Source organism: Dethiosulfovibrio salsuginis, from assembly GCF_900177735.1.
Lineage (GTDB): Bacteria > Synergistota > Synergistia > Synergistales > Dethiosulfovibrionaceae > Dethiosulfovibrio > Dethiosulfovibrio salsuginis.
In genome coordinates this window covers 1-55,101 of record NZ_FXBB01000013.1, presented here as the reverse complement: position 1 = coordinate 55,101, position 55,101 = coordinate 1, and the positions used below count along the sequence as shown (strand labels likewise).

Below are 55,101 nucleotides of genomic sequence, written 5' to 3'. Positions count from 1 at the left end.
TACCAGAGGTCTCCATCTCGACGGATTGGCGGATACCTTCGACGGTTTAGGAGGAGGGGCTACCAGGGAGAGGGCACTTGAGATAATGAAAGACAGTCGAATAGGTACTTTCGGAGCTCTGGCTATAGGATCTGTCTTGATCCTGAAGTTTGCCGCTCTATCCTCTTTCGGCCCCCGGGGATTTTACTGGATTTTGGTATCCCCTATCTTGGCGAGGTGGGCGGTGGTGTGGTCTATTTTCCATTTTCCCCCTGCCAGAAAGGACGGTGCTGGACGGGTTTTCGTCAGTTCCTGTCGTCGGCTTGAGTTGTCCGTGGCGTCGGGCTTTGCTCTTGTCGCCTCTACGGTTCTCCTGGGGTGGATAGGCATAGTGGTCCTTGGGGTTACAGGGGTGGTCGCTTACTTCGTCGGCTGTTGGATATCCCGTCACTTAAACGGCCTTACCGGAGATAGCTATGGCTGTATATGCGAGATGATAGAGGCCCTGGTCCTCGTCGCAGGGTCGCTGGTCCTACAGGGTAGGCTATAATAAAGGTGTGTATTGAGACGAGATCAGGAGGAGAGATGGATATGTCTTTTAAAGTGAAGATAAAGGGGTTCTCCAGCATACAGTGCGATATGCCCCTTTCAGGTCAGGGAATATTGGCCTCCACAGGGCTTTACAGAAACAGAAATATCGTGGCCTGGAGGGTGAACAACTATCTCAGGCCCTTAGAGTGGGTTCTGGACGGAGAGTCATCGGTGGAGTTCGTGGACACCAACTCTTTTGAGGGGACCATGGTCTACAGGAGCTCTCTGGGATTTCTCCTTCTCCTTGCTACGAGAAAGGCTTTAGGTAAGTCTATCTTCATCCGCCACTCCATATCGGAGGGCCACTTTTGGGAGTTCTCCGACGGAGAGGTTACAGAGGAAGATTTAGAGGCCATCAAGGTTGCTATGGCGGATCTGGTGGAGATGGATATACCTATATCGCGGGAGGTAGTCTCTCTCGATAAGGCCTGTCGGATCTTTCAGCGTCAGGGTAACCCGGAGAAGGGAAGGCTTTTTTCCAGGGTCTCTATGGACCCCATCGAGGTCTATAGGTGTCTCGATATGTACGGATTTTTCTACTGCCCTTTAGTGCCCTCTACGGGCTACCTTAAAAACTGGGGTTTAAAGCTGCTTTCACCTGGTATGGTCCTCCAGTTTCCTACGGTGGCCTATCCTACGTCGCTTCCCCCTTTTCAGGCGTCTAAGAAGCTTTCCGAGGTCTTTCTGGAGTACGCCAACTGGCTGAAGACCATGGGAGTCAGCTCTATGGTGAACCTCCATGACGCTATAGCCGAGGGAAAGGGACAGGAGCTGATGCTAATCTCCGAGGCTTTCCACTCCCAGAGGTTGAGCCATCTGGCCGACGAGGTCGTCAACAGGGGGGCTGCTCTGGTCTGTATCGCCGGCCCGTCGGCTTCCGGCAAGACCACCACTTCCAAGAGGCTTAAAATTCAGCTTCAGGTATGCGGCAAAAGGCCTGTGACTCTGTCTCTGGACGACTATTTTGTGGACAGAGATAAAACCCCTTTAGACGAAAAAGGGGAGTACGACTTTGAGGCTCTGGAGGCTTTGGATCTGGAGCTACTGAACCTTCATCTCAATCAGCTCCTATCGGGCCAGGAAGTTCAGCTTCCGCAGTTCGATTTCGTCACAGGGAGCAGAAAGGAAGGCAAGATACTCAAACTCGATTCCGACGATATCCTTATAATCGAGGGTATCCATGGTCTCAACGACAGAGTGACTCAGGAGGTCGCCCAGGATAAGAAATTCAGGATCTTCGTCTCCCCTCTCACGGGGGTAAGCCTGGATAGGCAGAACAGGACCAGCACCACCGACAACAGGCTTTTTAGGAGGATGATCCGAGATCATCGAACGAGAGGACACAGCCCGGAGGCGACGTTGAAGAGGTGGCCGTCGGTGATAAGGGGAGCACAGAAATACATATTCCCCTACCAGAAGCATTCGGATGTAATGTTCAACTCGGCGCTACTTTACGAGCTGCCCGTTCTTAAAGGGTATCTCGAGCCTCTTTTACAGACGGTTCCCGAGGACTCCCCTTTGTTTGGCGAGTCCCGGAGGCTACTGTCCCTTCTTAGGTTCGTACCTCCCCTGCCGTCCGATAAGGTCCCTAACGAGTCTATTTTGAGGGAGTTTATCGGGGGAAGCCTTTTTGAGGACTAATTCTATGGCTATAAAGAGAATTATAGCGGCCATCTCCTTTTGGGCGGTTATCCTAGTGGCCACCGTCGCCTACTGTTCGCCGATAGACCGCTGGAACTCCATATCCCAAAAGGCCACGGCACACCTCTCCTGGGCGAAGGATGTGGTCGCCCACACTGAGGGAAGCCCGGTGATCTCCCCTTTGTGGGTCTGCGTAAAGGAGGAGCACCTTCTTTTCGGTCTCGACGGGACCTCTAAGACCGTCTTCGCAGTCTGGCCTGTGGCAACAGGAAGGGTTAAAGGTCAGAAACAGAAGGTCGGCGATATGAGAACACCGGAGGGGGATTTTACCGTACAGAGGATAGACGATGCCTCCTTTTGGCAGCCATACAAGGACAAGAAGACCGGCGAAACTATAGGATACGGCCCTTGGTTTATAAGGATTAAGACCCCTCCCTGGACGGGGATAGGGATTCACGGCACCGACGACGACCATCTTCACGAGATAGGAACCGACGCCAGCCACGGCTGTATTCGTATGGCCAATCACTCTCTGCTGGAGTTAAAGGCCCTGGTAGCTCCTGGACAGAGGGTCATCATCCTCCCATGAGGAGGTGGTCTTTTTGTCCAAAGTAACCATGTCCGACGTAGCTCTGGAGGCTCAGGTCAACAAGGCCACGGTGAGCAGAGCCCTGAAGGGGGATCCTAGAATATCCTCTATTACCAGGGAAAAGGTCTGGGAAGCGGCAAAGAGGCTTGGATACAGGATAGACACCGTGGCTCAGGGATTATCGAGCAAAAAGACCTCCCTGGTAGGGGTGGTTATGGGGGATCTCAAGGCCCCCTGGGCTGGTGCCTTCCTCTCGGGGGTCGAAAGGGTTTTAAGTCGTTATCGTATGGAGATGATAGTCAAAGAGGCCGACGGAGTTCACGCATCTGGAGAGGCGGTCTTTCAGAGGCTGGTGGACCGAAAGGTGGAGGGGATAATCTGGAACGCTAATGTCCCTTTCCTGACCGCCCTCGAGGTGCCTTTGGTCACCGTTGGGGAAGGCTCTCAGGTTTTTTCCATGAAGGTAGTTCACGACGTAAAAGCGGTCTCAGAGCGGGTTTTATCCCTGGCTGGAAAGAGATCTATCCGCTATTTCAGCGGCGATAGCCCTCTGTTCAAATACCTGTTCGATCTTGAGAGAGACGGTGAGGGGTTGTTGTCCATCTACGATGGGGTCATGCCTCCTCTCTCCAGCGACGTCAGGGATATCCTGTTATGCTCCGATCCGGTTTTGAGCGGTGAGACAGGCTGCACTTGCCTTGACTGGGGCGTTTTCGACGCAGGAGGGGTTGGAGCTAGGTGTATAGTGAACCTGGTTCGTGGTAAAGGGGTCAGGCCTAAAGAGGTTTACCTCTCCCCTTCTATGTACGTGTCTGGGGAACGCATCTCTCACTAATGAAAATCTATATCAACTCTTGACTGGGAGGCCTTATAAAAGTATAACTATGGCTAGGTTTTTCAGGAGGAGATGAGTCAGGTGGAAGACAAAGATAGTTGTAATGGCGTTTGCGAAGGCTGTCCTAGCCAGGAAGGCTGTTCCGGTGCTCCTAAGCCCAGCAGAAAGGGCATAAAGAGGATCGTTGCGGTAGGCAGCGGCAAGGGAGGGGTGGGCAAAAGCTCCGTTTCCGCCCTGTTGGCGGTGGGGCTCGCAAAGAGAGGTTTTTCCGTCGGGGTTATGGACGCCGATATAACCGGTCCCTCTATCCCTAAACTTTTCGGGGTAGATTCCCGGCCGTCAGGTAACGGAGAGGGAAAAATAATCCCACCTAAAACCGATAGACTAGGTATCTCAATAATGTCTATGAACCTGCTTCTGGATGATCCTAAAGCTCCGGTTGTATGGAGAGGTCCTCTTATAGGAGGGGTTGTTCAGCAGTTCTGGAACGACGTGGACTGGAACGGTCTGGACTGGCTTGTGGTGGATCTTCCCCCAGGAACCGCCGATGCCCCTCTCACCGTGATGCAGACGGTGGCTCTAGACGGCATGGTCATAGTCAGCACCCCTCAGGAGCTGTCGGCTCTCATCGTAGGCAAACAGGCCCGTCTTGCGGAGATGATGAACGTCCCCATCATGGGAATGGTCGAGAACATGAGCCACGTGGTATGTCCTCACTGTGGCGAAGAACTGAGGGTTTTCGGCGAAAGCCATTCGGACCAGATAGAGTCCAACTTTGGCATATCGACTTTGGCCAGGATCCCCATCTCCTCGGAGATCGCCTCTTTAGGGGATAGAGGGCTTATAGAGGACTACGATAACCTCTCTCTTTTGAACGAGCTTGTCGACGGTATCGTCTAGAGGGCACCTCTAAAAACTCTAATCCTCGGAGAGATCGTTCCGACGGAGCCCAGAGCCCGTATACTCGACATGCCGTCGTGTAGTCGAATGGGGCGACAGGACGTCGCCCCAAGCCGAGGGGGCACAGGACGTGCCCTCCGAGGCGGTTCGTACGGAACAGGCAGGTCGAGTATACGATTGGGCGAAACAGGGCGTAGGCGGAACGATCTCTCCGAGGGGACTCAAAGGTGAGTTTTTAGAGGTTCCCTAGATAAAGAGGCAGGAGGGATGTCCCTCCTGCCTCTTTATCATGCCTCCAGCTTCGGTGGAAGCGGCTCAAAGTGTTCCAGCTCTTTGACGTTTTCCTCCAGGGCGGCCATCGCTCCGTTGTAATCTATCTTTTCGTGGCCGCTACAGTGGAAAATCCCTCCCCACAGCGAAAGGTCGGTTTCGGGTCCTACTTCTTTCAGTATATCTTCCGGTACTTTTTTCAGCTTATCCAGGGCCGTCTTCGCCCCGGCGTTCGGGGTTTCCGGAAGTAGGATCATATAGTTACCGTTTTCCATAAAAAAGCCGAGGTCGCACTCTCGGATGTTCTTCTTTATGAAGAATCCATATGAGTTGAGTATCTTTTCTTTCGTCTGTACGTCCGTCTCCTGACCGTTTGTTACTAGCTTTATCCTTATGGCTATCATCGAGAGCCATCTTCTGTAGCGTATGGACCTTTTTAGCTCGGCGGGGATCATGATCTTCGCGTAAGGAGCGGAGAAAAGCCCTGTCTCAGGATGTATCATCTCCCCTTTTTCCTCCGCCTCTCTCGGTGGGGGAGGAGAGACTTCCTCTATGAGGCATATCAGCTCCGAGCCCCCTTCTCCCGGTTTTCTTAGAACCTGCCAGCCCTTGCCTCTTACGTCAATTCTATCTATATCCTGAGGGAATATCATCTCCGCCTTCTGACCAAGCAGAACGTCTTCCTCTACCTCCAGAAGGTCCAGCATATCGGTGTTAGCCCCCAGGATAAGGCCGTCGCCATCGACGTCTAGAGTTGGAAGAGGAACTCCTTCCAGAAAAGAGCCCTGTTGTTCCGGTGTTTCCGTCTCCTCAGCCTTTTGGGGGGCGTCCATTATGGTCATAACCTTGTTCACCAGGATAACCGTTCCTGCGAATGACAGTGCTAGCCCTATCCATGAGAGTCCGTATGGAGCCCCTAGCCCGAGAGGCAACACCAACAGAGCGACCCCCTGTCCTAATATCTGAAGAGGGGCAAGTCCGTCTTTAGCGTTTCTTCCCAGACAGATTACGTAAGATACCGATATGGACATATAAATCATCGTCACGAAGAGCCAGAAGGTCGCTCCCATGGAGATGCTTTTTGACTCGCTCGAAAAGGGCAGTAGAGCTATCGCTATTACGAGGGTAGGTATAGGAGGAACCGTAAGCCATGAGGCGGTCCCTCTCTCGTCCTTTTCATTAGGGGTGCTCATCACAGCTCTAAGGACATACCTGACGATCCCCAGACAACGTCGTGGTGTATCGACGTTAAAGCCGAGGCTGCTGTAAAACCGGTGCAGTGATTAGGTCGCCATAACTTAACGTCGAATTCGTCGTTTATTCGCTCAAGTTGGGGCATTAGCTTCTGTCTTGGAACAGAGGACAGATGGGTCCCTCCTACAACGGCGTAAAAACTATTGTGCCCGAAAGTGTCCTTTACGTGTCTCATTATGTTTATCACTCCTGAGTGTGCACATCCCAGTATAAGGGAAGGGCCGTGAATTCCCAGAGCCAGCAGGGATATGTCGTCTTTGAAGGGGTCTTTGATCCACCCTCCTGAACCATCAGGGATTACCAGTCCGCTGCGGCTCAAGCTGTTTTCCTCTCGTTTCTCCACGGGGACGGTAAAAGCCCAAAGTCCGCCTATAACCTCCGCAGGTTCGTCTATAGGGAAAAAGGACCTGTGTTCCAGGTTTAAATCCATGCCTATAAAGGCGGGAAGACCAGATTTCACGCTGAAATGAGGGCTTTGCACCGCCCTGCTGCCCCATATCTCAAGGCTAGGTTTTCTCGATAGAAGTTGAGGAAGACCTCCGCAGTGGTCGTAATGACCGTGACTAAGACAGACTCTGGTGATATCTTCCGGAGAAAAGCCCAGTTCTCTCAGGTTATGTAGCAGCGAATGGCCCTGTCCCGTGTCGAACAGGAGGTTTCCCCTAGGGGTCTCTATCATGATACTTAGGCCATGTTCTCCCAGCAAGCTAGAAGAGCCACAGAGATTGTCCACGACGACCGTTAGTTTCATTGGAAAGTCTCCTCTATAGTTTTTGACCCCATTCGTCGGCGCTTATCTTGAGAACCGGAGCTCCTTGTCGGAGGGGTATCTTATATCGTATATTACATGAATTTCCTTGCTCTCTCCAGGCTCTAGACTCAAGTTCCAGCTGGATATCCCCGTCTCTTGATCGGTCTCCGATGGAGAGGGATCTACGGTGGACAGAGATACGGATATCCTCTCGTTGGTTGGAACAGGTATGCGGTCTTTTACCTTTATGGCTATCGATCTTGTCAGTCCGTTGGTGGCTGTTATAGTGTACCCTCTCCTGAGGGTTCCTTTGCCTATCCAGGTGGACCCACTTTGAGGAATTTTATCCTCTCTCTCTATCTGGACTCCAGGGATCTCTCCGAAGGGTATGGAGAAAGTCTGACCACCGACTAGTTTAGGGATAAATCCTCTGCCGGAGAACTTTCCGTCTACGTACATCTCTCCGTTCGCCGGTATGGTCTGAGCCTCGGGCATTTTCCCCTCCGCTAAGAGCCAAAGTGTCGGGGACATAGATGGGACGGCGACCATAGACGGTTTTACCTCCGTAGACCATTTCTCCAACAAAACAGTCGAAGGGACCCCATCTCCTCTTATGTCTCCCTGAAAAGAGAAGGCCCTGTCGGTAAGGGATTCCTCGACTGCGACATCGAGAGCTTGGGTTATAGAGGACTCCATCATCATGGCAGGTGCGGCCAGCCTGGTCTCCCCTCTGTAGGAGGATTTGTTTTCCGACGGGTCGATCAGGCTTACGGTGAGAGGTTGCAGCTTTACGGGATCGCTGAAACTAGAGGGCCTGCCCATGTGGAGAGCTAGCTTGCCGGAAAAGGTAAGCCCTGTCTTCTGCCATACCGTCCCGTTGAGGTGAGCCGTCAACTTTCCACCCTCCAGATCCAGGTTCATCCTGTAACTAGGTCTCCATCCGGCGTGGGAGGTGGTGCAGCGGATCGATAGGCCTCCTTTCCCGGATGTAGCGGCCGATACCCTCGTCATAACTCCCTCTGTGGGAGGCATTTTACCCTCTAAACTCTCCTGTAGGTCTCTAAACTCTCTGTTGAGTTTTTCAAGAGACTCCTTTTCCTCGACGAGTTTTTTTGTCGTGTCTCCCCTTACCTCCATGAAGTTTGCTGCGTAGGATGCGATCTCCGATGGGGAGACCTCCGGTTTTAGCTCGTCCAAAGCCTTCAAAGTCTGTTCCAGCGACTGCACGATTCCCTGCTTTTCGGAGAAAGCCCTCTTGATACGGTCTCTCTCCTGGGCGATGGAGGCCAGCGACGGCGGTATCCATAGGGATCTTGGAATCTCCTCTACCGAACTGCCGAGGATGACCTTCTCTCCCGAAGATTCAAGCCTTATGGACCTCGGGTCTATGGTTCCGGGAAGGTCTAAGGTAGGGGATTCCCCTTCAACCATAGGTATAGCCAGAACCGCCTGATCTAGATAAATGCTGGCCTCCGTTACGCTTGGTTCGCTCGCCAATAGCCTGGAAGGCGATAAAAAGGTTGAGCATAAAACTAAAACCGCAAAGAGCACAGTGATCTTCATCTATTTTTCCTCCTGTGTTAGAGATAGGTACTATAATGATACCTCAGAAGGTGGCTTTTTGGGCGATCTCATGTAAAATAATCGGGCCGATCGAATCGTCAAACACGAAGGAGAAAGTAGGGACTTGTATGAAACTTGGAATAGTAGGTCTTCCTAACGTAGGGAAGAGCACTTTATTTAACGCTATAACCTCCGCCGGTGCGGAGGCTTCAAATTACCCTTTCTGCACGATAGAGCCTAATATAGGGGTCGTTGCTGTTCCCGACGAGAGGCTGGAGGTCCTTTCGACGATGTTTAAATCGGAGAAGATAACCCCTGCGGTCGTCGAATTCTTCGATATAGCGGGCCTGGTAAAGGGAGCCAGCAAAGGGGAGGGGCTTGGAAATACCTTTTTATCCCACATAAGGGAGGTCCACGCCATAGCCCACGTGGTTCGCTGCTTCGACGACGAGAACATAGTTCACGTCGACGGAGAGGTAAACCCTATAAGGGATATAGAGACCATAGAGCTTGAGCTGGTCTTGGCGGACCTTGAGACCGTCGAGAGACACGTGGTTAAGACCGAGAGAAACGCCAGAAACGATAAGTCTCTAAGACCTTATCTCGAGCTTATCCTCAAGGTAAAGAGCGTCCTGGAGGAAGGGAAGATGGTCAGGACTATGGACCTTTCAGAGGAAGAGGAAAAAGAGCTTAAGGGTCTCAACCTCCTGACCTCTAAACCGGTGATATACGTGGCAAACGTGGCGGAGGATCAGATCGGAGTCGCCGACGAAAACCCTCACGTGATAGCGGTAAAGGATTACGCCGATAAATACGGCTGCGAGGTTGTCCCTGTGTGCGGAAAAATCGAGGCGGAAATAGCGGAGCTCGAGCCGGAGGAGAAAAAGGAGTTTCTCGCCGATCTAGGTCTTCAGGATTCCGGTCTCGACAGGCTTGTAAAGGCTGGATACCGCCTTTTAGGGCTTATATCGTTCCTGACCGCTGGTGAAAAAGAGTCTCGTGCCTGGACGATAAAAGACGGCTTTAAGGCCCCTCAGGCCGCTGGGACCATTCATACCGATTTTGAGAGAGGTTTTATAAAGGCTCAGGTGGTCTCCTATTCCGATCTGGTCGAACTAGGGGGTCTCGCAGAGGCGAAGGGCAAGGGATTGGTCCGTATGGAAGGCAAAGAATACGTCATGAAAGACGGTGACGTTGTCGAGTTTAGGTTTAACGTTTAAGCAGTTTTAAGTTTATCCAAAAATAGAAGGGATGATTTTTGATGCAGCAGATCAGTCTTGATGAAATTCTATCGATGTTACTCTCCAGGGTGGACAGCCTCTCAGTGGGAACGGAGAACATAAAGAGCAAGGTCAATATAATAGGCAGAGCTCTATATAAAAAAGGTCTTCTCTCGGATCAGGATATCGTGGACGCCGTGAAGGACGAGCATTCTCTTCTCCTGGAGCTTGGCGCTATAAAAGAGATGCCTCAGGACGATATGTTAGTCGCCATGGCGGATAGCCTTCTTCAGTGGCTGAAAGGCGACGGAGAGGCCATAAAAAAGAGCATGAAGGTCTACGAGGAGAAAATGAGGCAGGCTATAGCTAAAGAGGAAAGCAAGCCCAGAATAGACGTAGCTCCTCCGTCGGTTCTTCGTCAGCTGGATCAACTCGGTGGTAAGGGAAAGGGCGGAAAGCTGATTCTCTGACCGATGTTGGTCTGATGCTATGACTCAGATGAGGCAAGATAGAGATAAAAAGAGCCTGTTTTCTGGCTTGATGAGGTGGTGGATGACAGTGGGGGTGAGGAACAGGTCCATGGTTATCCTGGATCTGCTGTTCTTCGCCTTAGCTACTTGGCTTGGCTTCGCCCTTAGGCTCTCGGTCTTTATGAACGCCTTCTACGGCGACGCTCTCCTGTCAGGTTCTGTCTTTGCTGCTGTTAACGTAGGCTCTTTCTACATAGGAGGGGTCTACCGTATATATTGGCCTCAAGCGAGTCTTGAGGAGTTCGCTCTCCTTTTTCGTTGCTACATGGTCGCCTCGGTGGTGTTTATCCTCTCCTACGTGTGGATTCCCGCTATTTTCGTCCCCAGATCCTCTCTGGCTATAATGCTTTTCGGGGGATTCTTTATGTCGGCGGTTTACAGGGCTTCCTGGCGTTTTTTTCTCGCAACAAAACAAAAAAGTAGGTCGTGGGTAAAGACGATTATCGTTGGAGCGGGAGATGCGGGGTCCACCTTGGCTAGAGAGCTTATACGAAATGGCGATGAGCTTTTACCGGTGGGGTTTCTCGATGATGACTGCGAGAAACAGGGTAAGGATATAGCAGGCCTTCCTGTTCTGGGAGCTATCTCCGATCTTGAGCAGTGGATCCAGAAAGAATCTATCTCTGTTGTGCTGGTGGCAATCCCATCGGCTTCCAGGAAGGTCGTCGGAGAGGTCCTTCATCGTCTCGCATCCCTTGGGGTGGAGACACGGGTCCTTCCCAGTTTACGGGATATCGCTGGAGGTACGGTCTCTACCACCATGCTCCGAAAAGTAAAGCTGGAGGACCTTCTAGCGAGAGATCCTGTCGCTCTGGATTGCGGTGCTATCGCTGAGATCATATGCAACAAAGTCGTCCTCATCACCGGGGCTGGAGGCTCTATCGGAAGCGAAATTTCTCGACAGATAGCGACGTACGGTCCATCCCGTCTGGTCCTTCTCGGTCACGGCGAGCACTCTATATACTCTCTATGTGAGGAGTTTCGGGAGAAGGGGATCCCAGTTCCCTACGATCCGGTGATCGCCGATGTGTCAGACCGAGAGACGATGGAACAGGTTTTCTCCCGGTGGAAACCCTCGATAGTCTTTCACGCAGGGGCTCATAAGCACGTTCCCCTTATGGAGGCGAATCCAAGGGAGGCGGTCAGGGTAAACAGCTTCGGTACCTGGGTTTTGGCCGATCTGTGCGGTCTATACGGGGTTGAGCGAATGGTGATGGTGTCCACCGATAAAGCGGTAAACCCGACCAGCGTTATGGGAGCTACCAAACGGGTAGCTGAGATGGCGATCCAGCGAGCTCAGCTAGATCACCAGTCGACTAAGTACATGGCCGTAAGGTTTGGCAACGTGCTGGGGAGTCGAGGAAGCGTGGTTCCCAAGTTCGAGAGACAGATAGAGCAAGGAGGCCCCTTAACGGTCACCCATCCCGACATGAGAAGATATTTTATGCTCATACCGGAGGCAGCGGGGCTGGTTCTTCAGGCCGGTTCTATCGGAGAGGGAGGGGAGATCTTTGTCCTGGATATGGGGGAGCCTATCAAAATAGTCGAGATGGCTGAGACCCTGATAAAGCTTCACGGATACAGGCCAGGACTGGATATCTCTATCGAATTCTCCGGCGTTAGATCTGGGGAAAAACTCTTTGAGGAGCTGTTTTACGATCTCGCAGGGGTGGACCTGACAGCTCATCCTAAAATATTCAGAAGTCACCTCTCCGATAAAGAGCTTCCCGATTCCTTCGACGCTGGAAGAATAGCCGTTGTTCTAAATTCAGGCGGAGATTCTGTCGTCTCGGAGCTAAAGAAAATAGTTCCCGAGTTTTCTCACTCTTAAGGGTATCTCTAAAAACTCTAATCCTCGGAGAGGTCGTTCCGACGGAGCCCAGAGCCCGTATACTCGACCTGCCGTCGTGTAGTCGAGTGGGGCGACAGGACGTCGCCCCAAGCCGAGGGGGCACAGGACGTGCCCTCCGAGGCGGTTCGTACGAAACAGGCAGGTCGGAGTATACGATTGGGCGAAACAGGGCGTAGGCGGAACGATCTCTCCGAGGGGACTCGAAAGTGAGTTTTTAGAGGTTTCCTTAAGTAAAGAGGCCGGAATGGACAAAAATCCACTCTGGCCTCTTTAGGTTTATTTGCCTTTTTTTATCAAGTTGTTCAGTGCTTTTATCAAAGGGGCTATCTCCTTGGAGGTTGCAGGTTTATCAAGGGCCTCTACAGGAGAAGTCTTTTTACCCCAATATAGCTCATTGGCGCTTGGGTCGTGGTTTATAGTCGATCCGTCCAGAGATAGCCCTGCGAACAGACCTTTGCTCATAGAATAGCTGTAGATAGGGGTGTTTAGGTTTATGTCCGTCGCAGCGGAGGTTCGACGGCCCACCGGTCCGGCGGCGACGGCGAACTCGCCGCCTAAGGTAAAGTTATCTCCCCTGAATCCCTTCATCCCATCTTCGTTGACGACGGCGAGGACCAGCGCAGTGGACTGGACCCCTATCTGAAGTCCAAAGGATCCTCCTGCTATGTTGTAAAAGGAAGGTCCATACCATTTGCCGGTCTTAGAGTCGTGGCGGAGCAATATCCCCTCTCCGTACTGTCCTCCGAGTACGAATCCTGCCTTCACGACCGAAGGGAATATGGCCACGGCGACTCCTTTTTCTATGACATATCCCATTGTCTCAACGTCGTCCTGTGCGGACATTCTGTTTATGGTGTCCAGCGATTCTTTTATCCTGGTTTCTGGGGTTTTGCCTGCCCAAAGGGGACTCGCTGTTATAGCCAGTATAAGCGATGCCAATATCACTGTCTTTCTCATAAATATCTACCTCCTATGGAGTAAGCTCTGTATCTCGATTATACACGGCAGCATGGTAAAAACGACGACACAGCCTCAAGGTCATATGGTATAATATGGGCGAAATAAGGATCCCTGCGGTGTGCGTGATCATGTCCTACGTCTTGAGCCAACACTCGAGCCGTATAAGGTCGAGACGAACCGGTAGATGAGGCGGTTTCCCGCTTCTGAAGCCCAGGCTCGGTAGACCTTGCTTTAGCTAGGATCGGGTCAAGACAATCATGACACGGCATTGTGGGGGCTACCGTTTCCGATGGCGCTGAGCTTGCTCGGCGCCCTTTTCGTGTATGGAGGAGGGAGTCTAATGACCGCTTCACCTATGTGGAATCCTCTGAACAGTGGAGGTTTTATCTTTGACTGGGACGGAGTCCTGGCGGATACCAGGCTGGATTTTTCACCTGTAAGGGAGAAATATTTTGGGGGAAAAGACGTCCCGATACTTGAAGAAATGGCGAAGATGGACGAAGGGGATCGTGAACTTCTCTCCGAGGAGATAAGGCGTTTGGAGATCGATGGAGCGTCTTTAGCCACCGCTGTCCCAGGAGGACAGGATCTGGTATCCCTTCTCGACGATCGAGGGATTCCCTGGTCGGTGGTGTCCAGAAACTGCCCTGAGTCTATCTATCTTGCCGCTAAAACCATCGGTTTTGATCTTCCTAAAAACACCTTCCATCGGGAGAGCGGTCATGTAAAGCCCTCGCCGGAGGCCCTTTGGATGGCCTCTGACGCCATGGGAGTGCCCGCCCGGTCCTGTACGGTGATAGGGGATTTTGTCTACGATATCCTCGGTGCAAGGAGGGCGGGAATGAGGGCCCTGCTCGTAGAGCGTGGACCGGAGAAATGGTCCCACTGGGCGGACGGCCATTTCTTTAGACTAAAAGAGCTGTTGGTCTCGCTGAGGGAAGGTGTAGAGCTGGTTCCCTGGGAGTATCGTAGTCTAGTTCAAAACAGAGGCTTAAACTGGCTCTGTTCCGCATGGGAGATATCTTTGGAGGTGCCCTCTCCTCTTGCCAAAGAGGATCTTGACCTGGTATTTAAGTTAGCCTCTCTAGGGGTAGGGACCTTTATAGCGTCTAAAGAAGAGCAGCCTGTTGATATTTGGCAGGAGGTCCCGTGGCTCTCCTCTGAGTTCTTGGGCAAGCCTCAATGTGCTGTTTTAGAGGGGTTACTATCGAGACGATTTCCAATGGCCACCGTCCAATCCGAGGGTTGCGGCGTCTCTTTAGAGCTTTTCCGAAGCCATCCTGAGCTTAAAATGGAGGACATCCTGAGGTGATCTGCTGGGAGACACCTCTGGCGGAGAGGATGAGACCGTCATCTCTCGATGAATATGTAGGCCATAGCTCTATTATCGCCCCAGGGACTGCCCTGAGAAGCCACCTTGAAAGAGGGGTCGTGCCTTCCTGTATCCTCTACGGTCCTCCTGGAGTGGGTAAAACCGCCCTCGTTCGTCTCATGGCCTCGGTCACCGATCGAGAACTATTCGAGATCAACGCCGTTTCCGCTAAGGTCTCTCAGCTGAGGGAGCTCATAGACCAGGGGGAGAAGGTCAAATCCATGTCCGGCAGGTCGGTAGTGGCCTTTGTGGACGAGATATATCACTTCAACAAAAGCCAGCAGAACGCCTTGCTTCCTGCGGTGGAAAAAGGGGATGTGGTCCTCGTCGGGACTACCACCGAAAATCCGTGGTTTGAGATCAACAAGACCCTTCTTTCCCGTTTGATGGTGCTGACCATCGATCCTTTGACCGAGGAAGACCTGGTAGTCCTCATGTCAAGGGCCCTTGAGGATAGGGAAAAAGGGCTTGGGTCCCTTGAGCTTTCATGGGACCAGGAGGTACTGAGGGAGATAGCCCTTTCCGCTGGCGGCGACGGTAGACAGGCCTTAACAAGGCTGGAGTACCTAGCCCGCTCTGTGGCCGCCTCAGGAGGGAGCCACATATCCCTGGAGAGGGCTAAAAAAGATCTCCCTAGGGCATCGGTCAGACACGATAAAGGCGGAGATAACCACTATCAGGTTATCTCCGCCTTCATTAAAAGTATTCGAGGTTCTGACCCCGATGCCACCATATACTGGCTAGCGAGGCTTCTGGACTCCGGTGAGGATATCCGTTTTATCGCCAGAAGGATGGTCATATCCGCAGCGGAGGACGTGGGCCTAGCGGACCCTATGGCCCTGATGATCGCGACCTCCGCCGCTCAGGCCTCCGACATGACCGGTATGCCTGAAGCCAGGATAATCCTCGGGGAGGCCGCTTTGTATCTGGCCTCCGCCCCTAAAAGCAACAGGGCTTACGAGGCCATAAACAGCGCTATCTCCGATATCGAGTCTGGAGCCGTCCAGAGGGTGCCCGATCACCTCATAAACGGCAATCGGGGATACCTCTATCCTCACGACTATCGAGGGCATTGGGTAGCCCAGTCCTACCTCAAAGAACCTAAAAGATACTACTTTCCGTCGGACTCCGGTTATGAGTCGAGGGTACTCGCCAGGCTCAAGCGATTTTGGCGGAGGTTTAGGGAAGGCTCCCAGAAGGACTCATGAACCTGTAAACCATCAAGCCTAGCCACTCTCGCCACGCCAAAGTAGAATCCCTTAGCCCTCCAGCTGAAGGGATCCACCGTAGAGGGTCTCGGGACCGATCTCCCAGAGGACCTACAGGATAACCGTATATGTCCATCTCTGGGATGGCTCTTTTCGCCATCCAGAGGGACCTCCTCATGTGGAATGAATTTGTAACTACCACGATAAAGCCAAGATCCTTTTCCCTGGCTATGGTGGAGGAATAAAACATGTTTTCCCAGGTCGTCCTTGAGTCCTCTTCTAGAATTACCGGAGCGGTATAGCCAAGTTCACGTAGCTTTCTCTCCATACACTTAGCGAGAGAGTCCCCTCCCTCAAGGGCCATCCCGCCGGACAGGATAATCGGCCACCCCCTCCTCTCCGCCAGGCTTGCTCCTTCTATAAGCCTTTGGAGTGTGAAAGGTCCAGGCTCTGAGGTGCCGTCGGAGAGCCTGGTGAATCCGCCACTGAGAATTAGGACCGCTCCAGAGGTATTAGACTCCGGAAGGTCCTTCTTGTCGGTCTCCACGGTGGACAGCAGATATCCTGCCACGGCGGGCATTGAGAGGGTTATGAGGCTTAGGGCACCGATGGCTATGGCCCCAGCGGCCGTCCAGAATAGAGGCCCTTTCTTTCGGGACAGGGATATACATATTATTCCTGCCAATATGATCGACAAAAAAAGCCCTAGGGGCATTCCTAGGGCTCCTGCTAACTTGTAGACGAAGAACACCAATCTACCCTCTAAGAGAGGTCTTTTGCCGGGTTGTTCTGGAGGTACGCCTCCACCCCGGTTCGAGTCATATCGATGTGTTCTTTCATCTCTCGCTTGGCCCTCTCTCCGTCTTTATCGAGAAGGGCGTCTATCACCGCTATATGGCCCTCGGAGAGAGCTTTTAGATAGTTGTGTTCCGCTAGAGAGTAAGGTCTATAAAGGTTGATCATGTCCAATATGTCCAGAAGAACACCGCTGAGAAACCGATTTCCCGAGGCCCGATAGAGAAAATTATGGAAATTGCGATCCTGGACGAGGTACTCTCCAGGGGACGTGTCGTTATCCATAGACTCAAAAATTTCCCTGAATTTAGCTAGCTCCTCCATCGGTGGTGCCATCGCGATCAGGCTAACGGCGAACATCTCCAGGTTAGCCCTTAATTCATAAAGAGCGGAGGCGTCCTCTAAGGTGGGTAACGTGACGAAAGCCCCTTTTCTAGGCGTCAAGGTAACTAGCCCTGTCTTCGCTAGCTGTCGAATAGCCTCTCTTACCGGTGTCCTCGATACGGCCATGCTGTTCGCTAGTTCCACCTCCGACAATTTTTCCCCCGGCTTGATAATTCCCTCCACGATCGCTTCTTTTATCTTTTCATACACTATCTGTCTCAGATCGAGACTTTTGGCCGGGAACAACGGATTTTCCCTGGTCATTTACATTCCTCCCCAGGTGTCAGATACGGTGTTCATTATACAAAAGACAGGGGAAAATGGAAGCTCTATTTTTTAGGGAACTTCTCCCTCTGGTACCAGAGTATCAGGGCATATATGCCGTCGGAGAGCCGATTGATGTAGGAAAATACGTAAGGATCTATCTTCCCCGACCTTAGCAGTTTTACCGACTGTCTCTCCGCCCTTCTGGCCATCGTTCTGGCGAGATGGAGAGAAGCGCAGACACGGCACTCTCCTGGCCTTATAAACTGGAAATCCTTATCGGTGAACATCTCAGATACCTGCTTTATCATACCCTCCATCCACTCCACTTTAGGCGGCTCGAGGCCGTCGCAGAGGGACATAACTCCCATCAGTATATAGAGGTCGTCCTCTAACTTCCTCAGGTTGTCGCATACAGGCTCGAAGTCACACATAGATCGTGCTAGGCCTATGGCAGCCTGGCACTCGTCCACCGTGCCGTAGGCCTCCACCCTGGGATCGTCCTTAGGGACCCTCTCACCGTTACAGAGGCTGGTGCTCCCTTTATCTCCACCTTTAGTCGTTATGGTTATCTCGTGCATTTCTATCTCTCCTTTCCCATGTAGGTATGGTTACAACACTATACAGCAGAAAAGGGTTTGATGGTACAGCGGCATTAGTATACAATAGATTTTAGTCTTGAAAATCAAAAAAGATAAAATATATAATCCTTTTATCTTGCGATAGATCGATGTTACAATATCAAATTATCGGCTTATTGAGATGATGTCGATTATTCTAGGAGGTGCAGAGATGGGAAAAAATAGTTTGTTACGTGTCTTTGTGTGTCTATGTTCTTCGCTGATTTTTGCGTCTATGGCGTGGGGCTTTCAGCCTGTTTACGTCATGGCCAGCGGAAACATGGGGGGAACCTACTACAGCCTCGGTGGCATAGTGGCGGAGACGGTGAACCAAAAGGTTCCCGGTGTCAGGTTGGCCGTCCTTCCCTCCAGCGGATCGGGGGAGAACGTGGAACTCATGGAGACCGGTCTTTGTCAGTTTGGCCTTATGGACAGCTACGCTGTAATGGCCTATGAGGGAAAGGATCTGTATTACGAAAACCCTCAGACCTTCCTAAGAGGGGTCATGCCTCTTTATCCAGAGGTGGCAAGGGTTTTGGTTTCCAAGGGGTCGAAGATAAGTTCGGTAAGGGATCTTGAGGGTAAGAAAGTGGTTTTAGGTCGTAAGGGATCAGGTGTCCTTGTGACGGCACAGCAGATTCTTCGGTTCTCCGGCCTCGGTTCCGATAAGGTTGTGCCCGCCTATCTGGGGATGGGGGAAGGGCTTTTAGCCCTAAAAGAGGGTACCGTCGATGCTGTGATATTCGTCGGTCCATTAGGCGGTGGCTCAGCTATGGAGCAGGAGGCCTTAAAGACCAGCAAGGTTTTGGGCCTAGACGATGCAGCTAGAGGCTCCCTCCTTGGCTCCGCTCCCTACTGGAGGGAATTCTCCATACCTGCGGGAACTTTCCCCAATCAGGACGAGGAGATAAAGACCGTTGGGGCCTGGACGGTGCTCTACTGTCGAGAGGATCTCAACGACGACCTGGTCTACAGAGTGGCGAAAACCATATACAAAGAGGCAGCAGACTTATCTCCCTATATCCCTGGATCGGTGACCCTAAGGCCCGGTCAGGTTCAGGAGATGCTCGTTCCTATCCACCCCGGAGCGGCCAGATTCTTCAAGGAAGAAGGTTCCCTCTAGATGATCCTTAAGTTCGATCTTATAGGGACCGTCGCAGTCGCCTCTTTGGTCCTGTGGTGTGGGCTTTTCATCAGGGATAAAATAACCCCACTGAAGGAGTACAATATTCCCGCTCCGGTAATAGGTGGAATCCTTTTCGCCCTGCTTCGCTGGACGCTCTTGGGTAAAGTCGACTTTGAGTTCGAGATGATACTTCAGTCGCCTCTCATGATAGCCTTCTTCACCACCGTTGGCTTAGGCGCTAGCCTTAAGCTCCTGAAAAAAGGAGGACCTCAGGTCCTGCTGTTTTTGGGATTGGCTTCCATCCTGGTTACCTTACAAAACGTCGTCGCAGCTGGCGTAGCCAAACTGACCGGCCTTCATCCTCTCCTTGGGCTGCTGGCCGGATCGGTTACCATGTCAGGAGGACACGGTACCGGTGCTACCTTTGCCAGGACCTTTACCTTGAACTACGGTCTAGTCGGGGCGATGGAGCTCGCTATGGCCGCCGCTACCTTTGGCCTTGTCGCTGGGTCCATAATAGGCGGCCCTGTCGCCAGGCGACTCATCAGGAAATACGACCTTAAGCCTGACATGGATAGTATCGAAGGGGAGGACGGAGGAGTGGTCCTGGAGCATCACGGTCACGCTACGGTCAACGATGTGCTTATAACGATCCTCCAGATCTCCTGTGCTATGTATCTAGGTGCCCTTGCCTATGGCAAGCTCATGGGCCTAGGAATAACTTTGCCAACCTATCTGTGTGCTTTATTCGTCGGGATCGTGATCCGAAACGTATCCGATTTTTCCGGGCTCTACAAGGTTCACCTCAAGTGCGTTGACTACATAGGATCTGTCGCATTGTCCCTGTTTTTGGCTATGGCACTGATGTCCCTCAAGCTTTGGCAGCTGATGGATCTCGCCGGTCCTATGATCGCTATCCTGCTGGGAGAGACCGCACTTATGGCGTTTTTCGCCACCTTTATAACCTTCCCTCTGATGGGTAAGGACTTTGAAGCCGCCATTATGGCCGGTGGACACTGCGGCTTTGGCATGGGGGCGACCCCTAACGCCGTCGCCAACATGGAGGCCTTGAGCTCCCACTATGGCCCTGCTCCGAGGGCTTTTTTCGTCATCCCCATAGTCGGGGCGTTCTTCATCGATATAGTAAACGCCTTCGTTATTCAGGGCTTTGCGATGTTCTTGTCCTAGCTAGTGGCCTGATATTTGACCGTCCATCTGGACAGAAGTGGCTTTTTGTGGTAAAAAGTATGCCTGTGGCCGGAGTGGCGGAATGGTAGACGCAGCGGATTCAAAATCCGCCGGGGGTAACCTCGTGGGAGTTCGAGTCTCCCCTCCGGCACCATCGTAGTATTTGCAAGGGTCTAGGGCTACCTAGGCCCTTTTTTATTAGGCTCCTCAAAACGGTAAATCCGTTGTGTATTTCTACGCCTTCCAAGCTACCCCTCAACAGGAGGCGTTTCACCGTGTATAACGATACTTCAATGGATTCGTGCCACAACCGCTCTTAACCAGAACAGGCCCTCTCTGCCTTCCTTACCTTCAAAAAGTCCAACGGATTAGCACCCAAAATCATAAACGATTATCGCAAGGTGGTAGGACTATTTCTCCTTGACCTTTTTTGACTCTGTGCTACGATGACTACATAGACTACAAAAAGGGGGCTACTATCATGCCTACACCGTTATCCATCCGTCTCGACGAAGAAACAGGGGGAAGGCTGGACCGCCTCTCCAAGGTGACAGGTAGGACGAAGGCTTTCTATGTCCGGAAGTTGATAGAGGATAATCTCGACGACATGGAGGACTATTACCTCGCTGTTGAGGCTGTGGCTTTGAGCAAAAAAAAAGGGACTAAGCCGTTAACCTCCGAAGAAGTGAGGCATGAACTTGGCTTGGACGATTGAGTACGATGTTACCGCAGTAAAGGGCCTAAGGCATATAGGCAAGCGTGAAGCTAGGCGAATCGTGGATTACATTGAGGAACGTATAGCCGGGCAAGATAACCCCAGAGCCTTAGGAAGTCTCTTAAGGGACCTCTTGGAGCTTTTTGGCGCTATAGGGTCGGAGATTACCGCCTGATATGCTCGATCGAAGACAAGAAGGTCACCGTTCTCGTGGTACGCATAGGGCACAGGGGAGACGTGTACAGAAAAGGATGAGCGGCCCTGCATCACAATAGTAACTCCAGGAGGTATCGTAAAGATTGTGATGAAACTAGGCACAGCGTTTAAAACTACAGGGCCTGATGGAATTATTAGGGTAAAGCTTAACGATGGATCAAAGATCGATGGTTTCCTAGAAGAGCGATTTGAAGAAGACGAGCTTTCCTTCCTTTTCAGGTTGGTGCATAACCCTGAAATGGTCGTGGAAGTTACAGAGCTTGATATTGTTGAGATTAACGGCCACAAAATCGATCATGCTTAAAATTTAAAATAAATTTAACGAGGAGTTGGCGTTATGACCGACTACGATCTTTTAGTGAGCCTTCACCTACCCGCCGAGAGGCAAGGGCCAGGTGGAGATAGTGAAACAAGAAGGGCCATGGAGCTGGCGGGCCTGGACCGGTCCCGTCCTCTGAATATCGCCGATATCGGCTGTGGGACCGGGGCTTCCTCGTTACTTTTGGCAAAAGAGCTGGACGCTAAGATCACCTCCGTTGATTTTCTGCCCGAGTTTCTAAAAGAGTAACGGATATAGCCCGGAAGGCTATTTCGTCCTGCCCTCTTACTGTTGGCTCGACAACTACTACAGGCCGATGGAGGCTCGTTTCGCCCCTTTTCTGGAGTGCCACGACTGCGATCAGGCTAGAGCCATAGTGGAGGCGGAAAAGGTCGAGATAGACCTCTACGAGAGGTATCACGAATACTACAGCTATGGCTTTTACGTAGCCACTAAAATATGAGGAGTATTTATATATGATTTTAGCCTTTACGGCCCTGTTTTTGGGCCTGATTGTACTGGTCTGGAGCGCCGATCTTTTCGTCGACGGGGCAGCCGCCACCGCCGGTTACCTCGGAATGCCTCCGTTGCTGATAGGCATGGTTGTGGTGGGGTTCGGAACCTCTGCTCCGGAGATGTTGGTGTCCGCTTTGTCCTCCTTTCGGGGAAATCCCGGTATAGCTTTAGGTAACGCCTACGGCTCCAACATCACCAACATAGCACTGATACTCGGTATTACCGCCCTTATCAGCCCTATCTCGGTCAGCTCGTCCATACTGCGTAAGGAGCTTCCCATGCTTTCCCTGGTGACCGGCCTGGCCGCCTGGCAGCTGTGGGACGGCGAGATCTCCAGGCTTGACGGCATGGTTCTCCTTTTGTTTTTTGGTCTCGTGATGGTCTGGAGCGTCGTTCAGGGAATGGGAAACAGAGGCGATGTTCTGGCGGAGGAGGTCGAGGGCCAACGTGATGAAAGGGTGTCCATAGGCAGATCGATAATAGGTCTGGTTCTAGGGCTGATTTTGCTTATAGGAAGCTCTAGGTCTCTGGTCTGGGGTGCGGTGGAGATCGCTCAGGCCTTTGGGGTCAGCGACCTTATCATCGGTCTCACGATAGTTGCGATAGGGACCTCCCTACCGGAGCTGGCATCGTCTATAGCCGCCGCCCGTAAGGGGAGGCACGAGATAGCCCTGGGAAACGTCCTTGGGTCCAACCTCTTTAACACCTTGGCGGTGGTCGGTATAGCTGGGGTCATCCAACCTATGTCCGTAGGCCCAGAGGTGCTTAGCAGGGACGTGGCCGTGATGGCATCTTTAACCCTGTCGCTGTTCGTCATGGGATATGGCTTCGGCTCTGTCGGTCGTATCAATCGCATGGAAGGGGCGGTGTTGCTGGCCTGTTACCTAGGCTACACGTCCTATCTGATCGGCACCGTCATGCCTATATGACCGAATAAATCCTAACGTAAAAGGAGATGTTGTTTTTATGTTTATAACCAAATTAATGGATATTGTTCCAATAAGGGAGGTGTTAGGTCCAAAGGCACCTCCCCGGTAAAAATAAAAATTGGGAGGTAAAAATATTGAGTATAGATATAAGTAAATTTGGTTTCACCGAGAACCTAAAGGAACAATCAGCCCTCTATCCCGGCCTTTTCCCCGGTAGGGTAATATCCCAACACAAGCACTTTTGCAGGGTAGTAACAGAAAAGGGCGAGGTTAACGGAGTGGTCTCCGGGCGGTTTCGCTTTGAGGTCCATTCTACTAGGAATTATCCTGCTGTAGGGGATTTCGTTATGTTGGATCGGGAGTGTGATGACGGTGGTGACGCCATCATCCACGCTATCCTCCCCAGAAAAACCGCCTTTATAAGGAAGGCCGCCGGTACGTCTCGTCAGGAACAGGTTGTCGCGTCCAACATCGATACGGTGTTCGTGTGTATGTCCCTTAACAACGATTACAATCTCAGGAGATTGGAGCGCTATCTCGGGGTAGCCTGGGACAGCGGTGCGACCCCGGTGGTCGTCCTCACAAAGGCGGATCTCTGTCAGGATTTGCCGTCGGTGCTTTCGGAACTTAAGCCAGTGTTGTCGGGGGCGGAGGTCTTGGTGACCTCAAGCCTGATGGAGGACGGGTATGAATCGGTAAAAAAATACCTCGCTCCGGGAATGACAGTTGCCCTCATAGGTTCGTCGGGGGTGGGCAAGTCCACCTTGATAAACAGGCTCTTAGGGGTGGAAATACTTCTCACTCAGGGCATAAGAGACGACCATAAGGGCAGACACACAACAACGGTCCGAGAGTTGATGCTTCTTCCTTCCGGGGCTATGGTTATAGATACCCCGGGCATGAAAGAATTAGGAATAGACGGTGTCGATCTGGCGAGAGCCTTCTCCGACATAGAAGAATTGGCGAACGGATGTAGATTCAGGGACTGTAGCCACGGCGACGAGCCCCACTGTGCGGTCCAAAAGGCCATTGCCGACGGTATTCTGTCCGCTGACCGTTTCGCCAGCTACCTAAAACTTAAAAAAGAGGCGAGATACGATGGCCTCAACCCAAGGCAGGTTGAAACGGAGAAGATGTCCTCTATGTTCAAAGACGTAGGAGGCATGAAGAACGCCAGAAAGTTCGCAAAGGCTAAAAATCGGTCGAAAGGCCGCTAATAAAAAGGCCCCCGACGCCATTTTATGGCGTCGGGGGCCTTTTTATTATCCCAGTTTAGGTCTGGCTTCCGGCGGGAGAGGGCTGACGTAGGGGCCGCCTCTGGCGACTTCAAGCTCTTTCTTGGCCTTCTTTAGGATTTCGCCGTCCTCTATAAGCCTGAGCCCCGTAAGGGCCATTGCCTTAGAGGCGAAGAACATCCCCTTCAGTCCCATAGGGCTTCCGAAGGCCTGAGTGCTCTGCCAGGTGTGAGCGGGAACCCCTATAGGCATAGAGGCTATGGCCATCTGGACCGTAGGGGCTATATAGGAGACGTCTCCTACATCGGTGGAGCCTGATATGGTCTTTCCCCCACCTAGAGGTCCGTTGTCGTCCATGATAACCGAGCTGAGGTTCTCTCCGAGGTGTTCGGAGGTAGTGCGATAGCCTCTGAGAGCCGCCTTTACCGCTCCTTCCGGCAGGGTGGACTGTATTTCTTTAGCCAGGGCTAGGTCCTCGCCGTCGAACTCCGGGCCCTCTAGCTCAGCCATGACGTCCCTCGCCACCTCTCCTAAGGTCTCGTTGGGGAGATAGTCGTAAAGGGCGTTGGTTATCTTCACCTCCACCGAGGTGTCGGTCATAAGTCCTGCTCCTTTTGCACAGTTCACGACCCGCTGAAAAAGGGGCTCTATCTGATCTCGCCTCGGGGTCCTGACGTAATAGCAGATGGTGGCCTTGGCTGGTACCACGTTAGGGGTGTCGCCGCCGGAGGATATGACGCTGTGGATCCTGGCCTCCTGGATCATGTGTTCCCGAAGGTAGTTCACCCCTACGTCCATGAGTATAGCCCCGTCCAGTGCGCTCCTGCCCTCCTGCGGTGAGGCCGCCGCATGGGCGGACTTGCCGTGGAAGGTGACGTCGCAGGCGTTAAGGGCCAGGCTGCTGGCGGCCCAAAGAGCGTTAAAGTCCCAGGGATGCCAGGTTATGGCGGCGTCTAGATCGAAAAAACACCCCTCCCGGGCCATGTAGACCTTGCCTCCACCGTTCTCCTCCGCAGGACAGCCGTAGAAGGTTACCCTGCCCGGAAGGCCCTTCTCCTTCAGTAGATCAGCCAGGGCCAGTGCGGAGCCAGCGGCGGCGGCTCCCAGTAGGTTATGGCCGCAGCCGTGGCCGACCTCTCCGTCTTTAGTGACCCCCGGTAGGGCATCGTACTCCCCTAAAAAGCCTATGTTCGGTCCACCGTCACCCCAGGTGGCCACCAACGCCGTCTCCATCTCGCCGACTCCCTTTACGACCTCAAAGCCAGCGGAGGAAAATAATCCCTCGTAGAGGTCTGCGGCGTACCTCTCCTTAAAGCCCAGCTCCGGGTGTTTCCATATATCCAGAGCGGCTCTCTCCATGGTGGAACGTAGGTCGTCCAGTTTATCCATAAGGGTCTTTTTCACCGTTAATCTCCTCCTAGAAAGGTCCGTAACCGATCAATATAGCTCCCCAAAGAAAGGCTATCTGTGCAACAAGCAACATGGCGAAAAGGGGCAAGAACCACCGGAAATACCTGTTGAGAGGTACTTTAGCCAGTATGCAACCTATAAGGATAAAACCTGTTGGCCAAAGAAGGTTGGAGAAGCCGTCTCCGAACTGAAAGGCCAGTACCGCCACCTGTCGGTTTACCCCTACCAGGTCCGAGAGGGGCGCCATTATAGGCATAGTGGTGGCGGCCTGTCCCGATCCCGAGGGTATCAGGAAGTTCATGACTGTCTGGAACAGGAGCATTCCCACGGAGCTCATGAAGGCCGATCCCTGCCCCAGGAGGTTAGCCATGCCGTGGATTATGGAATCCACGATCTTTCCTTCCGATAGGACGACCAATATACCTCTAGCTACTCCGACCACCATGGCGGATAGGACTCCCTTACTCATTCCATCGACAAATATCTCGGCGATCTTGCTCGGGGATTTTCTGTCCGCCAGTCCCACAAGTATGCCCATTATGAGGAACAGTCCCGCCAGCTGGTTTATGTACCATCCCAGCTTGATTAGGCCGAACCCCGCTATGAGGACCGACACCATGAAGATAGAGAGGACCACCTTGTGGGTATGGGTGAATCTAAGCTCAACCTTGGACTCGTCGAACGCCAGCTCGCCGAAATCTATATCGCTGACCACGCTCTTTGAGGGATCTGCCTTGATAATCCTGGCGTAGCGCAGTGTCCAGGCTATGGAGATCGATCCCATCACGGCCAGTATGAGAAGCCTATAGGCTAGGCCGGAGAAAAGAGGAAGCTCCGAGATGGTCTGAGCGACCCCTATGGTGAAGGGATTTACCGTCGCCGAGGCGAACCCTATTCCCACCGCCACGAAGGATACCGCAAGTCCTACCACCGGATCGTAGCCCAGGGCCAGGGCGAGGCTGGCAAATATTGGAACGAAAGCCACCATCTGCTCGTAAGAGAGGGTTCCTGTGGATCCCCACAGCATAAACACCGCCATAAGAACCGCAAAGGTGGTGTTGGCGGAGGAGGGTTTGGCCCTGGTCTTCCTGACCATCCAGGCGATCGTGGCGTCTATGGCCCCTGTGGACATGACCACGTAGATGGACGAAAAAACTATGAATATGAAGAAAACGATCGATCCCGCCTGGGTCATTCCCTTTTGTATGGCGACGAACATCTGAAAAGGATCGACAGGAGAGGGCTGAACCAGTTGAAAACTATCCGGGACTATGACGGTTCTGTTCGACTTTGGGTCCATATGGCGGCTGTACTCCCCAGCCGGAACGAACCAGGTCGCCACCATGGCGATAACCATTATGGACAGTAGGATGACGAATACGTGAGGAAAGGATGCTTTTTTTCTGACCTTGTCTGACAAAACGAACCCTCCTTAGAGATTTTTGCTGTGAATGGATACCTATCTACCTGGGTGAATTGTACACTCTAAAGCTAAGACGATCAAGTCCATCTATACAGTGTTTTCTGACGGAGTCCTGTCTGCCACATTCCAGAGACTTTGGTTTTCTTGTTGATCCGTAAGGAAACGAAAGTGTACTATTTTGGGCTTAAAAGATCAACCGCCGGGACTTTAGATTGTATCGTCGGCCTAGATGGAATATTATGTATATATAGGTCTGGAGGTGAGAGTATGAGGTATAAAAAAGCTCTGTCCTGGTGTGTCGCCCTCGCCGTTTTTTTCCCTGTTCACCGAGTTCCATGCTATGGAGGGGAGCGGTGGAAGCCTATACTGGATGTAGCTGTCAGAGATGATCAGGTCTACGTGGCTACCGTTGAGAAAGGAGGACTTTACTCACTTGAGGGGGGGCGATGGGAGAGTTTGGGGGGGACTCTGCCCTCCAGTAACCTCTTCTCCCTGAGGATATCCCCTAAAGGTCATCTGTTTTTATCCACCTACGACGAGGCCCTTTTCTCTATGGATCGAGGCAGGTCCTGGACCTCTCTGAAAGGGGGAGGGAACGTAAAGGAGTTTTTCTTCACATCCCAGGGAACCTATCTGCTGGTCGACTGGCATAGGGGGATTCTTCGCTACGACGGAACATCCTCCAAGTCCAAAGAGGTCAAGGTCGAGGGAGGGGACTTCCCTGTAACCGGGTTTTCAGAGGGGCCCGGTGGATCTCTTTGGGCCTCTACCTTCGGAGGTGGGATGTTACGCTCCGACGACGATGGATCGACCTGGAGTCCCTTCAATTCCGGTCTTGATAACCTTTTTGTCCTCTCAATGGTCTGGTCCGATACTGGGGTTCTTTACGTCGGAACCATGGAGGGCGGCGTTTTCGCCCTTGGCGATGGAGAATGGGACAAAGTGGACGGCCTTCCCTATCGGTCGGTAGTCCAGGCTATGGCCTATTCCCGGGGTATCCTTTTCGCCGGGACCTTAGGCGGTGTCTTCGCCCGTACTGATGGTGGGGATTGGATTTCCTTCCCTTTACAGGAGGGAGAGGACGTGTCGGTTAGGTCCATAGCTCCCTACAGAGATGGCGTCCTGGTCGGAACGGGGGAGAAGGGGCTTTTCTACGTCGATTGGGATAGTCGGTCCTCTAAGGCTGTTATGATGTCCGATTCGGTCGTCTCCATGTCCCTCGGCGACGACGGTGTCTGGGCGCTGACCAGGTCGGGCAAGCTGTTTTCCTCCGTCGACGGGGTCAGCTGGTCCGATCTAACCTCCCTCCCTGGAGGGAGTTACGGTTCCCTCCTTAGACACGCCAACGTCGCCGTGGTCGGAGGGATAGGGAAAGTCTACACCTCCCACGATAAGGCGTGGACCGGTAGACCTCTCCCCCTTAGGGAAGGGCAGGGAGGTTCGGCTATGGTGGTCGATTCCGACGGGGCCTTTATAGCGGCGCTGTCGAGGGGAGGGGTGTTCAGGTCCATCGACTGGGGAGTGTCGTGGAGCGAGATAGAATCGGTGGACGGTCGCTATATCTATTCCGTCGTCTCCCGTGGTAAGACCGTGGCCATAGGGACCGATAGAGGGTTTGCGGTGTCCAAAGACGGGGGAAGGACCTGGGAAAATCGTTATATAGTCTACGGGGTCACCTCTTTGGCGATAGACGAAAAAGGTTATCTATGGGCTGCCTCTAGAAACGGCCTGTGGCGTTGGGATTTGGAGGGCCTTGAGCTTGACACCCCTGCTATAGATGGATTTGAGTGGTCGCCTTTCAACTATTTTACCGATATCTTTTCGGGAAAAGAGGGCAGCGTTATGGGGCTTCTAAGAGGGGAGCTGGTTCGATTGTCCCCGGTGTCGGGCAGGTATCTGCTGGAGCGATCCTCCCTCTCCAATAACGACGGAATCCTCGCTTCCCTGAGCCTATCGGACAGGATCTTGATAAGCACCGGAAGAGGTTTTTATTCCTCCGTCGACGGAGGGCTGAACTGGGTTTCCATAGGCCTTCCCGTGGGGATAATAGGGAGGTGAGGTCGTGAGGGAGATATACAGACGGATAGTTGCGGTCGGGATGTTCTTTATCGCCGTAGGAATGTTTTTATTCGTCAGGAACCAGTTCGTCAGGATATACCCGGTGGACATGGCCAGGGAGTACACCCGGTCCTACGCTCCCGACTCCGGTCCGTCCTTCGGGGCTATGGCCATGGGGCGATCGTTCATAAGGTCCACCACTGGATTTCAGCCTATAGGGGAGTTCGTTAGAGCTAAGACCGAGGGCATGACGGTCACGGTGGAGGGGGACATCTGGAGCGATCTTTACGGTAGAGCTAAATCGGAGGATCTTTTTTTTCTCCCCTCCGACGAAAAGGTGGCATCGGTGGTCCATGGCTTGAGGGATATGGATAGGACCTTTGCCTACGTAAAATACGGTTCCCCTATAGGGCCGGTCTTTATGGCTGCCTCTCTGGTGGGGCCGACGGACGCCAGGGGAAGGGGAGCTCCTGATTCGCTGGTCTATCCCTTCAGGTCCGTCGCCCCGATCCCTCTGACTCTGGCCCTGGCGGTCTACGTCCTGTTGCCCAGGCGAAAGATCAGGCCTGGGGCTCTGACCTACTCAAAGTGGTCCTGCTGGGTTATCCCCGATATCCTAGGCACGGTTATGGCGGGTTTTTTCGTGGCCCTCTCCTTCATCCTGTCGCCGGAGATCTTCGGCGACGGCAACGTCTTAGGGGTCGCTTCGGGAGCTATCTGGTTCAACTTGGTGCTTTGGTTCATAGGAGCCATATTTCTCTCTATGCTCTACTGGTCCGCTAAATACTCGTCCTTCGAGCTTGTCCTCCACGACGATGGCGTAGAGGTGCGACAGCTGTCCAGAGAACTGGACTTCCGTTTTTCCGACCTAGCTACGGTGGAGTGGGTGGATTACAGGCCCCCTAAGTGGCTGAGAGTGTTGGTCCGTATCGCCTCGATGTTCGACTGGAGGATGAGAAGCCACTCTATCTCCATGTCTCTCAGTAGGGACTGGGGGATTCGGTTCGTGTTTTCAGACGGCTCCTCCTTTAAGTTCATCTGCTCTCGCTTGCCGGAGATCCAGAGGCTATTGGACGTTCTTTCGTCCGGCAGGGTACCTATATCCTCGGAGCTGGAGTCCTTCTTAAAGGGGGAGGGGTAGCCCTCCCCCTTATATCACGAATAGTGGGCTATTATGTCCAGAACTCCCAGAATGTGCCTCTCCGGGCTTACGTATTTGACGAGATCCTTTATGAGCTGCACCCCGTTCTCCGGGCAGGCGCTGGCCCCTACCGCCTTCAGAAAGGAGAGGTCGTTGTAGGAGTCACCAATACCCACCATATCCTCAGGGGAGACCCCTATCCTCTCGGAGAGCATGGCTATGCCGGATGCCTTATCCACCCCTTTAGGTGTAACGTCCACGGAGCAGGACGATCTGGTGACGTTGAAGAGCTTTCCGTCCGCAAGGTCCATGGTCTCCTGAAGCAGGCCTGCGACGGCGTTTTCAAGCTCCTCCGAGCCCATGGGAAATGGAAATGGGTTGATGCTCAGGCATATCTCCTTGCCTACCTCGAAACGGATATTCCTGCCGTTAAAGGAGCGACGTAGTTTATCCCTTAGCTCCCTCATAGCCTCCAGATGATCGTCGTTTATAAGTGGGTTGAGGGTGACGCTGTCATCTCTGGGGTCGAACAGCATACTTCCCGCCTCGCAGATCATGGGCTCGGTAACGCCTAAAAACTGGCCTATGGCCTCCATATAGGGCTGGCCTCGGCCGGAGCATAAGGTGATAGGAAGTCCTATACCCTCTCTCGCCCTGTCCTGGTGTTCTCTCAGAGCCGCCATGGCGGAAGGATCGAAGGGAATGCCCTTATCCACCGATAGACAGCCGTCTATATCCGATACCACCAGCTTAAGTCCTGTGCCGTCAAGCACATAATCACGTCCTTTCGTGGCTTCTGAGAGAATATTATATCAGTTTCTAGGCCACCTTTTTGACACGCACCGCCTTGCCCTCGGACCTGGCGATAGATCCAGGAGGCAGTATCCTGACGCCGGTCCTTATCCCCAGCATAGCCGCCAGATGGGATCCCGTTTTTTTTACCATCTCTTTCCCCTCTCTCTCGGAAAGGGATTCGGAGCTCTCACAACAGACTGTAAGCTCCTTAAGGTCGTCTTTTTCCGAAACCTCAAGGACGTAGTGGAGGGAAAGACCGGATATATGGCTCAGGGCCACCTCTATCTGAGAGGGGAATACGTTGACTCCCCTGATTATGAGCATATCGTCGCTTCTGCCCTTTATCCTGTCTATTCTGGCTCCCTCCGCGCCACAGCCACAGCGATCCCTGGTTATCCTGGTTATGTCTTTGGTCCTGTAACGGATCATAGGAAGGGCCTCTTTGCAGAGTGTGGTCACTACCAGCTCTCCCTCGGACCCCTCGGGGAGAACCTCTCCGGTTGCCGGATCTATGATCTCAAGGAGGAACTGGCTTTCGTCCACGTGGAGTCCGCACTTGTGCTGACACTCCATGGCCACCCCTGGTCCCATGATCTCCGACAGGCCGTATATATCCAGAGCCACTATCCCCAGTCTATCCTCCAGGTTCTTCCTGAGCCCCTCGGACCAGGGCTCCGCCCCGAAGATCCCTATTTTGAGGGAGTGCTTTATGGCCTTTTCCTCTATCAGGTCCGCGAGCCTCAGTCCGTAGGAGGGCGTACAGGCTAAGACGGTGGTCTCCAGGTCCTCCATGAGCATCAGCTGTCTGTCGGAGAATCCCCCTGAAGCCGGTATGACCGTGGCTCCAAGCCTCTCGGCTCCGTAGTGGACCCCCAGCCCTCCGGTGAACAGGCCGTAACCGTAGGCCACCTGGACCACGTCCTCCGACGTAACCCCTCCTGTCGCCATAGCCTGGCCCATTATGCTGGACCATCTGTCCAGATCTCCTGCTGTGTAGGCCACAACCGTCGGCTTTCCTGTTGTCCCAGAGGAGGCGTGGACCCTCACCAGGTCCCTCTTTGGACAGGCCAAGAGGCCAAGGGGGTAGTTGTCCCGAAGGTCCGATTTCTCGGTGAAAGGCAGTTTTTTCAGGTCGTCCAGCGACTTTATCTCCTCCGGCGATACGTCTTTGAGCTTAGCGTTCCATGCGGCGGATGCCTTCTTAGCGGAGATGATGGTCTGTCTTAATGTGTGTACTGGGTCGTTGTGATGTAATGTCATAGTATAGCCCTCCTAGGGTAAAGTGATAAAATCGGTCTGAGTATAAAAAAAGGCCCCTCCGACGAGGGGCCCCGATAAAGAACAAGGTCAACGCCAAAACGGCGTCGATCCCCTGTCGGGACCCACGCTGGTAAAGCTAAAGAAGAAGTTGGCGTTGTGTATGCGAGTCATTTGATAGCCTGCTCTCTGTAGGATTTTTTTCTCAAACGGCGTTGCGAAGTTGAAGCAGTTTATATCACGAACCTTGCCGGAACGTCAAGGCCTGTTGTAGGTGTTTCTGCATCTGGTTTCCGGAAAGAGGAACGAACAGACAAGCCCAAGCACCGTCGCCCCAAGACATATCCACAGTGCTGAGGTGAACCTTGCCTGTGGAGGTAAATGGGAAAGGTTCTCCAGGACCTTGCCCATAAAGGTGGTTATTAGGGCACTTCCCAAAAAGGCCCCGGTGTTTACCAACGCTATAGCCACCCCTGTGGACTGAGGGTGGTTTATCTCCTTGATGATAGCCCAGGATATGACGTAGGAAGTGGCGGAGAAGCCAGCCAGGAAGAAAAGGGGCCTCAATGCCATCACCGGAGGCATCCCCTTCCAGAGTATCACTATGGTCAGCCATACCGCTGTGGCTACCAGGTTCATGGCTATAAGTGGGGTCTTTCTGAGTCCCAGTTTATCCGATATAGCCCCTGCGGAAAAACCTCCTAAGATGGTACCATAGACAGCGTAGGAAACTATAGACGAAGCCTGACCTACGGTCATGTGATATACGTCCTGTAGATAAGGGGTTCCCCAGGTGCCGGAGAAAGCCAGGTAAACGCCGCTGTAACAGCCGAAGAAAACGAAAACCGGCCAGAGCCTCCAGTTGGACGCCGATATCTTGAGGGACTGTATAAGAGGCAGAGGAGCGACCTTTCCCGCTCCACTTTGCTCCGATACAGGGGGATAGCCTTTGTCCTCGGGCTTGTTCCTTATCACCGTCCAACAGAGGAGCGCTATTAACAGCGTTCCTATCCCTATGGTGACGAAAGATGCCCTCCAGCTGAATATCCCGACCAAAAGGGCCAGAGGGGCCTGGGCCAGCACCCCTCCCATGTTTCCGACGAAGGAGGTAAGGCCCGACATGGTTCCGAACTCCCTCTCCTTAAACCACTGGGACTGCACCTTAAGTATGGATACGAACACAGTGGAGACCCCGATGCCCACCATAAACCTTCCCGCCAGGAGCCAAAAGGGAGTGGGGGCCATGCCGAAAACCACCGATCCCGTCCCCGCTAGGAGCATACCGATGGAGACGGTCATCCTGGCTCCCAGGGAGTCGGCCATCATTCCGACGGGGATCTGCATCACCATATAGGCGTAAAAGTACGCCGACGCCATGTTGCCGAAGGCCGATGGGCTTAGGTCGAAAGCCTCGGTTATGTCCGCCCTCACAACCCCTGCGGCCAGACGGTGGAAAAAGACCACCATGTAAGCCAGCACCATAGATCCCCATACCGCCCACCTGTAACGATTGGCACTTTTTATCTCGTCGGTCACGTCGATTCCTCCTGGGTTATGCTCTAGTATGATAAAACCGCAAGAGCATATCATAGCTATCGCCATAAAATCAAAAGGGCTATTTTCGGTCCCAGATTTTTGTAGTTCCATGTATAATGTCTACATAGACCAAGTTAGGGGGCGTTCACTGTGGGGGATGGGGAACTTTTAGTCTGTCCGTTCTGTGGTGATAGGGCGGTATTGCCGGTATATTGGGGATACCTGCCTTTCGATCTGGCTTATAAGGTGGAGAAGGGGGAGGCTCTCTACGGAGGGGCTTGCCCGGAGAGCGAGGCCCCTCTTTGGGGCTGCGAGAGGTGTGGCAATAGGTGGTGATTTTAGGGGGAATGTGAAGTCATGAACGTTTTTTACTTTTGATCTGTCAGGCTGTATAAAAGTCTGAGAGGTCGACGTAAAGAGGCATAGGATGCCTTATCCTTTTGAGGAGGTGTTTAAGTGTTCGTTTTTGTACTCTCCTTTTTGATGTACCTTTTGCTAGTGTGGTCAGGGGAGCCGATACCGGCCTTTGAGTACGGAATAGCTCTCATCATATCCACGGTGTTGGCCCTGTCCGTCAGAAGCCGCAGCAACGCCAGGCATTTTGGATGGTCTGGGCTTAACCCCATGAGGTGGTTGGGTTTTCTCTACTTTATGTTCGGTCCCTTCATAGTGGCCATGGTAAAGTCCAATATCGACGTGGCGATAAGGATAATCACCGGCAACATCAAACCGGGGATAGTCAAGGTCGATACCGGCCTTACAGGGGATATGTCAAAGACCCTACTCGCCAACGCTATAACCCTCACACCGGGGACCCTGACCGTCGACGTGGAGGAGGACAGCGGGGTTTTCTACGTCCATTGGATAAACGTGACCGATAAAGACCCTTCAGGGGAGGCGGTCTACGGTTCCTTTGGAGACTGGGCTAGGAGGTTAGCGGAATGACTATGATCGGTTTTTTCGGTTTCGCTGCGGGGTTTATGGTCCTTCTCATTATCCTCATGACCGGCAGGCTCATAATGGGACCGACCGGTGCGGACAGAGCTGTCGCCTTGGACGCCATAAACACCTTGGTTATCGGGGTCATGATCGTCCTGGCGGTTCACTTCGAGTCGGTGGTCATGGTGGATATCGCTATAGTATACGCCGGGCTCTCCTTTGTGAGTACCATGTTCATAGCCCGTTACATAGAGGAAAGGGGGAAATAACGTGGGCTGGTATGTTTTTCCGATCCTTTTCATTCTCCTAGGGCTTTTGATCAACACCTTAGGGACGTTCTCTCTGTACAGGTTTCCTGACGTCTACACCAGGATGCACGGCTCCACCAAGTGTACTACCTTCGGTACCATGTCCCTGGCCTTCGGGGTGGTCCTCTACGCCGTCATAAGGAGGTTGCAGTCAGGGGAGGTCCGTTTCTCCGTGTTGGCGGTTCACGTGGTGATAGCCGTTATCGCCCTCCTCATAAGCAACGCCACCGGAGCCCACGTTCTGGCTAGAGCGGCCCACAGAAGCAAGGCCTTCCCTAAGGACGCTGTGGTGGACAGTCTGGCGGAGAGAGATGAGAGACTGTTAAAGGAGGGGATTGAAAGATGACCTTTTTTCACGTTATGAACCTGGTCCTACTGGTTGTGACCGGATTTTACGCCCTTTGGTTCAGGGACCTTCTCTACTCGGTGATAAGCCTTGGGGCTTTCAGTCTCCTGCTTTCCCTGGAGTTCTACATCCTACAGGCTCCCGACGTAGCTATAGCGGAGGCTGGAATTGGAGCTGCCCTTAACACTACCGTGTTTCTGTTCGCCCTTTTCGGCGTAGATCGTCTTAAGAGAAAGAGGAGGGGGCGGAAATGAAGCTGAAGGCCCTTTTCGTCGCGGCGGCTCTGGTCATGGGAGGAATCGCTATGACAGGGCTCGATAGGATCCATCCTTTTGGAAAGCCAAATGCGGTGGAGATGGACGAATACTATCTTACCCACGCCCTGGAGGATCGGTCGGCGGAGAACGTAGTCACCTCCATAGTCTTTGACTACCGAGCTTTCGATACCCTAGGTGAGTCGGCGGTTCTTTTCACCGCCCTGTGCTCCGTGGTGGCTCTTTTTAGAAAAGGGGGGAATTAGGCCTTGAAACCGTTATCCATAGTAGCGAGGACGGTCTGTGACCTTTTTGCCTGGTTTCTGGTCATATTTGGGGTTTACGTAATCGTTCACGGCGACATCACCCCTGGGGGAGGATTCCAGGGAGGAGCTATCGTGGCGTCCTTTATGGCCCTGCTTCTCGTCGCCCACGGAGGCAAAAAGGTCTTAGAGTGGGTGAAGCTGTCGGTCTACTGGGCCCTGATGTTCTTCGGCCTGCTTCTGTTTATCTTTCTGGGGATAGGTGGCATAAAACATGGGACGTTTACGTATAACTTCCTCTCCATTCCTCACGATGTGGCGGTAAACTCCACTCACGGCATAATCCCCTTCTCGGGGAACATCGGTCTGATGGACCTGGCGGTGGGGATAGAGGTAGCTGGAGCGCTGACTATCATACTCATAGTCATGTTCAGATGGATGATGACCGACGTGTCCGAGAATAGCGAAAAGGAGACGGGCTATGATAGCTAATTTACCTTTCTTCGTGGTAGGGCTGCTTTTCCTGATGGGGCTTATCTCGGTTATCGTCGAGAATAACCTGATCAAGATAGCCATAGGGGTCTGCCTCATGGAGTCCGCCGCCAACATGTTTTTGGTGGCGCTGGGGTACCGTTTTAACGGGGATATTCCTATACACTTTCTCCCTGGCCCGGTGGACGTCTTCGTCCTGCCCACACCTCAGGCCATGACCCTTACCGCTATAGTCATAGCCTTCGCTTCGTCGGCCCTCATGCTTTCGTTGATCGTCATGTTGTACCGGCACTACGGAACCCTGGACGTAAGAGAGATCAGGAGGTTGAGAGGATGAACTGGACCGTTCATCTGCCCGCTTTGATGCTGGCAGTTCCCCTTTTAGGGGCTTTTTGTACGCCTATCGTAGCGTTAGGGGGCAATAGGGCCCGGTCTATCTGGTCCGTTCTGGTGTCTCTGATACTCACCGCTTTGTCCCTGTTTCTGTTTTTCGAGGTAGCTAGAGAGGGCATAATGGTCTACGTCATGGGAGAGACCTCCTGGAACCTGACCCTTCCTATGGGGTTTGCATATCCGGTCAGAATAATAATGGAGGTCGATGCCTTCAACGCCCTGATAGCGGTGATAGGCTGTTTTGCCTCTCTGGCGGGGGTGCTTTTCGGAATCAAGTTCGTCGATCGTTTCTCCGGCAAAAACTGGTACGTAGCCCTTTATTTCCTCCTCACCGCAGGGATGCTGGGCATGGTCCTGACGGGAGACCTCTTCAACTTCTTCGTCTTCCTGGAGATAGCTTCGGCGGCCTCTTTTGGACTTATAGCCTACTGGAGAGATCGTCCTGAGTCTATAGAGGCTTCCTTTAAGTATATGCTCCTCTCTCAGGTTGCTGGCATGATGGTCCTTCTGGCGGTGGGTTTCCTGTACGGCAGATACAATATGCTCAATATGGCGGCTATAGGTAACTCCCTTCAGGCCGGACTGCCGGAAAAGATCGCTTTGGTGTTTTTGGTGGTCTCTCTGGCGATGAAATGCGGTGCTTTCCCAATGCATATGTGGATGCCCGACGCCTACGCTGAGGCTCCTTCCTCGGTGACAGTCCTCCTGGTGGTGGTCAGCCAGGCCTCTTTGGTGGTCCTATGCAGGATCCTCTTCTCCGTGTTCGGATCTACCATGGCCCTGCCCGCCATATCCTGGACCTTGATAGTCCTCGGGGTGATGTCCATGTTCTTCGGGGTAACCATGGCGGTGGTCCAGCACGAGGTAAAGAGGCTTATTGGATATCACTCGGTTTCTCAGGTGGGCTACATGCTCATGGCTTTCGGCGTGGGATTTTTGGCCCTAGGGAACCCCAGCGAGATGGCGGACTACGGCATGGCCTCCATCAAAGGGGGCATATTCCACATGGTCAACTACATGATGTACAAAGGGATGCTCTTTTTAGGTGCCGGTGCCCTTTACTACGTGACCGGAACCAGGGATCTGGACAAAATGGGAGGCCTTTCCAGACGGATGCCGGTTACCACGGTGATGTTCTTCATCTCCGCCGCCGCTATCTCCGGTGTGCCGCCTTTCAACGGGTTCGTATCCAAGCTGATGATCTATCAGTCCTCCTTCGCCGTCCATCCCGCTCTGACTGTGGTGGCACTGGTGACGTCGATCCTTACCCTCGCTTCCTTCGTCAAGGTGTTCCAGAGCGCCTTTTTGGGGCCTGAGAGGACCGAGCTTAAGAAGGTACGAGAGGTGCCTGGATCTATGATAGCGGGCATGGTGGTCATAACCGTCGTGATACTGGGGCTGTCGCTGTTTCCAACCTGGGTGGTTTCTAACCTGATAGAGCCCGCCGCCGCCGCACTGGTGGACAAAGGGGCTTACATCGGTGCCGTGATGGGAGGTATTCTGTGATGTTCGGAAGTATATTTACAGGGTTTGGCTTCTGGGATTTCGGAAGCTGGATAACCTTTTTCCTCATAGCCCTCGGAATATCCCTCTGGCTCAGATCTCAAGGTCGTCAGGACTACAAAAAAGGCACCGAACAGGACCAGATATATTTCTCTGGAAACGATATTCCCGACGATCCTGAAGAGGTTACCGTACCGGCTAGCTCGTCCTACTGGGGATTCAGGAAGGCATTTAAGCCCTATTACGATCGAATGGTGGCGTTTCACTCGGGGAATATGTCCGAGTACGTAGGATGGTTCGTCATGACCACCGCCATAGTTCTGATCATCGCTATCCTTTAGGAGGGACTTAGTATGAAACTTGAGAATATGCTACAGGTGATGCCCAAGTCCCTTTGGGTCTTCTGCACTAACTCGGGATCTTGTAACGGTTGCGACATAGAGATAGTCTCCACCGTCTCCCCTAGATACGACATAGAGAGGTTTGGCATGAAGCTCACCGGTACACCTCGTCACGCCGACGTCCTGCTGGTGACCGGTCCTGTTACCCGGTTTATGAAGCCCAAGCTGGAGAGGATATACGCACAGATCCCCGATCCTAAGGTGGTCATAGCCATAGGCAACTGCGCTTGTTCCGGCGACGTCTACTTTAAGTCCTACAACCTGGTGGGGCCGGTGGATAAGGTGATACCGGTGGACGTTTACGTCCACGGCTGTCCTCCCAGGCCTGAAGCCATCATAGAGGGAGCGGCAAAAGCGGTACTGAAGCTAGAGGCACGGAGAAAAGAGCTTCTTCAGAAGGCAGGTGCTTGATCCATGGAATGTTATATCCATAAAGATAAAGTCGTCCTGGAGGCGGAGGGCATAGCGGAGAGACTTGAGTCCCTTTTTGGCGATTCGGTCTCCAACTTCGACATAAGGGACTTTTCCCAGGGCTCCTCCGGCGAAGTCACCGGTCGCCATCTCTGGTTCACCGTAGAAAGGGATAGGCTTCTGGACCTGGTGGACGAGCTTGGGAAGCTGGATTTTCCCCACTTTCACGTGGTTTCCGGTGACGACGAAGGGGAGTACGTGGTTCTTTACTACCACTTCGCCCTATACCGTTCCGTAGGAAGGGGAAAGTCCCTTCCGGTCACCGTATGCGTGAAGATCCCTAAGTCGGACCTTTCGGTGCCGTCGCTGTTCAGCCGGATCCCTGGGGTGGAGTACAGCGAGAGGGAGATCCAGGAGATGTTCGGCGTCGATCACATAGGCCTCCCCAACAAGGGCCTGGTGTTCCTGCCGGAGGACTGGAACAGAGAGGTTCTTCCCTGGCGCAGGGACGAGACCGCCCCAGGCGACGACCTGGTTGAAGAGCTTTCCTAGGAGGACGTCATGAGCGAGACAAAAACCTACAAGCTCCCTATCGGTCCGGTTCACGTAGGGCTTAAAGAGCCTATAACCGCCTGGCTGGACATAGAGGGAGAGAGCATAAAGAACGCCGTGATCCGCCCTGGGGCTATCCACCGGGGTGTGGAGTATATGGCCAGGGAGAGAAACCCCATCCAGGTCATATACCTCTCCGAGAGGGTATGTGGTATCTGCTCCTTCAGTCACGCCATAGCCTTCGTAAAGGCGGTAGAGGACGCCGCTGATATACCGGTTCCTACCAGAGCTCAGTACATCCGGTCTATGGTCCTGGAGCTCGAGAGGATCCACTCTCACATTCTTTGGTCCGGTGTGGCCTGCTATACCATAGGATTCGACAGCGCCTTTCACCTAGGCATGATGCTTCGGGAGAAGGTAATGGACGTCCTGGAGGCCCTGACGGGAAACCGGGTCAACTACGCCGTTACCACCGTGGGAGGGGTGAGGTGGGATATCACCCCTGAGGTGGCTCGTACGGTATGGGATATGATCCACTACTACAGAAACGAGTTCGGTTCTTTTTACGAGGCCGCCATAAACGACCCGGTGGTCAAGGCCAGGTTGAGGGACGTCGGAGTTCTCACCACCGAGGAGGCCATAAGGTATTGTGCATTAGGCCCTACCGCCAGAGGAAGCGGCGTCAGGACCGATATCCGCTGGTCCAATCCCTACGACGCCTACTGCGATATTCCCGTCGAGCCTATCGTGCCTCAGGACTACACCGGTGAGGTCCACGGCGACGTTTACGACCGTTTCTTGGTCAGGGTGTACGAGGTGCTTCAGTCTCTGGATATCCTTGAGAAGATACTTGAGGGCCTCCCTGAGGGAGATATAACCTCCGAGCCCAAGGTAAACAAGCTTCTCATGACCCTCAAAAAGGCGGAGGGAGTTGGATACGGCTGTATAGAGGCCCCAAGAGGGGACGATACCCACGTGGTCGGACTGAAGGCCCAACAGGAGAACGTCCTTTGGTGGAAGGTCCGAGCACCAACCTACAGTAACGCCGTCTCCTGGCCTCTTATGTTCAGAGGCAACGAGCTTGCCGACGCACCTCTTATAATAAACAGCGTGGATCCCTGTATCTCCTGTATGGAGAGGATGGTCCTTTCCGACAAAGGGGCTGGAACCAGATCGGTGGTAACCAAGGCCGACCTGCTCAAGCTGTGCAGGGAGAAGACCGACAGGACGAGGAGGATGATGGGATCATGATTTTAGGCTTTGTCATGAGAACGGTGGCAGGAGTTGCCCTTATGCTCCTGGCGACGGTCCTAGCGGTCCTCTTCGAGGGAGTTGACCGGAAGCTCAACGCTATAATGCAGCGTCGTATGGGCCCCCCTCTGCTCCAGCCTGTCTACGATATCCTCAAGCTGTTGGGCAAGGAGAATATTGTGCCTCGGTGGGCAAATCCGGTGTTCTTCCACGGTGGCCCGGTGGTGGCTATGGTCGCCACCATGATGGTGTTTCTCTACATCCCTATAGGATCGATCCCTCCTGTTCTCAGCGGTAGAGGGGATCTTATCCTCGTCCTCTATCTCCTGAGCCTTTCTGGGGTCGCCGTCGCCATCGGCGGCTTTGCCAGCGGTTCCCCTATCGCTAACGTAGGAGCTCAGAGGGAGATGGTCCTCATGATGAGCTACGAGCTTCCTCTTGCGGTGGTGGTCTCCACACTTGCCTGGTTTGTCTACCGTATGGGGATACCGGGACATCCCTTCTCCCTGGAGACCTACGTCGCCACGTCGATCTGGTCGATGGCGGGCAGGGCGGGCTTTTTGGGGCTTATCTGCCTCTTTATAGCCCTTCTTACGGTCATTCCAGGGGAGACAGGCAAGGGGCTTATGGATATCCCCGAAGCCAAGACGGAGATACTGGAAGGGGTCACCGTCGAATACTCCGGGGTGAACCTGGCCCTGCTTCACGTGGCCTTCAACCTAAAATGTGCCGCTATATCCGCTTTAGTGGTCAGCCTGTTTTTCCCCTTTTCCCTGGGAGGGGCTTTGGGCCTATCCGGTGGGCTGAAGGCTTTGGTGGACTTCCCGTGGTTCTGGGCGAAAGTCTTTATGGTCTCGGTCTTTGGGGTAACATTTTTGAGGACCGCTTTCGGCCGGCTTAAGATCTGGCAGGCCTCCCGTTTTTACTGGGCTCAGGTCGGTGCCCTTTCCCTTGCGGGGATGATCCTTATTTCCGTAGATGTGCTTCTCAGGTAGGAGGTGACGTGATGCTTAACTGGATGTCCGTGCAGATTATTCGCCATCTCTTCTGTCGGTGTTTCACAAACCCCTATCCTGTGGATCATATGCCCGACGATCTTACCGGAGCGTTAGAGGCAGCGGGAAAGGGAGAGATATCCCTCAACGATCCCGTCGAGACGTGGGGCCGTTTCAGAGGTAAGGTGGGTTACGATAAAAACACCTGTATCGGCTGTGGAATGTGCATAAAGGTATGTCCCGCAAACGCCATACACCGGTCTCCCGATGAGCCTAAAAAGATCGTCGTGTATAACGACCGTTGCTGTTTCTGTGCCCAGTGTAACGACATCTGCCCTGTGGACGCTCTTACCATGACCCAGGACTTCGCCATATCGACTTACGACAGAAAGTCAAACGTCACCCTGGATTCAGGTAAGGCGGAAAGAAAGCCATTCCAGAAGGAGTGGACCTACCGAGAGGGAGAGATTCCCGAGGTCCCGGAGACCAAGGGGCCGGTGGAGAAAGAGGTCTATTCGGTCATAGAGGAAAAATGCGTCGGCTGTACCATCTGTGCTAAGGTATGTCCCACCAAGGCGATAGAGGGCAAGGTCAAGGAAAAACACGTAATTGACCCGGAAAAATGCGTCGCCTGCGGCTTGTGCGAGGAAAAATGCCCTAAAGACGCCATAGAGAAAAAGACGGTGACACTATAAGAAAAGCCGGAGACCTTAAAGAGGTCTCCGGCTTTTCTTATAAAAAGTTAAAGTGCTCAAGCCTGCGACGTATCTCGTCTTTTCCTAAAAACTCCGCTAGCTCGAATATGCCTGGGCTCACCTTATGTCCTGTGATGGCGAACCTCATAGGCATAGCGACGTCTTTCAGCTTGACGTCGTTCGCTGCCGTCCAGTCTCTGGCGAAGGCCTCCATCGATGTAGCCGTCCAGCTTTCCAGGGCGACAAGACCGGAGAAAAAACCCTTGAGGGTCTTTCTGGTGTTATCGTCTACGTCCCCTTTATACCTTTTGGTGACAGGAGCGAAGTCGAGAAAATAGTCGGTGAACTCCGCCAGATCCTTTACCGTCCTTCCCCTGCCTCCCATCATGTCGAAGGCCTTCTCCATGTAGCTCTCCTCAAGCTTGGACAGATCCACCCCCGCCTCCTCCCAGAAGGGTTTGAGCATGGCGATCTTCTCCGTCACAGGCAGGGCATGGAGGTGACCCTGGTTGACGAAGTTGAGCTTGTCCATATCGAGCACCGAGGGCTTTCTGTTGACGTCTTTTAACTCAAACTCCTCTATGGCCAGATCCCTTCCGAATATCTCCCTGTCTCCGGCGGGAGACCAGCCCAGGAGGGCCAGGAAGTTGAATACAGAGTCGGGCATATAGCCCATGTCCCTGTAATCGTAGACGCTGGTGGCCCCGTGTCTCTTTGAGAGTTTTTTCTTGTCCTTGCCCAGAATCATCGGCAGGTGGGCGAACTGGGGAAGCTCCCAGCCAAGGGCCTTGTAGAGCAGGACCTGCTTAGGGGTGTTAGAGATGTGGTCCTCTCCTCTTATGACGTGGCTTATCTCCATGAGGTGGTCGTCTACCACCACTGCGAAGTTGTAGGTCGGCATTCCGTCGCTCTTTATGAGGACGATATCCTTCATCTCGCCGGTCCTGCCGTCTTTTAGGGAGTCGCTGATAACCTCTATAGAGCCGTAAACTACGTCTTGGAAGCCTATATCCTCCCCGAGGGGAACCTTGAAGATAATGGCATCTCCGTCCCTGTAGGCCTTGCCTTGCTCCAGAAGCTCCTCGGCGTATTTTCCGTACAGGTCAAGCCTTTCCGCCTGGCGATAGGGGCCGTAGTCTCCCCCTACGTCCGGTCCTTCGTCCCAGTCCAGGTTCATCCACTTCATCCCGTCCATGATGGTCTGCTCGTATTCCTCTGTGGATCTGGCCCTGTCGGTGTCCTCTATTCTAAGGATAAATGATCCTCCTGTGTGCCTGGCCCAGAGCCAGTTGAACAGGGCTGTGTGGGCTCCCCCTATGTGAAGTGCCCCGGTGGGACTGGGAGCAAATCTCACTCTCGTCTTTTTCATGTTTTTTCCTCCTGCAATAGGTTTACTCCTGCCAGGGGTGTCTTACAGCCCCTACAAGAGGTACAATTACCTGCGTCAAGGAGAGATTATACATCAAACGAGGAGGATATATATGAGTGGTCCTGTAATGCTTATAGACGGGCACGGCCTGGCTTACAGAGCTTTTTACGCCGTGCCGGAGCTTACCGCCCCTGACGGAACCCCCACTAACGCATTAGTGGGCTTTTTCAACATGATGGCGAGGCTGAAAAAACAGTGGAAGCCGACCTCCCTATCGGTCGTCTTCGATGCCCCAGGCCCTACCTTTCGGCACGAGATGTTCAAAGAGTACAAAGCGGGCAGGAAGCCTACCCCCGAGGAGTTTAAGGTTCAACTTCCTATACTCAAAGACATGATCGATGCTCTAGGAATACCGGTTCTGTCAAAAGAGGGAGTGGAGGCGGACGATGTATTAGGGGCGATGGCCAGGGAAATGGCCTCTCGAGGGACTCCGGTATTGGTGGTAACCTCGGACAAGGATATGTTACAGATCCTGGACGAAGGGATAACAGTGGTAAGGCCTGGAAAGGGCATCACCAGCTTCAAATCGTGGGATAGAGACACCTTTATCTCGGAGTATGGATTTCTACCGGAGAGGATGGCCGACTATCTGGCCCTGGTAGGAGACACCGCCGATAACGTTCCTGGTGTCCCGGGGATAGGGGATAAAACGGCGAGACGGCTGCTTAGTTCCTATGGGTCCCTTGACGGAATCTACGCAAACCTCGACGGTTTAACCCCCTCCCAGAGGAAGAAGTTTGAGGAAAACTCCGATCTGGTCAGAAAATCTCTGGTGCTGACCACCCTCTGTTCCGATTGCATCCCCGAGGGGGCGGAGGTCCTGGCGGATAGAGGGCGATTTATGTCCCTCTGTCGGGATATGGGCATGAAGGTTCTGGAAAAGATCCTTCCCGACCTGATAGAGGAGGAGGTCTGGGAGACCATGGAGCTCGAACCGGATGTCCCCTGCGTATCGCCTTTATCCCCTCTTTCGCTCCAGCCCGTCTCTCTCGAATCTCTGATGGAATCGGAGAAATTGGCGGTTCACTCGATCTGGTCCGGTGAATACCCTATGGACGTAAGACCTGAGAGGATAGCCCTGTGCGACCCTACCGGTCGCTATTGGGAGGGCGATAGGTTGCCCGATAAGGTTATCGAGGCTTTGTCCCGTAAATCTCTGATAACCTCCGACTACAAAAGGCTCTTTGCCTCGTCGATAATAGGGGATAGGTGTCCTGAGATCTGGGATCTGAGATCGGTGGACTATCTGCTCCACCCTGATCGAAGCTCTCACGATCTATGGACTATTCTAGGGGATCAGGTTCCCTCCTCCATGATAGGCCAGACAGCCGAACTTTGGAGCTTAAAGGATAGGTTCTCTCAAAGCCTCTCTGAGATGAACCTGTCCGGCCTTCTCAGTAGCCTCGACCTGCCGCTGGTTCCCGTATTGGTCAGAATGGAGAAAAGAGGCATAGCCATAGACCGAGGCGGGATGGAGGGAGTCATAGTCGACCTGGAGGCCAGGATAAAGGAGATCTCAGAACATATATCCTCCATGGCGGGGGAGATAAACCTCAACTCCCCTAAACAGGTGGGAGAGCTTCTTTTCAACAGGCTAGGGCTTCCTCCGATAAAAAAGACCAAAACAGGCTATTCCACCGACGTCACCGTTTTGGAGCAGTTGGCGGAGCTCTCGATAGAACAGAGCGAGATCCCTAGACTGCTCCTGGAGCATAGAGAGATATCCAAAATGCTCAGTGGTTTTGCCGTTCCTCTCCTGAAAGCGGACAGGGACGGAATTATCCACAGTACCTTTGAGGCGGACACGACTGGAACCGGACGGCTGAGCAGCAGAGATCCTAACTTGCAGAATTTGCCGGTTTACGGCGAATGGTCCCAGAGGATCTGCAAGTGTCTGGTGCCTAAAGGCAAGGACCGTTGTTTCGTCGCGGCGGACTACTCCCAGATAGAGCTGAGGATTCTCGCCCATATATCGGGAGAACCTAGGCTCCTCGAGGTGTTCGAAAAGGGCAGGGATATCCATACCGAGACCGCTGCTATGGTTTTTGGCCTCGATCCTTCTCTGGTGACAAAGGAGCTTCGTAGATCCGCCAAGATGGTGGCCTTTGGCCTTCTTTATGGCATGAGTGCCTTTGGGTTGGCCAAAAGGCTTGGGGTCGGCCAGGCCGAGGCGAAGGATATTATGTCCAGATATTTCAAAGCCCTGCCGGGAGTCGAGGCCTATATGACTAAAAGCTCCGATATGGCTATATCCTCGGGATACACCGAGACCTTACTCGGCAGGAGAAGGCCTCTGAACGAGGTTGAAACAGGCAACGCCAGGGACAAAGGCCATATGAAAAGGGTCGCCATAAACTCGCCTATACAGGGAACCGCCGCGGATCTGGCCAAAAAGGCCATGATAGAGGTGGACAGATCCCTCCAGGGAGGGGAGATGGTCCTTCAGGTACACGACTCTATAGTTTGCGAATGCCACTGTGACGATCGGGAGGAGGTTATGAGATCTCTTCAGAATATAATGGAGTCAGCGGCCTCCCTTTCGGTCCCATTGGTCACCGAAGGTAAAATAGGCGATTCTCTATCGGAAGTGTAGGTGCGTTTTTCCATGTACCTATGGCTGTGATACAATACCCTGATGTAATAGACGACATTATAGGTTTCATCGATATGAAAGGGGAAGGTTTATTTTGATGTTAAGGACGCTTCGTACACAGGTAAAATGGATCTTGGTGTTTTTCCTCGCGTGTTTCGTGCTGGCGATCCCCCTTATGTACGGGGTTGGCGGTGGAGGTAAGAGCGGCGGAGGCAACGGGGATTACGCTGTTGCCGAGATAGACGGCAAGAAAGTCATGTTCAGTCAGATGATCCAGTACGCCCAGAACTACGTCGATAGCGCTGGTGTAAAGGACATAACCTCCTCCGATATACCTATGATCTACCGTATGGTTCTGGATCAGATGGTTATCAGAGAGGCCCTGGACAAACAGGTAAAGGCTATGGGGATAAAGCCCTCTAAAGAGGAGCTGGATAAAGCTGTAGCGGAGATTTCCGACCAGTTCCCCACCAAAGAGGCCTTCCAGCAGTACCTGAAGGAGAGCGGAGTCTCCATGGAAAACCTGAGAAAGCAGCTGGAGGGTCAGATATCCGAGCAGATGCTTCTCAACGAAGCCTCCGCAGCTGCGGTGGTAACAGATGAAGAACTTCAGGAGCTTTACGATAACCTTAAAGACTTCGTGTTTACCGCACCTGAGGGATTTGAGGTCATGGCTGCCGAATTCTCCTCCAGAGAAAACGCCGATAAGGCTTATGAATCTCTCGTAGCGGGGGACAGCTGGAGCGACGTTATGGGAGGCTTTACGTCCGAGGACCTTAAAGGGTACACAGAGGACGGTAAGTTCACCTTCCTGAGGAAGGATTCTATCAGCGAGAACCTCGCTTTTGTAGTCTCCATGGACGATGGAACCTACTACGAGCCTGTCGAGATGGCTAGCGACGATTTCCTGGTTCTCTATCGGTCCGGTTTCAGGGATAAAGAGGTGACCGACTTCGCCGAGGCTAAAGAGCAGCTTAGCTCTATGGTGTTAGGCCAGAAGCAACAGGACCTCCAGAGGGCCTTCCTGGACGAGATCTCCGAGAAGGTCAAAGTAAAAATCCTTGATCCCTCTATCTTCCCACAGGAGCAGGCTGAGGATACAGCGGTCTCGGTGGATAAAGTCAGTCCCGACGCAGAACAGTAAAAAACGACGTATCTCTTCAATCTAACAAGAGAGCCCTGGATCCTCCCTTTAGAGGGAAAATCCAGGGCTCTCTTTCGTACTATAGGGAGATTTGCGGTGTTTAGCCGTGGCCTGTTTTATTTATACTCGCAATTTATTTTCGTCAGGGAGGGGTTAGTGTACCGCCGTCAAACGAACATCTTCCCGAAAAGGTCCTCCAGTTCGGCGAGGGCAATTTTCTCCGTGCTTTTGTCGACTGGATGTTCGACAGGATGAATCGTAAGGGAATTTTTTAAAGCGGGGTAATTCTCTGAGAATATCTTAGGAGATTATGGCATGGCAAATTGAAATCTAAACGGACGTCCTTAATCTCCCAGGGAGGGCATATACCTAGTGCATCCTCAAAAATACGGTATTCACTGCTACCTGTGGAATAAGGGTTTCCCATAACATTTACCTCTAGAAGGGCAGGATAGTTTGCTTTTTTGCCATTATAACCCAAACAGGCTATACCCAACCTTTTGACGCACTTCTATCTAACCCACAGAGGATGCGAAGGAACCGATAAAATGAAGGAAAAGAGTTAGGTAGTCATTTTTAGGGATATGCCCTGATCGGGCCAATTGTACTTGACAGATCGGGGCTTAATAGGTAGAATATGCTCCGTTGCGTGGAGAGATGGCCGAGTGGTCGAAGGCGCGCGCCTGCTAAGTGCGTGACCCGTTCCGGGTCCGAGGGTTCAAATCCCTCTCTCTCCGCCACCAATAGTGCGCCGGTAGCTCAGCTGGATAGAGCGTCTGGCTACGGACCAGAAGGTCGTGGGTTCGAATCCTGCCCGGCGCGCCACTGTCAATCAAGCGAGATCCCACGGGGATCTCGCTTTTTTCGTATTTTTAAGTTAGGAGGCTGGTCGTGGAAAGCCCTTTGGATATTCTGCGCAGAGTTTTTGGTTACGACGAGTTCCGGCTACAGCAGGGACAGGCAATAGAGCACGTCATGGCGGGAGGGGACTGTCTCGTCCTGATGCCCACAGGAGGGGGAAAATCGCTGTGTTATCAGATTCCTGCCCTCGCCCGACCTGGGATGGGGCTGGTTGTCTCCCCTCTGATAGCCCTGATGGAGGATCAGGTGAAAGCCCTGAGACAGAACGGGGTAAACGCCTCCTACATGAACTCCACTATGGGTTACGAGGAGTTTCTGTCGGTGTCTCGGGCGGCTTTAAGAGGGGAGCTGGACGTGCTCTACGTCGCCCCTGAGAGGGTTATGAAGGAGAATTTTATCGACTTCCTCTCCCGGCTGAAGCTCTCGGTTATAGCCATAGACGAAGCCCACTGCGTCTCCCAGTGGGGGCACGACTTTCGCCCCGAATATCTCAGGCTCGGAGCGTTGGGACGGCTTTTCCCCGATGTTCCCAGGATAGCCGTCACCGCCACCGCCGACGAGATAACCAGAAAAGAGATAATCGCCAGATTGGACCTATCCAGAGGTCAGCTCTTCGTCTCCGGTTTCGACAGGCCTAACATAAACTACCAGGTTGTCCTCAAGGACAGCCCCCGCCGTCAGCTGCTGGCCTTCATAAAGGAAAAGCACATAGGTCATTCGGGAATAGTCTACTGTATGACCAGAAAGAAGACCGAGGACACCGCTCAGTGGCTTTCATCTCAGGGTATAGACGCCATGGCATACCACGGAGGAATGGACGGCGACAGCAGGAGAGAGTACCAGCGACGATTTCAGGAGGAAGACGGAGTCGTCATGGTGGCCACCATCGCCTTCGGAATGGGGATAGACAAGCCCGACGTTCGTTTCGTGGCCCACCTGGATATGCCTAAAAGCCTAGCAGCCTACTATCAGGAGACCGGCAGGGCCGGGAGGGACGGCCTTCCCGCCGATGCCTGGATGGCCTACGGTATGACCGACGTGACCGGGCAGCTCCGGCTTATCGAGATGTCCGACGGAGATCAGGCTTTCAAAAGGATAAATCGCCAAAACCTGGACGTTATGCTGGGATACTGTGAGACCACCGAATGCCGAAGAAAGACATTGCTCTCTTTCTTCGGCGATAGCTGCCCCGTTCCCTGCGGCAACTGCGATACCTGTGACCATCCGGTGTCGACCTGGGACGGAACCATTCACGCTCAAAAGGCCCTATCATGCGTCTACAGAACCGGCCAAATTTACGGTACAGGGCACCTCATCGACGTTCTGTTGGGCAAAAGCACCCCTAAGGTCCTGGAGGTCGGTCACGATAAAGTATCGACCTTCGGCATAGGAAAGGACCTCGACGAAAAGCGGTGGAGATCGGTTTTTAGGCAGCTTCTGGCCCTCGGCCTCGTCGCTATGGACCCTCAGGGCTACGGCGGACTGAGGCTCAGCCGGGAAAGCAAACCGGTCCTAAAAGGGGAGAGGCCCGTCTTCTTCAGGTTTGACCCTGAAAAATCGAGCAAGATGAGCAAGATAAAGACGAAATCACCTCTCAGGGAAAAGGCTATCCTCCCGGAAGGCTCTCTCTGGGAGGCCTTGAGGGCAAAGAGAATGGAGTTAGCAAAGGCCCAGGGAGTCCCCGCCTACGTCATATTCCACGACTCCACCATGCTGGAGATAGCCCAGGCGATGCCCAGCACTCTAGGGGAGTTCAGCTGTATCGAGGGAGTCGGATCCAAAAAACTGGAGCTCTACGGCCCCGCTTTTTTGGATGTGCTGGATTCTTTTCGATAGAGGTCTACAGATACACAACAAAAGCCCCCTGGTTTTCCAGGGGGCCAGCTATGCTGTCAGATTAATTAAGAATTATGATGGCGGAGGAGGTGGGATTTGAACCCACGGAGGAGCAGAGCCCCTCACTTGATTTCGAGTCAAGCGCCTTCGACCGCTCGGCCACTCCTCCTTGATGATGAAACATTATACCTACATAGAGGTCTTTTTGCAAGACGACTTACTCTAGGAAGGACTTTTTTTTGTGCGTTTAGATCTGCAAAGGATGAAAAAATCCTGGAGGATCTTTTTGCACCTGTTTTCCTCCACACCTGATAGGGTCTCACAGCGATGGTTGAGCCTGGTGTCGGAGGTTATGTCGTAGAGGGTTCCGCTCGCCCCTGCCTTAGGGTCCGCGCAACCGTAGACAAGCCGCCTTATCCTGGACTGGACTATGGCTCCGGCGCACATAGGGCACGGTTCCAAAGTTACGTAAAGCTCGCAGTCCGAGAGGTTCCAGGATTTCAGGAACTCTCCTGCCTCTCTTATGGCGACTATCTCGGCGTGGGCGGTGGGGTCGTGGTGAAGTCTCCGCTTATTTCTTCCTCTGCCTATGACCTGATCTTTCCACACCACTACCGCCCCTACCGGTATGTCTCCCTCGGAAGCGGCTAGCTCCGCTTCCTTCAGGGCCTCTGTCATGTATTTTTTCAACCTATCTTCCATTATCGATCCTTTATCACTTTACCGGATAGCATAGACCAATCCATCCATAGTTCCTACGTAGAGAAAACCTCCTGCTATTACAGGGGAGGACATAATATCGCCGCTAGCCTCAAAGGTCCACATGATAGATCCGTTTTGAGAGTCCACGGAGAACACCTTTCCGGCGGCTCCTGGCACGAAAAGGATCTTGTCGGTGGCCACTAAAGAAGCGGTAGGAGGAGCGTCAAGATCTATGGTCCAAAGGATCTGCCCTTTATCGACGGATAGTCCGTATAGCTTTCCCGCTGCGGTCCCCCAGAAGGCTCTGCCTTTTCTTACGGCTATATCGGTGGTGAGAGCCCCCTCGCCCTTAGTGTGCCATAGGGGCACTACCGACTTGAGCTGCACCCCGTGAACCACTCCGTCCCACCCTCCGTAGTAGACGACTCCATCGGAGTAAGAGGGGGACGTGTCTATGGGGCCTCCAGAGGATCCTCCCCAAGACCTCTTTCCTGTGGCTATGTTTAGAGCGTGAAACCCTCCTGCATGATCGCCGACAAACACGAAGGGCTCGACTATTATCGGAGACGATAGGATTTCTCTAGGTGCCTTAAATTTCCACAAAAGTTCACCGTTGTTTGTGTCGATACAGAACACATAGCCCTCTAGGTTGGAAACCACAAGCCTGTTTTTCCACACCGCTACCGACGACGCAACGGCGCTGGACGTTATTTCAGAGGGGTTAGTGGCTAAGGACCGGCTCCATTTGACCTGGCCGGTGTTGGCGTCTATGGCGTATATCGTTCCCGACCCAGTTCCCACGTAAAGGACGCCTGAATCGACCTGAGGGGCTCCGTAGAGGAGCGTATCGAAATGGGATTTCCAGACAACCGATCCGTCCTGTCCGTTGAGACAGTGCAGATAGCCTCCTCCGTCGCTGAAGTACAGTTTTCCGTCGGACCAGGTCATAGAGCCTGATATCCCGTTTCCAGCCTCATAGGTCCAGGCTGGAACTCCCGACGCTGGCAGGGCACCACCGTCGTATCTTGAGTGACTCGGCTCAGGATAGGATTGGTTTCCCCAGGAAATTGAGGCCGTTAGGATCATAAAAATAGATGCTAAAGTAGACGCTAATATCTTCACTTGGATCACCTCGCTCGTATTTTTAGGCTACAATATGACTATATCACTTATGGTTCCTACGGGGATAGCCTTGAGGAGGGGGAGCGTATGGAAAATAACCTCGAAGATGATGCCCTGAAAAAAGATGAAGTTCAGACCGGCGGTGTATCTATGGTCAAGAGACTTCTCGGAGGGGTAAACAAAATCCTAAATATTCTTGCTTTGCCGATTAGCGCCGTATGGGCCCCAAAAAACAGGGCTAGATTCGTTATTTTCGTTATGGTTGGTTCGGTCGTCGTCGCTGGGCTTTGGGTATTCCAGGGCGAGAGGGCAAAAAAAGCGTCAACGCCTTTGGGAGGCAAGAACTTTAACGCGATGATGGCGATGGCAAGGCCTCCTGAAGGCAGGCCTTTTTTCGTTTACGTATCCGAAAACAGGGACGTCGCAGGCTCAGCTCCGAGCTACTTCTCCCTTTTCCCTAGAATTCCTGTGGATTCGGTAGCGGTGGCCCTTTATCCCGACGAGGGAGGGCCGGTACTATTTGCTTCTGCGGCGTACTGTATGGACTGGAACTCCCTTGATAATGAGACACAGAAAAAAGCCATCTCCGTGCAGAGGGGTAAGCTTGAGGATCTTAGCTTTATTTTCGGTGAGTCCGCCATCGTCGATAGGTCCGAAAGCGTGGACGAAGTCCCTGTTTTCTCCGTGGCATTTCCCGGTCATGACGCTATACTCTTCTCCATCTACGGCAACGTTCTTTTGGTCTCCGACGATAGAGAGGATATGATAGGGGCTATAAGGGCTTTGATCCATCCTATGACTAGGCTCAGCTGGAACGAGGGCACAAGCCGTATAGTCAGAACTTACGTTGAGGACGACATAAGGTACCGTTTTTTCCTGTATCCAGAGGGAAAAGAGGGCGGTCAGGAACTTCCGAGGAGGGTCAATCAGGCCCTTTCGCCATCTCTATTGCTTAATATAGCCATAAGGAAAGCCGATCCAGAGGCCCTGTCGGAGGAAGTTCTCCTTTGGCTTACCAGAAAGGGGGATCATACGTCAAATGACACGAGTTTTGCCTCTGATAACCTCTCTTTTAATATATGGAACTATCTTTCTTCCCTGCCCTCTAAGGGCCGATAGCGGAGTCCTGGTCGGGGCCTATTTTTCCTCAGGGCCCTGGGGAACCTCGGTCTCCTCCGTCGTACCTGGAGGTCCCGCTAGCGAGGCGGGGCTCAAAACAGGGGATCGATTGATATCGGTGGATGGTCGATCGATCGTCGAGATAGGTCCTGCTCTCGATATAGCCCTGGAAAACGATCTCCTCATGGGAAATTCGGTTTTGCTGGAGGTACTGAGGGAGACGGGATATAGGGATCTAGTCTGGATAAAAACACCTCGCCTTACGGTAGCCCAGAGGCGGTATTTGCCGTACTACAACGATCTCCGGTCCGTTTGGGGGCAGGCCGAGAGGATTTGGCAAGAGATAGTCCAGAGCTATAGGTTTTTCCTGGAGGGCCATATTCCGGTGGAATCCCTTGCCACCTACGTGAGGGAGGGCACGGAGGAGCTCCAGGTAATGAGGAACCGTATCCTAGCTATAGCCCCTTCAAAACTATCTGGAGAGGAGTGGGAATACCTCAACTCTGCCAGGGATTTTATGATCTCCTCTTTATTTCTTATGGATCAGGAAGCCCAGCGGATATCGGTGGACAGCGACTGGAAAGTAAACCTAGACGGTATAAAAAAAAGGATCTCCCAGGTGGAAAAATGTCTTAACATATCCCTGCATTATTCGGGCATAAGTAGAGACTAAAGGCCCCCTGTTATGATATAATGGCACAAGGCAGTATAAATCAATTAAGAGGGTTTGGATTTTAGCCAGTTAAACCAGCTTTTGCGGCAGTCTTTTCCTTTCTCAAAACGCAATTTTTATCAGGGAGGTATTCATAATGAATAAGGCTATGCGTAATATCGTGCTTTCCGCTCTTTTTGTGCTTTGCCTGTCTTCCGCTCCGTCCTACGGTATGAACTATATCGCCGAGCCTGTCCTGGTTACCCAGCCAGCTTACTCTGGTATGAGCTTCTACGTCTACAGGCCCTACAATATGCCTGCTGGATGGTTTGTGACCTACGACGGCTATCCGGTAACTCGCTCTTCCGCTGGAAACTGGGTTTACGGTGTCCAGGGAGGCGCTGGGGTCTATCTGGCCTCCGGTTATGTGGTGGGATCGGTGGTACCTATGTCGGTCCCTCAGCTTGTGACCGTCGTTCAGCCTCAGATGACCGAGACTCAACCGGTTATGATGGAGCCACAGATGATGGTTGCCCCTCAAGCTACGGTCCTTCCCTCCGTGCCTGGCTGGCTGGCAAACGACAATTTCACGGTGGTATCAAAATGGGGCAGAATGATCGATCGTATGGCGGTGCTGCACAGACCTCGTCTCCCTCTTGCGTGGAAGGGCGACAAACCTGAGGTCATATACGGTTGGACCGGCAAGAGCTGGTATCAGATGCGTTGCCGAGAGGGCGAGTCTCCTGCTGAAACCCTTAAACGTCACGTATACGAACTGACGAGAATGGCTAACCAGAACAACTTCAAGTGGAACGACTCGGACACCTCTGTGTTAGCCTCTCAGTCTCCGGTCTGGGGCTATCTCTGGATGGGTAGAATCGCTCCTATAAACCTTTGAGGTCCCGTTATGTTGGTTAGACTTAATCGATTCCTTTTAGGGTCTATCGCGGCGTTACTCCTCTCTACAGGGGCTTTTGCCTACGGAAACTATCCTGTACTCATAACGAGAGCCGATTACGACGATGGACATACCGCCCCTGATCCATCGGATAACGGCACTTACTTTCTGACCGCTGATGGATATCCGGTGGTGAGGGATTCCAGAGGAGATTGGCTCTACATGGTAAACAACTCTCCTATGGTCCTGATGCCCTTCGGAGACGGCTATATGTGGGCTCCAGCCGCCGGACCTGCGGTTGCAGTTGTGCAGGTCGTGCAGGCTAATCCGGTCTCTGGGCAGGGTTCTATGAGAGTCGAGCCCTCCTGGTATACCTATTCCCTTCCGAACAACCCTTAAGGGTATCTCTAAAAACTCTAATCCTCGGAGAGATCGTTCCGACGGAGCCCATTTGAGCCCGTATACTCGACATGCCGTCGTGTAGTCGAATGGGGCGACAG

The 55,101-nt window shown here is 52.9% G+C and carries 59 protein-coding genes and 4 tRNA genes (1 of these 63 only partly in view); 47 read left to right on the top strand and 16 right to left on the bottom strand.

All coding sequences use genetic code 11. The features are described from left to right. The 5 genes from cobS to B9Y55_RS06355 form a co-directional block, all read left to right on the top strand. Positions 1-529: the 3' portion of an adenosylcobinamide-GDP ribazoletransferase gene (cobS, locus tag B9Y55_RS06375; RefSeq protein ID WP_085544531.1), read on the top strand. The gene continues 212 nt to the left of window position 1, outside the view; only the last 529 of its 741 coding nucleotides appear in the window; its start codon lies beyond the left edge, outside the window; it ends in the stop codon at positions 527-529. 41 nt (positions 530-570) lie between these two features. Next, the gene (locus tag B9Y55_RS06370) at positions 571-2,211 is read left to right on the top strand and encodes a nucleoside kinase (protein ID WP_085544530.1); all 1,641 of its coding nucleotides are present in this window, start codon (positions 571-573) and stop codon (positions 2,209-2,211) included. Continuing rightward, on the top strand, positions 2,201-2,800 hold the full coding sequence (locus tag B9Y55_RS06365; RefSeq protein WP_234986159.1) for a L,D-transpeptidase: 600 nt from the start codon (positions 2,201-2,203) through the stop codon (positions 2,798-2,800). The genes B9Y55_RS06370 and B9Y55_RS06365 overlap by 11 nt, the downstream gene beginning before the upstream one ends. A 13-nt stretch (positions 2,801-2,813) precedes the next feature. Then, the gene (locus tag B9Y55_RS06360; protein ID WP_085544528.1) at positions 2,814-3,635 is read left to right on the top strand and encodes a LacI family DNA-binding transcriptional regulator; all 822 of its coding nucleotides are present in this window, start codon (positions 2,814-2,816) and stop codon (positions 3,633-3,635) included. A gap of 72 nt (positions 3,636-3,707) precedes the next feature. Next, complete coding sequence (locus B9Y55_RS06355) at positions 3,708-4,535, top strand: P-loop NTPase (protein ID WP_085544527.1); 828 nt, start codon at positions 3,708-3,710, stop codon at positions 4,533-4,535. A 287-nt stretch (positions 4,536-4,822) separates the two neighbouring features. On the opposite strand, the gene B9Y55_RS06350 is transcribed toward B9Y55_RS06355, so the two are convergent. The 3 genes from B9Y55_RS06350 to B9Y55_RS06340 are packed head-to-tail and all read right to left on the bottom strand — an operon-like array spanning position 4,823 to position 8,373. Beyond that, the gene (locus B9Y55_RS06350) at positions 4,823-5,998 is read right to left on the bottom strand and encodes a PAS domain-containing protein (RefSeq protein WP_085544526.1); all 1,176 of its coding nucleotides are present in this window, start codon (positions 5,996-5,998) and stop codon (positions 4,823-4,825) included. Continuing rightward, the gene (locus B9Y55_RS06345; protein ID WP_085544525.1) at positions 5,998-6,810 is read right to left on the bottom strand and encodes an MBL fold metallo-hydrolase; all 813 of its coding nucleotides are present in this window, start codon (positions 6,808-6,810) and stop codon (positions 5,998-6,000) included. The genes B9Y55_RS06350 and B9Y55_RS06345 overlap by 1 nt, the downstream gene beginning before the upstream one ends. A 42-nt stretch (positions 6,811-6,852) precedes the next feature. Further along, positions 6,853-8,373, bottom strand: a complete 1,521-nt coding sequence (locus tag B9Y55_RS06340; protein ID WP_085544524.1) for a DUF4139 domain-containing protein — start codon at positions 8,371-8,373, stop codon at positions 6,853-6,855. 128 nt (positions 8,374-8,501) lie between these two features. On the opposite strand from B9Y55_RS06340, the gene ychF reads away from it, so the two are divergent. The 3 genes from ychF (at position 8,502) to B9Y55_RS06325 (ending at position 11,954) form a co-directional block, all read left to right on the top strand. Continuing rightward, the gene (gene ychF / locus B9Y55_RS06335) at positions 8,502-9,593 is read left to right on the top strand and encodes a redox-regulated ATPase YchF (RefSeq protein WP_085544523.1); all 1,092 of its coding nucleotides are present in this window, start codon (positions 8,502-8,504) and stop codon (positions 9,591-9,593) included. Positions 9,594-9,634: 41 nt separating this feature from the next. Then, positions 9,635-10,063 (top strand): hypothetical protein, encoded by a 429-nt coding sequence (locus tag B9Y55_RS06330; protein ID WP_085544522.1) that lies wholly within the window; start codon positions 9,635-9,637, stop codon positions 10,061-10,063. A gap of 70 nt (positions 10,064-10,133) precedes the next feature. After that, positions 10,134-11,954, top strand: a complete 1,821-nt coding sequence (locus B9Y55_RS06325; RefSeq protein WP_234986158.1) for a nucleoside-diphosphate sugar epimerase/dehydratase — start codon at positions 10,134-10,136, stop codon at positions 11,952-11,954. Positions 11,955-12,251: 297 nt separating this feature from the next. On the opposite strand, the gene B9Y55_RS06320 is transcribed toward B9Y55_RS06325, so the two are convergent. Further along, positions 12,252-12,932 (bottom strand): lipid-binding SYLF domain-containing protein, encoded by a 681-nt coding sequence (locus B9Y55_RS06320; RefSeq protein ID WP_085544520.1) that lies wholly within the window; start codon positions 12,930-12,932, stop codon positions 12,252-12,254. Between the two features lie 343 nt (positions 12,933-13,275). On the opposite strand from B9Y55_RS06320, the gene B9Y55_RS06315 reads away from it, so the two are divergent. Further along, positions 13,276-14,247: an HAD family hydrolase gene (locus B9Y55_RS06315; protein WP_159448260.1), complete on the top strand. Its 972-nt coding sequence runs from the start codon at positions 13,276-13,278 to the stop codon at positions 14,245-14,247. Next, on the top strand, positions 14,244-15,515 hold the full coding sequence (locus B9Y55_RS06310) for a replication-associated recombination protein A (protein ID WP_143340841.1): 1,272 nt from the start codon (positions 14,244-14,246) through the stop codon (positions 15,513-15,515). Before B9Y55_RS06315 ends, B9Y55_RS06310 begins: the two co-directional genes overlap by 4 nt. Here the strand turns inward: B9Y55_RS06310 and B9Y55_RS06305 are convergent. The 3 genes from B9Y55_RS06305 to B9Y55_RS06295 form a co-directional block, all read right to left on the bottom strand. Further along, positions 15,487-16,266: a YdcF family protein gene (locus tag B9Y55_RS06305; protein ID WP_085544518.1), complete on the bottom strand. Its 780-nt coding sequence runs from the start codon at positions 16,264-16,266 to the stop codon at positions 15,487-15,489. The two genes, B9Y55_RS06310 and B9Y55_RS06305, sit on opposite strands and share 29 nt — an antisense overlap. A gap of 11 nt (positions 16,267-16,277) precedes the next feature. Then, positions 16,278-16,958 (bottom strand): GntR family transcriptional regulator, encoded by a 681-nt coding sequence (locus tag B9Y55_RS06300; protein WP_085544517.1) that lies wholly within the window; start codon positions 16,956-16,958, stop codon positions 16,278-16,280. Between the two features lie 65 nt (positions 16,959-17,023). Continuing rightward, entirely contained in the window at positions 17,024-17,539 is a 516-nt protein-coding gene (locus B9Y55_RS06295; RefSeq protein ID WP_085544516.1) for a cob(I)yrinic acid a,c-diamide adenosyltransferase, read from the bottom strand. Between the two features lie 211 nt (positions 17,540-17,750). Between B9Y55_RS06295 and B9Y55_RS06290 the strand changes: the two genes are divergently transcribed. From B9Y55_RS06290 to rsgA, 11 genes are all read left to right on the top strand, one after another. After that, a complete protein-coding gene (locus B9Y55_RS06290; protein WP_159448259.1) occupies positions 17,751-18,701 on the top strand; it encodes a TAXI family TRAP transporter solute-binding subunit in 951 nt (316 codons plus the stop codon). Next, entirely contained in the window at positions 18,702-19,892 is a 1,191-nt protein-coding gene (gene gltS, locus B9Y55_RS06285; RefSeq protein ID WP_085544514.1) for a sodium/glutamate symporter, read from the top strand. 68 nt (positions 19,893-19,960) lie between these two features. Then, positions 19,961-20,046 (top strand) — tRNA-Leu (locus B9Y55_RS06280). A gap of 327 nt (positions 20,047-20,373) precedes the next feature. Beyond that, the gene (relB, locus tag B9Y55_RS06275; protein ID WP_085544513.1) at positions 20,374-20,607 is read left to right on the top strand and encodes a type II toxin-antitoxin system RelB family antitoxin; all 234 of its coding nucleotides are present in this window, start codon (positions 20,374-20,376) and stop codon (positions 20,605-20,607) included. Next, positions 20,591-20,782, top strand: coding sequence for a type II toxin-antitoxin system RelE family toxin (locus tag B9Y55_RS06270; RefSeq protein ID WP_234986157.1), 192 nt, complete (start codon positions 20,591-20,593; stop codon positions 20,780-20,782). The genes relB and B9Y55_RS06270 overlap by 17 nt, the downstream gene beginning before the upstream one ends. Next, positions 20,779-20,862: a type II toxin-antitoxin system RelE family toxin gene (locus B9Y55_RS13460; RefSeq protein WP_327078434.1), complete on the top strand. Its 84-nt coding sequence runs from the start codon at positions 20,779-20,781 to the stop codon at positions 20,860-20,862. The genes B9Y55_RS06270 and B9Y55_RS13460 overlap by 4 nt, the downstream gene beginning before the upstream one ends. 46 nt (positions 20,863-20,908) lie before the next feature. Next, positions 20,909-21,127 (top strand): hypothetical protein, encoded by a 219-nt coding sequence (locus B9Y55_RS06265; RefSeq protein ID WP_143340840.1) that lies wholly within the window; start codon positions 20,909-20,911, stop codon positions 21,125-21,127. A 33-nt stretch (positions 21,128-21,160) separates the two neighbouring features. Next, positions 21,161-21,391, top strand: a complete 231-nt coding sequence (locus tag B9Y55_RS13365) for a class I SAM-dependent methyltransferase (protein ID WP_200806638.1) — start codon at positions 21,161-21,163, stop codon at positions 21,389-21,391. Between the two features lie 67 nt (positions 21,392-21,458). Beyond that, positions 21,459-21,605, top strand: a complete 147-nt coding sequence (locus tag B9Y55_RS13360) for a hypothetical protein (protein WP_200806637.1) — start codon at positions 21,459-21,461, stop codon at positions 21,603-21,605. Between the two features lie 13 nt (positions 21,606-21,618). Further along, positions 21,619-22,587 carry a calcium/sodium antiporter gene (locus B9Y55_RS06255; RefSeq protein ID WP_085544511.1) on the top strand — a complete coding sequence of 323 codons (969 nt, stop codon included), beginning with the start codon at positions 21,619-21,621 and terminating at the stop codon, positions 22,585-22,587. Positions 22,588-22,721: 134 nt separating this feature from the next. Further along, positions 22,722-23,804 carry a ribosome small subunit-dependent GTPase A gene (gene rsgA, locus B9Y55_RS06250; protein ID WP_085544510.1) on the top strand — a complete coding sequence of 361 codons (1,083 nt, stop codon included), beginning with the start codon at positions 22,722-22,724 and terminating at the stop codon, positions 23,802-23,804. Between the two features lie 45 nt (positions 23,805-23,849). Here rsgA and B9Y55_RS06245 read toward each other — a convergent pair whose 3' ends face one another. Together B9Y55_RS06245 and B9Y55_RS06240 are read right to left on the bottom strand one after the other, a co-directional pair. Next, positions 23,850-25,226, bottom strand: a complete 1,377-nt coding sequence (locus B9Y55_RS06245) for an amidohydrolase (RefSeq protein ID WP_085544509.1) — start codon at positions 25,224-25,226, stop codon at positions 23,850-23,852. A 13-nt stretch (positions 25,227-25,239) separates the two neighbouring features. Beyond that, complete coding sequence (locus B9Y55_RS06240) at positions 25,240-26,652, bottom strand: YfcC family protein (RefSeq protein WP_143340839.1); 1,413 nt, start codon at positions 26,650-26,652, stop codon at positions 25,240-25,242. Between the two features lie 270 nt (positions 26,653-26,922). Between B9Y55_RS06240 and B9Y55_RS06235 the strand changes: the two genes are divergently transcribed. Next, complete coding sequence (locus B9Y55_RS06235; RefSeq protein WP_085544508.1) at positions 26,923-28,713, top strand: hypothetical protein; 1,791 nt, start codon at positions 26,923-26,925, stop codon at positions 28,711-28,713. A 4-nt stretch (positions 28,714-28,717) separates the two neighbouring features. After that, a complete protein-coding gene (locus B9Y55_RS06230; RefSeq protein ID WP_085544507.1) occupies positions 28,718-29,854 on the top strand; it encodes a hypothetical protein in 1,137 nt (378 codons plus the stop codon). Positions 29,855-29,868: 14 nt separating this feature from the next. On the opposite strand, the gene B9Y55_RS06225 is transcribed toward B9Y55_RS06230, so the two are convergent. The 3 genes from B9Y55_RS06225 to B9Y55_RS06215 form a co-directional block, all read right to left on the bottom strand. Continuing rightward, positions 29,869-30,627, bottom strand: a complete 759-nt coding sequence (locus B9Y55_RS06225) for an HAD family hydrolase (protein ID WP_085544506.1) — start codon at positions 30,625-30,627, stop codon at positions 29,869-29,871. A gap of 46 nt (positions 30,628-30,673) precedes the next feature. Further along, complete coding sequence (locus B9Y55_RS06220; protein ID WP_085544505.1) at positions 30,674-31,909, bottom strand: phenylacetate--CoA ligase family protein; 1,236 nt, start codon at positions 31,907-31,909, stop codon at positions 30,674-30,676. A 255-nt stretch (positions 31,910-32,164) separates the two neighbouring features. Next, positions 32,165-33,508 carry an MFS transporter gene (locus B9Y55_RS06215; protein WP_234986156.1) on the bottom strand — a complete coding sequence of 448 codons (1,344 nt, stop codon included), beginning with the start codon at positions 33,506-33,508 and terminating at the stop codon, positions 32,165-32,167. An 84-nt stretch (positions 33,509-33,592) separates the two neighbouring features. On the opposite strand from B9Y55_RS06215, the gene B9Y55_RS06210 reads away from it, so the two are divergent. The 15 genes from B9Y55_RS06210 (at position 33,593) to B9Y55_RS06140 (ending at position 42,245) form a co-directional block, all read left to right on the top strand. Beyond that, complete coding sequence (locus tag B9Y55_RS06210) at positions 33,593-33,778, top strand: hypothetical protein (protein WP_085544503.1); 186 nt, start codon at positions 33,593-33,595, stop codon at positions 33,776-33,778. Between the two features lie 120 nt (positions 33,779-33,898). Next, complete coding sequence (locus B9Y55_RS06205) at positions 33,899-34,387, top strand: Na+/H+ antiporter subunit E (RefSeq protein WP_085544502.1); 489 nt, start codon at positions 33,899-33,901, stop codon at positions 34,385-34,387. Beyond that, the gene (locus B9Y55_RS06200) at positions 34,384-34,650 is read left to right on the top strand and encodes a monovalent cation/H+ antiporter complex subunit F (protein ID WP_327078433.1); all 267 of its coding nucleotides are present in this window, start codon (positions 34,384-34,386) and stop codon (positions 34,648-34,650) included. Before B9Y55_RS06205 ends, B9Y55_RS06200 begins: the two co-directional genes overlap by 4 nt. Before the next feature lies 1 nt (position 34,651). Further along, positions 34,652-35,035 carry a monovalent cation/H(+) antiporter subunit G gene (gene mnhG / locus B9Y55_RS06195; protein ID WP_085544501.1) on the top strand — a complete coding sequence of 128 codons (384 nt, stop codon included), beginning with the start codon at positions 34,652-34,654 and terminating at the stop codon, positions 35,033-35,035. Then, positions 35,032-35,289: a hydrogenase subunit MbhD domain-containing protein gene (locus tag B9Y55_RS06190; protein WP_085544500.1), complete on the top strand. Its 258-nt coding sequence runs from the start codon at positions 35,032-35,034 to the stop codon at positions 35,287-35,289. The genes mnhG and B9Y55_RS06190 overlap by 4 nt, the downstream gene beginning before the upstream one ends. Next, complete coding sequence (gene mbhE, locus B9Y55_RS06185; protein ID WP_085544499.1) at positions 35,286-35,555, top strand: hydrogen gas-evolving membrane-bound hydrogenase subunit E; 270 nt, start codon at positions 35,286-35,288, stop codon at positions 35,553-35,555. The genes B9Y55_RS06190 and mbhE overlap by 4 nt, the downstream gene beginning before the upstream one ends. Before the next feature lie 3 nt (positions 35,556-35,558). Further along, on the top strand, positions 35,559-36,044 hold the full coding sequence (locus tag B9Y55_RS06180; RefSeq protein ID WP_085544498.1) for an MnhB domain-containing protein: 486 nt from the start codon (positions 35,559-35,561) through the stop codon (positions 36,042-36,044). After that, entirely contained in the window at positions 36,034-36,381 is a 348-nt protein-coding gene (locus B9Y55_RS06175; protein WP_085544497.1) for a sodium:proton antiporter, read from the top strand. The genes B9Y55_RS06180 and B9Y55_RS06175 overlap by 11 nt, the downstream gene beginning before the upstream one ends. Next, positions 36,378-37,943: a proton-conducting transporter transmembrane domain-containing protein gene (locus B9Y55_RS06170; RefSeq protein ID WP_085544496.1), complete on the top strand. Its 1,566-nt coding sequence runs from the start codon at positions 36,378-36,380 to the stop codon at positions 37,941-37,943. The genes B9Y55_RS06175 and B9Y55_RS06170 overlap by 4 nt, the downstream gene beginning before the upstream one ends. Then, entirely contained in the window at positions 37,943-38,281 is a 339-nt protein-coding gene (locus B9Y55_RS06165) for a membrane-bound hydrogenase complex subunit MbhI (protein WP_085544495.1), read from the top strand. Before B9Y55_RS06170 ends, B9Y55_RS06165 begins: the two co-directional genes overlap by 1 nt. Before the next feature lie 12 nt (positions 38,282-38,293). Continuing rightward, the gene (locus tag B9Y55_RS06160) at positions 38,294-38,752 is read left to right on the top strand and encodes an NADH-quinone oxidoreductase subunit B family protein (RefSeq protein WP_143340838.1); all 459 of its coding nucleotides are present in this window, start codon (positions 38,294-38,296) and stop codon (positions 38,750-38,752) included. A gap of 3 nt (positions 38,753-38,755) precedes the next feature. Continuing rightward, complete coding sequence (locus tag B9Y55_RS06155; RefSeq protein WP_085544494.1) at positions 38,756-39,304, top strand: NADH-quinone oxidoreductase subunit C; 549 nt, start codon at positions 38,756-38,758, stop codon at positions 39,302-39,304. A gap of 9 nt (positions 39,305-39,313) precedes the next feature. Then, positions 39,314-40,555: a hydrogenase large subunit gene (locus tag B9Y55_RS06150; RefSeq protein WP_085544493.1), complete on the top strand. Its 1,242-nt coding sequence runs from the start codon at positions 39,314-39,316 to the stop codon at positions 40,553-40,555. Then, complete coding sequence (locus B9Y55_RS06145) at positions 40,552-41,550, top strand: respiratory chain complex I subunit 1 family protein (protein ID WP_085544492.1); 999 nt, start codon at positions 40,552-40,554, stop codon at positions 41,548-41,550. Before B9Y55_RS06150 ends, B9Y55_RS06145 begins: the two co-directional genes overlap by 4 nt. Before the next feature lie 11 nt (positions 41,551-41,561). Next, a complete protein-coding gene (locus B9Y55_RS06140) occupies positions 41,562-42,245 on the top strand; it encodes a 4Fe-4S binding protein (protein ID WP_085544491.1) in 684 nt (227 codons plus the stop codon). Positions 42,246-42,282: 37 nt separating this feature from the next. Here B9Y55_RS06140 and gltX read toward each other — a convergent pair whose 3' ends face one another. Beyond that, on the bottom strand, positions 42,283-43,614 hold the full coding sequence (gene gltX, locus B9Y55_RS06135) for a glutamate--tRNA ligase (RefSeq protein WP_085544490.1): 1,332 nt from the start codon (positions 43,612-43,614) through the stop codon (positions 42,283-42,285). A gap of 112 nt (positions 43,615-43,726) precedes the next feature. Between gltX and B9Y55_RS06130 the strand changes: the two genes are divergently transcribed. The 5 genes from B9Y55_RS06130 to recQ all read left to right on the top strand — a co-directional run bounded on the left by B9Y55_RS06130 (position 43,727) and on the right by recQ (position 50,108). Then, entirely contained in the window at positions 43,727-46,267 is a 2,541-nt protein-coding gene (locus B9Y55_RS06130; protein ID WP_085544489.1) for a DNA polymerase, read from the top strand. Positions 46,268-46,364: 97 nt separating this feature from the next. Continuing rightward, on the top strand, positions 46,365-47,411 hold the full coding sequence (locus B9Y55_RS06125; RefSeq protein WP_085544488.1) for a SurA N-terminal domain-containing protein: 1,047 nt from the start codon (positions 46,365-46,367) through the stop codon (positions 47,409-47,411). A gap of 651 nt (positions 47,412-48,062) precedes the next feature. Further along, positions 48,063-48,151: transfer RNA gene (locus B9Y55_RS06120), tRNA-Ser, on the top strand. Between the two features lie 8 nt (positions 48,152-48,159). Next, positions 48,160-48,236 (top strand) — tRNA-Arg (locus tag B9Y55_RS06115). Between the two features lie 66 nt (positions 48,237-48,302). Further along, the gene (gene recQ, locus B9Y55_RS06110) at positions 48,303-50,108 is read left to right on the top strand and encodes a DNA helicase RecQ (protein ID WP_234986154.1); all 1,806 of its coding nucleotides are present in this window, start codon (positions 48,303-48,305) and stop codon (positions 50,106-50,108) included. A gap of 78 nt (positions 50,109-50,186) precedes the next feature. Here recQ and B9Y55_RS06105 read toward each other — a convergent pair. The 3 genes from B9Y55_RS06105 to B9Y55_RS06095 all read right to left on the bottom strand — a co-directional run bounded on the left by B9Y55_RS06105 (position 50,187) and on the right by B9Y55_RS06095 (position 51,896). After that, positions 50,187-50,277 (bottom strand) — tRNA-Ser (locus B9Y55_RS06105). Between the two features lie 53 nt (positions 50,278-50,330). Continuing rightward, a complete protein-coding gene (gene tadA / locus B9Y55_RS06100; RefSeq protein WP_327078432.1) occupies positions 50,331-50,798 on the bottom strand; it encodes a tRNA adenosine(34) deaminase TadA in 468 nt (155 codons plus the stop codon). A 30-nt stretch (positions 50,799-50,828) separates the two neighbouring features. Beyond that, positions 50,829-51,896 (bottom strand): outer membrane protein assembly factor BamB family protein, encoded by a 1,068-nt coding sequence (locus B9Y55_RS06095; RefSeq protein WP_143340836.1) that lies wholly within the window; start codon positions 51,894-51,896, stop codon positions 50,829-50,831. 123 nt (positions 51,897-52,019) lie between these two features. Between B9Y55_RS06095 and B9Y55_RS06090 the strand changes: the two genes are divergently transcribed. The 4 genes from B9Y55_RS06090 to B9Y55_RS06075 all read left to right on the top strand — a co-directional run bounded on the left by B9Y55_RS06090 (position 52,020) and on the right by B9Y55_RS06075 (position 55,000). Beyond that, entirely contained in the window at positions 52,020-53,051 is a 1,032-nt protein-coding gene (locus B9Y55_RS06090) for a hypothetical protein (RefSeq protein WP_085544484.1), read from the top strand. Next, positions 52,972-53,724 (top strand): PDZ domain-containing protein, encoded by a 753-nt coding sequence (locus B9Y55_RS06085; protein WP_085544483.1) that lies wholly within the window; start codon positions 52,972-52,974, stop codon positions 53,722-53,724. The genes B9Y55_RS06090 and B9Y55_RS06085 overlap by 80 nt, the downstream gene beginning before the upstream one ends. Before the next feature lie 136 nt (positions 53,725-53,860). After that, positions 53,861-54,601: a hypothetical protein gene (locus B9Y55_RS06080; RefSeq protein ID WP_085544482.1), complete on the top strand. Its 741-nt coding sequence runs from the start codon at positions 53,861-53,863 to the stop codon at positions 54,599-54,601. A 9-nt stretch (positions 54,602-54,610) separates the two neighbouring features. Then, on the top strand, positions 54,611-55,000 hold the full coding sequence (locus B9Y55_RS06075) for a hypothetical protein (protein WP_085544481.1): 390 nt from the start codon (positions 54,611-54,613) through the stop codon (positions 54,998-55,000). Positions 55,001-55,101 lie beyond the last annotated feature (101 nt).

What these genes read in the sequence shown, in the direction of transcription:
- B9Y55_RS06295 (WP_085544516.1), bottom strand. Translation starts at nt 17,539, where the DNA reads ATGCACGAGATAACCATAACGACTAAAGGTGGAGATAAAGGGAGCACC.
- B9Y55_RS06350 (WP_085544526.1), bottom strand. Translation starts at nt 5,998, where the DNA reads ATGAGCACCCCTAATGAAAAGGACGAGAGAGGGACCGCCTCATGGCTT.
- B9Y55_RS06220 (WP_085544505.1), bottom strand. Translation starts at nt 31,909, where the DNA reads ATGACATTACATCACAACGACCCAGTACACACATTAAGACAGACCATC.
- B9Y55_RS06090 (WP_085544484.1), top strand. Translation starts at nt 52,020, where the DNA reads ATGGAAAATAACCTCGAAGATGATGCCCTGAAAAAAGATGAAGTTCAG.
- B9Y55_RS06255 (WP_085544511.1), top strand. Translation starts at nt 21,619, where the DNA reads ATGATTTTAGCCTTTACGGCCCTGTTTTTGGGCCTGATTGTACTGGTC.
- B9Y55_RS06140 (WP_085544491.1), top strand. Translation starts at nt 41,562, where the DNA reads ATGCTTAACTGGATGTCCGTGCAGATTATTCGCCATCTCTTCTGTCGG.
- B9Y55_RS06190 (WP_085544500.1), top strand. Translation starts at nt 35,032, where the DNA reads ATGACCTTTTTTCACGTTATGAACCTGGTCCTACTGGTTGTGACCGGA.
- B9Y55_RS06340 (WP_085544524.1), bottom strand. Translation starts at nt 8,373, where the DNA reads ATGAAGATCACTGTGCTCTTTGCGGTTTTAGTTTTATGCTCAACCTTT.
- B9Y55_RS06290 (WP_159448259.1), top strand. Translation starts at nt 17,751, where the DNA reads ATGGGAAAAAATAGTTTGTTACGTGTCTTTGTGTGTCTATGTTCTTCG.
- B9Y55_RS06300 (WP_085544517.1), bottom strand. Translation starts at nt 16,958, where the DNA reads ATGACCAGGGAAAATCCGTTGTTCCCGGCCAAAAGTCTCGATCTGAGA.
- B9Y55_RS06155 (WP_085544494.1), top strand. Translation starts at nt 38,756, where the DNA reads ATGGAATGTTATATCCATAAAGATAAAGTCGTCCTGGAGGCGGAGGGC.
- B9Y55_RS13365 (WP_200806638.1), top strand. Translation starts at nt 21,161, where the DNA reads ATGACCGACTACGATCTTTTAGTGAGCCTTCACCTACCCGCCGAGAGG.
- B9Y55_RS06320 (WP_085544520.1), bottom strand. Translation starts at nt 12,932, where the DNA reads ATGAGAAAGACAGTGATATTGGCATCGCTTATACTGGCTATAACAGCG.
- B9Y55_RS06125 (WP_085544488.1), top strand. Translation starts at nt 46,365, where the DNA reads ATGTTAAGGACGCTTCGTACACAGGTAAAATGGATCTTGGTGTTTTTC.
- B9Y55_RS06095 (WP_143340836.1), bottom strand. Translation starts at nt 51,896, where the DNA reads ATGATCCTAACGGCCTCAATTTCCTGGGGAAACCAATCCTATCCTGAG.
- ychF (WP_085544523.1), top strand. Translation starts at nt 8,502, where the DNA reads ATGAAACTTGGAATAGTAGGTCTTCCTAACGTAGGGAAGAGCACTTTA.
- B9Y55_RS06175 (WP_085544497.1), top strand. Translation starts at nt 36,034, where the DNA reads ATGATAGCTAATTTACCTTTCTTCGTGGTAGGGCTGCTTTTCCTGATG.
- B9Y55_RS13360 (WP_200806637.1), top strand. Translation starts at nt 21,459, where the DNA reads ATGGAGGCTCGTTTCGCCCCTTTTCTGGAGTGCCACGACTGCGATCAG.
- B9Y55_RS06355 (WP_085544527.1), top strand. Translation starts at nt 3,708, where the DNA reads ATGAGTCAGGTGGAAGACAAAGATAGTTGTAATGGCGTTTGCGAAGGC.
- B9Y55_RS06200 (WP_327078433.1), top strand. Translation starts at nt 34,384, where the DNA reads ATGACTATGATCGGTTTTTTCGGTTTCGCTGCGGGGTTTATGGTCCTT.
- B9Y55_RS06235 (WP_085544508.1), top strand. Translation starts at nt 26,923, where the DNA reads ATGAGGTATAAAAAAGCTCTGTCCTGGTGTGTCGCCCTCGCCGTTTTT.
- B9Y55_RS06170 (WP_085544496.1), top strand. Translation starts at nt 36,378, where the DNA reads ATGAACTGGACCGTTCATCTGCCCGCTTTGATGCTGGCAGTTCCCCTT.
- B9Y55_RS06325 (WP_234986158.1), top strand. Translation starts at nt 10,134, where the DNA reads ATGAGGTGGTGGATGACAGTGGGGGTGAGGAACAGGTCCATGGTTATC.
- B9Y55_RS06215 (WP_234986156.1), bottom strand. Translation starts at nt 33,508, where the DNA reads ATGGCGATAGCTATGATATGCTCTTGCGGTTTTATCATACTAGAGCAT.
- relB (WP_085544513.1), top strand. Translation starts at nt 20,374, where the DNA reads ATGCCTACACCGTTATCCATCCGTCTCGACGAAGAAACAGGGGGAAGG.
- B9Y55_RS06145 (WP_085544492.1), top strand. Translation starts at nt 40,552, where the DNA reads ATGATTTTAGGCTTTGTCATGAGAACGGTGGCAGGAGTTGCCCTTATG.
- mbhE (WP_085544499.1), top strand. Translation starts at nt 35,286, where the DNA reads ATGAAGCTGAAGGCCCTTTTCGTCGCGGCGGCTCTGGTCATGGGAGGA.
- B9Y55_RS06085 (WP_085544483.1), top strand. Translation starts at nt 52,972, where the DNA reads ATGACACGAGTTTTGCCTCTGATAACCTCTCTTTTAATATATGGAACT.
- B9Y55_RS06130 (WP_085544489.1), top strand. Translation starts at nt 43,727, where the DNA reads ATGAGTGGTCCTGTAATGCTTATAGACGGGCACGGCCTGGCTTACAGA.
- B9Y55_RS06315 (WP_159448260.1), top strand. Translation starts at nt 13,276, where the DNA reads ATGACCGCTTCACCTATGTGGAATCCTCTGAACAGTGGAGGTTTTATC.
- B9Y55_RS06075 (WP_085544481.1), top strand. Translation starts at nt 54,611, where the DNA reads ATGTTGGTTAGACTTAATCGATTCCTTTTAGGGTCTATCGCGGCGTTA.
- B9Y55_RS06345 (WP_085544525.1), bottom strand. Translation starts at nt 6,810, where the DNA reads ATGAAACTAACGGTCGTCGTGGACAATCTCTGTGGCTCTTCTAGCTTG.
- B9Y55_RS06080 (WP_085544482.1), top strand. Translation starts at nt 53,861, where the DNA reads ATGAATAAGGCTATGCGTAATATCGTGCTTTCCGCTCTTTTTGTGCTT.
- B9Y55_RS06150 (WP_085544493.1), top strand. Translation starts at nt 39,314, where the DNA reads ATGAGCGAGACAAAAACCTACAAGCTCCCTATCGGTCCGGTTCACGTA.
- B9Y55_RS06160 (WP_143340838.1), top strand. Translation starts at nt 38,294, where the DNA reads ATGAAACTTGAGAATATGCTACAGGTGATGCCCAAGTCCCTTTGGGTC.
- B9Y55_RS06330 (WP_085544522.1), top strand. Translation starts at nt 9,635, where the DNA reads ATGCAGCAGATCAGTCTTGATGAAATTCTATCGATGTTACTCTCCAGG.
- B9Y55_RS06165 (WP_085544495.1), top strand. Translation starts at nt 37,943, where the DNA reads ATGTTCGGAAGTATATTTACAGGGTTTGGCTTCTGGGATTTCGGAAGC.
- gltS (WP_085544514.1), top strand. Translation starts at nt 18,702, where the DNA reads ATGATCCTTAAGTTCGATCTTATAGGGACCGTCGCAGTCGCCTCTTTG.
- gltX (WP_085544490.1), bottom strand. Translation starts at nt 43,614, where the DNA reads ATGAAAAAGACGAGAGTGAGATTTGCTCCCAGTCCCACCGGGGCACTT.
- B9Y55_RS06370 (WP_085544530.1), top strand. Translation starts at nt 571, where the DNA reads ATGTCTTTTAAAGTGAAGATAAAGGGGTTCTCCAGCATACAGTGCGAT.